The sequence below is a fragment of the Geomicrobium sp. JCM 19055 genome (genome assembly GCF_000698185.1).
In the GTDB taxonomy this organism is placed as follows: Bacteria; Bacillota; Bacilli; order Bacillales; family Marinococcaceae; genus Geomicrobium_A; species Geomicrobium_A sediminis.
Map to the genome: position 1 here is coordinate 1 of NZ_BAXL01000020.1, position 54,573 is coordinate 54,573.

66 protein-coding genes, 10 pseudogenes and 1 riboswitch (1 of these 77 only partly in view) are annotated in these 54,573 nt (G+C 41.8%); of the genes and pseudogenes, 33 read left to right on the plus strand and 43 right to left on the minus strand.

Annotated elements, in window-relative coordinates:
- Positions 1–367: 367 nt before the first annotated feature.
- Positions 368–514 (minus strand): hypothetical protein, encoded by a 147-nt coding sequence (locus JCM19055_RS27580; RefSeq protein WP_169966280.1) that lies wholly within the window; start codon positions 512–514, stop codon positions 368–370.
- A 176-nt stretch (positions 515–690) separates the two neighbouring features.
- On the opposite strand from JCM19055_RS27580, the gene JCM19055_RS16735 reads away from it, so the two are divergent.
- Positions 691–1,653 (plus strand): collagen binding domain-containing protein, encoded by a 963-nt coding sequence (locus JCM19055_RS16735; protein ID WP_042360539.1) that lies wholly within the window; start codon positions 691–693, stop codon positions 1,651–1,653.
- A 64-nt stretch (positions 1,654–1,717) separates the two neighbouring features.
- Here JCM19055_RS16735 and JCM19055_RS32110 read toward each other — a convergent pair whose 3' ends face one another.
- The 3 genes from JCM19055_RS32110 to JCM19055_RS32120 form a co-directional block, all read right to left on the minus strand.
- A complete protein-coding gene (locus tag JCM19055_RS32110; protein ID WP_370543192.1) occupies positions 1,718–2,119 on the minus strand; it encodes a hypothetical protein in 402 nt (133 codons plus the stop codon).
- Between the two features lie 13 nt (positions 2,120–2,132).
- Complete coding sequence (locus JCM19055_RS32115; protein ID WP_370543193.1) at positions 2,133–3,050, minus strand: hypothetical protein; 918 nt, start codon at positions 3,048–3,050, stop codon at positions 2,133–2,135.
- Positions 3,051–3,238: 188 nt separating this feature from the next.
- Positions 3,239–4,144, minus strand: a complete 906-nt coding sequence (locus JCM19055_RS32120) for an ATP-binding cassette domain-containing protein (RefSeq protein WP_370543194.1) — start codon at positions 4,142–4,144, stop codon at positions 3,239–3,241.
- A 138-nt stretch (positions 4,145–4,282) separates the two neighbouring features.
- Between JCM19055_RS32120 and JCM19055_RS16745 the strand changes: the two genes are divergently transcribed.
- Together JCM19055_RS16745 and JCM19055_RS32125 are read left to right on the plus strand one after the other, a co-directional pair.
- Complete coding sequence (locus JCM19055_RS16745) at positions 4,283–4,828, plus strand: MerR family DNA-binding transcriptional regulator (RefSeq protein ID WP_370543195.1); 546 nt, start codon at positions 4,283–4,285, stop codon at positions 4,826–4,828.
- Between the two features lie 4 nt (positions 4,829–4,832).
- Positions 4,833–5,003: a hypothetical protein gene (locus JCM19055_RS32125; protein ID WP_370543196.1), complete on the plus strand. Its 171-nt coding sequence runs from the start codon at positions 4,833–4,835 to the stop codon at positions 5,001–5,003.
- A 57-nt stretch (positions 5,004–5,060) separates the two neighbouring features.
- Here the strand turns inward: JCM19055_RS32125 and JCM19055_RS16750 are convergent, their stop codons facing one another.
- The 4 genes from JCM19055_RS16750 to JCM19055_RS16765 all read right to left on the minus strand — a co-directional run bounded on the left by JCM19055_RS16750 (position 5,061) and on the right by JCM19055_RS16765 (position 9,189).
- On the minus strand, positions 5,061–6,050 hold the full coding sequence (locus JCM19055_RS16750; RefSeq protein ID WP_042360540.1) for a DUF6612 family protein: 990 nt from the start codon (positions 6,048–6,050) through the stop codon (positions 5,061–5,063).
- A gap of 194 nt (positions 6,051–6,244) precedes the next feature.
- On the minus strand, positions 6,245–8,242 hold the full coding sequence (locus tag JCM19055_RS16755; RefSeq protein WP_042360541.1) for a YhgE/Pip domain-containing protein: 1,998 nt from the start codon (positions 8,240–8,242) through the stop codon (positions 6,245–6,247).
- The gene (locus JCM19055_RS16760) at positions 8,199–8,540 is read right to left on the minus strand and encodes a YhgE/Pip family protein (protein ID WP_042360542.1); all 342 of its coding nucleotides are present in this window, start codon (positions 8,538–8,540) and stop codon (positions 8,199–8,201) included. Before JCM19055_RS16760 ends, JCM19055_RS16755 begins: the two co-directional genes overlap by 44 nt.
- A 67-nt stretch (positions 8,541–8,607) precedes the next feature.
- Positions 8,608–9,189, minus strand: a complete 582-nt coding sequence (locus JCM19055_RS16765; RefSeq protein ID WP_042360543.1) for a TetR/AcrR family transcriptional regulator — start codon at positions 9,187–9,189, stop codon at positions 8,608–8,610.
- A gap of 215 nt (positions 9,190–9,404) precedes the next feature.
- Between JCM19055_RS16765 and JCM19055_RS16770 the strand changes: the two genes are divergently transcribed.
- The 5 genes from JCM19055_RS16770 (at position 9,405) to JCM19055_RS24455 (ending at position 11,696) form a co-directional block, all read left to right on the plus strand.
- Positions 9,405–9,797, plus strand: a complete 393-nt coding sequence (locus tag JCM19055_RS16770) for a hypothetical protein (RefSeq protein WP_042360544.1) — start codon at positions 9,405–9,407, stop codon at positions 9,795–9,797.
- Positions 9,769–10,002 (plus strand): hypothetical protein, encoded by a 234-nt coding sequence (locus JCM19055_RS16775; protein WP_042360545.1) that lies wholly within the window; start codon positions 9,769–9,771, stop codon positions 10,000–10,002. The genes JCM19055_RS16770 and JCM19055_RS16775 overlap by 29 nt, the downstream gene beginning before the upstream one ends.
- Positions 10,003–10,211: 209 nt before the next feature.
- Positions 10,212–10,454, plus strand: a complete 243-nt coding sequence (locus tag JCM19055_RS16780; RefSeq protein ID WP_265182289.1) for a hypothetical protein — start codon at positions 10,212–10,214, stop codon at positions 10,452–10,454.
- A 76-nt stretch (positions 10,455–10,530) separates the two neighbouring features.
- Positions 10,531–11,163, plus strand: a complete 633-nt coding sequence (locus JCM19055_RS24450) for an MFS transporter (RefSeq protein WP_052366464.1) — start codon at positions 10,531–10,533, stop codon at positions 11,161–11,163.
- Entirely contained in the window at positions 11,112–11,696 is a 585-nt protein-coding gene (locus tag JCM19055_RS24455) for an MFS transporter (protein ID WP_370543203.1), read from the plus strand. The genes JCM19055_RS24450 and JCM19055_RS24455 overlap by 52 nt, the downstream gene beginning before the upstream one ends.
- A 51-nt stretch (positions 11,697–11,747) precedes the next feature.
- On the opposite strand, the gene JCM19055_RS16790 is transcribed toward JCM19055_RS24455, so the two are convergent.
- From JCM19055_RS16790 to JCM19055_RS30170, 8 genes are all read right to left on the minus strand, one after another.
- A complete protein-coding gene (locus JCM19055_RS16790) occupies positions 11,748–12,182 on the minus strand; it encodes a TRAP transporter small permease (protein WP_370543204.1) in 435 nt (144 codons plus the stop codon).
- A gap of 118 nt (positions 12,183–12,300) precedes the next feature.
- Positions 12,301–12,750: a TRAP transporter large permease subunit gene (locus JCM19055_RS16795; protein ID WP_081833795.1), complete on the minus strand. Its 450-nt coding sequence runs from the start codon at positions 12,748–12,750 to the stop codon at positions 12,301–12,303.
- 10 nt (positions 12,751–12,760) lie between these two features.
- Entirely contained in the window at positions 12,761–12,910 is a 150-nt protein-coding gene (locus tag JCM19055_RS26615; protein WP_370543197.1) for a hypothetical protein, read from the minus strand.
- 26 nt (positions 12,911–12,936) lie between these two features.
- Complete coding sequence (locus JCM19055_RS16800) at positions 12,937–13,473, minus strand: TRAP transporter large permease subunit (RefSeq protein ID WP_042360549.1); 537 nt, start codon at positions 13,471–13,473, stop codon at positions 12,937–12,939.
- Positions 13,431–13,616: a hypothetical protein gene (locus JCM19055_RS26620; protein ID WP_152549944.1), complete on the minus strand. Its 186-nt coding sequence runs from the start codon at positions 13,614–13,616 to the stop codon at positions 13,431–13,433. Before JCM19055_RS26620 ends, JCM19055_RS16800 begins: the two co-directional genes overlap by 43 nt.
- A gap of 15 nt (positions 13,617–13,631) precedes the next feature.
- Positions 13,632–14,753 carry a TRAP transporter substrate-binding protein DctP gene (gene dctP / locus JCM19055_RS16805; RefSeq protein ID WP_265182291.1) on the minus strand — a complete coding sequence of 374 codons (1,122 nt, stop codon included), beginning with the start codon at positions 14,751–14,753 and terminating at the stop codon, positions 13,632–13,634.
- 205 nt (positions 14,754–14,958) lie between these two features.
- On the minus strand, positions 14,959–15,912 hold the full coding sequence (dctP, locus tag JCM19055_RS16810; protein ID WP_042360551.1) for a TRAP transporter substrate-binding protein DctP: 954 nt from the start codon (positions 15,910–15,912) through the stop codon (positions 14,959–14,961).
- The gene (locus JCM19055_RS30170; protein ID WP_042360552.1) at positions 15,905–16,084 is read right to left on the minus strand and encodes a hypothetical protein; all 180 of its coding nucleotides are present in this window, start codon (positions 16,082–16,084) and stop codon (positions 15,905–15,907) included. Before JCM19055_RS30170 ends, dctP (JCM19055_RS16810) begins: the two co-directional genes overlap by 8 nt.
- Positions 16,085–16,290: 206 nt before the next feature.
- Here JCM19055_RS30170 and JCM19055_RS16820 point away from each other — a divergent pair.
- The 5 genes and pseudogenes from JCM19055_RS16820 (at position 16,291) to JCM19055_RS16830 (ending at position 20,098) form a co-directional block, all read left to right on the plus strand.
- Positions 16,291–16,962 (plus strand): annotated as a pseudogene (locus tag JCM19055_RS16820) (AIM24 family protein).
- A 118-nt stretch (positions 16,963–17,080) separates the two neighbouring features.
- Entirely contained in the window at positions 17,081–17,899 is an 819-nt protein-coding gene (locus JCM19055_RS16825) for an STAS domain-containing protein (RefSeq protein WP_042360553.1), read from the plus strand.
- 94 nt (positions 17,900–17,993) lie between these two features.
- Positions 17,994–18,173 (plus strand): UvrD-helicase domain-containing protein, encoded by a 180-nt coding sequence (locus JCM19055_RS24460; RefSeq protein WP_052366466.1) that lies wholly within the window; start codon positions 17,994–17,996, stop codon positions 18,171–18,173.
- A gap of 7 nt (positions 18,174–18,180) precedes the next feature.
- The gene (locus tag JCM19055_RS30950; protein ID WP_305047354.1) at positions 18,181–18,252 is read left to right on the plus strand and encodes a hypothetical protein; all 72 of its coding nucleotides are present in this window, start codon (positions 18,181–18,183) and stop codon (positions 18,250–18,252) included.
- A 52-nt stretch (positions 18,253–18,304) separates the two neighbouring features.
- Complete coding sequence (locus tag JCM19055_RS16830; RefSeq protein WP_265182292.1) at positions 18,305–20,098, plus strand: ATP-dependent helicase; 1,794 nt, start codon at positions 18,305–18,307, stop codon at positions 20,096–20,098.
- Between the two features lie 13 nt (positions 20,099–20,111).
- Here JCM19055_RS16830 and JCM19055_RS26625 read toward each other — a convergent pair whose 3' ends face one another.
- The 6 genes and pseudogenes from JCM19055_RS26625 to JCM19055_RS16850 form a co-directional block, all read right to left on the minus strand.
- On the minus strand, positions 20,112–20,426 hold the full coding sequence (locus JCM19055_RS26625; protein ID WP_152549945.1) for a hypothetical protein: 315 nt from the start codon (positions 20,424–20,426) through the stop codon (positions 20,112–20,114).
- Positions 20,405–20,566 carry a hypothetical protein gene (locus tag JCM19055_RS30175; RefSeq protein ID WP_265182293.1) on the minus strand — a complete coding sequence of 54 codons (162 nt, stop codon included), beginning with the start codon at positions 20,564–20,566 and terminating at the stop codon, positions 20,405–20,407. Before JCM19055_RS30175 ends, JCM19055_RS26625 begins: the two co-directional genes overlap by 22 nt.
- Before the next feature lie 233 nt (positions 20,567–20,799).
- Positions 20,800–21,720 (minus strand): LysR family transcriptional regulator, encoded by a 921-nt coding sequence (locus JCM19055_RS16840; protein ID WP_042360555.1) that lies wholly within the window; start codon positions 21,718–21,720, stop codon positions 20,800–20,802.
- Between the two features lie 163 nt (positions 21,721–21,883).
- Positions 21,884–23,265, minus strand: a pseudogene (locus JCM19055_RS16845) (DHA2 family efflux MFS transporter permease subunit).
- Positions 23,262–23,591 (minus strand): hypothetical protein, encoded by a 330-nt coding sequence (locus JCM19055_RS24465; RefSeq protein WP_052366468.1) that lies wholly within the window; start codon positions 23,589–23,591, stop codon positions 23,262–23,264. Before JCM19055_RS24465 ends, JCM19055_RS16845 begins: the two are co-directional and overlap by 4 nt.
- A complete protein-coding gene (locus tag JCM19055_RS16850; protein WP_052366469.1) occupies positions 23,578–23,853 on the minus strand; it encodes a TetR/AcrR family transcriptional regulator in 276 nt (91 codons plus the stop codon). Before JCM19055_RS16850 ends, JCM19055_RS24465 begins: the two co-directional genes overlap by 14 nt.
- Before the next feature lie 155 nt (positions 23,854–24,008).
- Here JCM19055_RS16850 and JCM19055_RS16855 point away from each other — a divergent pair, with 155 nt between their 5' ends.
- From JCM19055_RS16855 to JCM19055_RS16870, 4 genes and pseudogenes are all read left to right on the plus strand, one after another.
- A complete protein-coding gene (locus JCM19055_RS16855; RefSeq protein WP_370543198.1) occupies positions 24,009–24,365 on the plus strand; it encodes a GNAT family N-acetyltransferase in 357 nt (118 codons plus the stop codon).
- Positions 24,366–24,493: 128 nt separating this feature from the next.
- Positions 24,494–25,527: pseudogene (locus tag JCM19055_RS16860) on the plus strand (DUF2332 domain-containing protein).
- Positions 25,528–25,678: 151 nt separating this feature from the next.
- Positions 25,679–25,882: a hypothetical protein gene (locus tag JCM19055_RS16865; RefSeq protein WP_152549947.1), complete on the plus strand. Its 204-nt coding sequence runs from the start codon at positions 25,679–25,681 to the stop codon at positions 25,880–25,882.
- Between the two features lie 89 nt (positions 25,883–25,971).
- A pseudogene (locus JCM19055_RS16870) lies at positions 25,972–26,533 on the plus strand (beta-class carbonic anhydrase).
- Positions 26,534–26,595: 62 nt separating this feature from the next.
- Here JCM19055_RS16870 and JCM19055_RS16875 read toward each other — a convergent pair.
- The 6 genes from JCM19055_RS16875 to JCM19055_RS16900 all read right to left on the minus strand — a co-directional run bounded on the left by JCM19055_RS16875 (position 26,596) and on the right by JCM19055_RS16900 (position 31,504).
- Positions 26,596–27,621 (minus strand): ThiF family adenylyltransferase, encoded by a 1,026-nt coding sequence (locus JCM19055_RS16875; protein WP_042360557.1) that lies wholly within the window; start codon positions 27,619–27,621, stop codon positions 26,596–26,598.
- Complete coding sequence (locus JCM19055_RS16880) at positions 27,618–28,382, minus strand: thiazole synthase (protein ID WP_042360558.1); 765 nt, start codon at positions 28,380–28,382, stop codon at positions 27,618–27,620. The genes JCM19055_RS16875 and JCM19055_RS16880 overlap by 4 nt, the downstream gene beginning before the upstream one ends.
- A gap of 4 nt (positions 28,383–28,386) precedes the next feature.
- Positions 28,387–28,590 carry a sulfur carrier protein ThiS gene (gene thiS / locus JCM19055_RS16885; RefSeq protein WP_042360559.1) on the minus strand — a complete coding sequence of 68 codons (204 nt, stop codon included), beginning with the start codon at positions 28,588–28,590 and terminating at the stop codon, positions 28,387–28,389.
- Positions 28,559–29,668 (minus strand): glycine oxidase ThiO, encoded by a 1,110-nt coding sequence (gene thiO, locus JCM19055_RS16890; RefSeq protein WP_042360560.1) that lies wholly within the window; start codon positions 29,666–29,668, stop codon positions 28,559–28,561. The genes thiS and thiO overlap by 32 nt, the downstream gene beginning before the upstream one ends.
- Complete coding sequence (locus tag JCM19055_RS16895; protein WP_042360561.1) at positions 29,668–30,264, minus strand: thiamine phosphate synthase; 597 nt, start codon at positions 30,262–30,264, stop codon at positions 29,668–29,670. The genes thiO and JCM19055_RS16895 overlap by 1 nt, the downstream gene beginning before the upstream one ends.
- A gap of 83 nt (positions 30,265–30,347) precedes the next feature.
- A riboswitch (TPP riboswitch) is annotated at positions 30,348–30,454 on the minus strand.
- Between the two features lie 87 nt (positions 30,455–30,541).
- A complete protein-coding gene (locus JCM19055_RS16900) occupies positions 30,542–31,504 on the minus strand; it encodes an NADP-dependent oxidoreductase (RefSeq protein ID WP_042360562.1) in 963 nt (320 codons plus the stop codon).
- A gap of 136 nt (positions 31,505–31,640) precedes the next feature.
- Here JCM19055_RS16900 and JCM19055_RS30185 point away from each other — a divergent pair, with 136 nt between their 5' ends.
- Positions 31,641–31,811 (plus strand): hypothetical protein, encoded by a 171-nt coding sequence (locus JCM19055_RS30185; protein WP_265182295.1) that lies wholly within the window; start codon positions 31,641–31,643, stop codon positions 31,809–31,811.
- A 287-nt stretch (positions 31,812–32,098) separates the two neighbouring features.
- Here the strand turns inward: JCM19055_RS30185 and JCM19055_RS16905 are convergent, their stop codons facing one another.
- Both JCM19055_RS16905 and JCM19055_RS16910 read right to left on the minus strand, forming a co-directional pair.
- Entirely contained in the window at positions 32,099–32,626 is a 528-nt protein-coding gene (locus JCM19055_RS16905; RefSeq protein ID WP_042360563.1) for a hypothetical protein, read from the minus strand.
- 547 nt (positions 32,627–33,173) lie between these two features.
- On the minus strand, positions 33,174–33,584 hold the full coding sequence (locus tag JCM19055_RS16910) for a carboxymuconolactone decarboxylase family protein (protein ID WP_042360564.1): 411 nt from the start codon (positions 33,582–33,584) through the stop codon (positions 33,174–33,176).
- A 128-nt stretch (positions 33,585–33,712) separates the two neighbouring features.
- On the opposite strand from JCM19055_RS16910, the pseudogene JCM19055_RS16915 reads away from it, so the two are divergent.
- Positions 33,713–34,149: pseudogene (locus JCM19055_RS16915) on the plus strand (Lrp/AsnC family transcriptional regulator).
- A gap of 374 nt (positions 34,150–34,523) precedes the next feature.
- Here the strand turns inward: JCM19055_RS16915 and JCM19055_RS24470 are convergent.
- From JCM19055_RS24470 to JCM19055_RS16930, 5 genes are all read right to left on the minus strand, one after another.
- The gene (locus JCM19055_RS24470) at positions 34,524–35,210 is read right to left on the minus strand and encodes a hypothetical protein (RefSeq protein ID WP_152549948.1); all 687 of its coding nucleotides are present in this window, start codon (positions 35,208–35,210) and stop codon (positions 34,524–34,526) included.
- A 200-nt stretch (positions 35,211–35,410) separates the two neighbouring features.
- The gene (locus JCM19055_RS24475; protein ID WP_052366471.1) at positions 35,411–36,226 is read right to left on the minus strand and encodes a hypothetical protein; all 816 of its coding nucleotides are present in this window, start codon (positions 36,224–36,226) and stop codon (positions 35,411–35,413) included.
- Positions 36,163–36,405 carry a Rieske 2Fe-2S domain-containing protein gene (locus tag JCM19055_RS25775; RefSeq protein WP_081833800.1) on the minus strand — a complete coding sequence of 81 codons (243 nt, stop codon included), beginning with the start codon at positions 36,403–36,405 and terminating at the stop codon, positions 36,163–36,165. The genes JCM19055_RS24475 and JCM19055_RS25775 overlap by 64 nt, the downstream gene beginning before the upstream one ends.
- 113 nt (positions 36,406–36,518) lie before the next feature.
- On the minus strand, positions 36,519–37,172 hold the full coding sequence (locus JCM19055_RS16925) for a response regulator transcription factor (RefSeq protein ID WP_081833801.1): 654 nt from the start codon (positions 37,170–37,172) through the stop codon (positions 36,519–36,521).
- Entirely contained in the window at positions 37,144–38,316 is a 1,173-nt protein-coding gene (locus JCM19055_RS16930; protein WP_042360565.1) for a GAF domain-containing sensor histidine kinase, read from the minus strand. Before JCM19055_RS16930 ends, JCM19055_RS16925 begins: the two co-directional genes overlap by 29 nt.
- Positions 38,317–38,493: 177 nt before the next feature.
- Here JCM19055_RS16930 and JCM19055_RS16935 point away from each other — a divergent pair, with 177 nt between their 5' ends.
- The 4 genes and pseudogenes from JCM19055_RS16935 (at position 38,494) to JCM19055_RS16950 (ending at position 42,283) form a co-directional block, all read left to right on the plus strand.
- Positions 38,494–39,030 carry a DUF2294 domain-containing protein gene (locus JCM19055_RS16935; RefSeq protein ID WP_052366472.1) on the plus strand — a complete coding sequence of 179 codons (537 nt, stop codon included), beginning with the start codon at positions 38,494–38,496 and terminating at the stop codon, positions 39,028–39,030.
- 492 nt (positions 39,031–39,522) lie between these two features.
- Positions 39,523–40,710 carry a class I SAM-dependent rRNA methyltransferase gene (locus JCM19055_RS16940; RefSeq protein ID WP_042360566.1) on the plus strand — a complete coding sequence of 396 codons (1,188 nt, stop codon included), beginning with the start codon at positions 39,523–39,525 and terminating at the stop codon, positions 40,708–40,710.
- Positions 40,711–40,812: 102 nt separating this feature from the next.
- Positions 40,813–41,232, plus strand: coding sequence for a GNAT family N-acetyltransferase (locus JCM19055_RS16945; protein WP_042360567.1), 420 nt, complete (start codon positions 40,813–40,815; stop codon positions 41,230–41,232).
- Between the two features lie 326 nt (positions 41,233–41,558).
- Positions 41,559–42,283: pseudogene (locus JCM19055_RS16950) on the plus strand (AAA family ATPase).
- A 106-nt stretch (positions 42,284–42,389) separates the two neighbouring features.
- On the opposite strand, the gene JCM19055_RS16955 reads toward JCM19055_RS16950, so the two are convergent.
- The 3 genes and pseudogenes from JCM19055_RS16955 to JCM19055_RS24485 form a co-directional block, all read right to left on the minus strand.
- Positions 42,390–43,259, minus strand: a complete 870-nt coding sequence (locus JCM19055_RS16955; protein ID WP_042360568.1) for a glycine betaine ABC transporter substrate-binding protein — start codon at positions 43,257–43,259, stop codon at positions 42,390–42,392.
- A gap of 238 nt (positions 43,260–43,497) precedes the next feature.
- Positions 43,498–44,057 (minus strand): annotated as a pseudogene (locus tag JCM19055_RS24480) (glycine betaine ABC transporter substrate-binding protein).
- 10 nt (positions 44,058–44,067) lie between these two features.
- Positions 44,068–44,319: a hypothetical protein gene (locus JCM19055_RS24485; protein ID WP_052366474.1), complete on the minus strand. Its 252-nt coding sequence runs from the start codon at positions 44,317–44,319 to the stop codon at positions 44,068–44,070.
- 153 nt (positions 44,320–44,472) lie between these two features.
- Here JCM19055_RS24485 and JCM19055_RS16965 point away from each other — a divergent pair, with 153 nt between their 5' ends.
- The 7 genes from JCM19055_RS16965 (at position 44,473) to JCM19055_RS16990 (ending at position 49,564) form a co-directional block, all read left to right on the plus strand.
- The gene (locus JCM19055_RS16965; protein WP_265182296.1) at positions 44,473–45,021 is read left to right on the plus strand and encodes an ATP-binding cassette domain-containing protein; all 549 of its coding nucleotides are present in this window, start codon (positions 44,473–44,475) and stop codon (positions 45,019–45,021) included.
- Position 45,022: 1 nt separating this feature from the next.
- The gene (locus JCM19055_RS27585) at positions 45,023–45,196 is read left to right on the plus strand and encodes a hypothetical protein (RefSeq protein WP_193745482.1); all 174 of its coding nucleotides are present in this window, start codon (positions 45,023–45,025) and stop codon (positions 45,194–45,196) included.
- A gap of 128 nt (positions 45,197–45,324) precedes the next feature.
- Positions 45,325–45,804, plus strand: coding sequence for a hypothetical protein (locus tag JCM19055_RS16970; RefSeq protein WP_152549949.1), 480 nt, complete (start codon positions 45,325–45,327; stop codon positions 45,802–45,804).
- A 34-nt stretch (positions 45,805–45,838) separates the two neighbouring features.
- Positions 45,839–46,903, plus strand: a complete 1,065-nt coding sequence (locus tag JCM19055_RS16975) for a C45 family autoproteolytic acyltransferase/hydolase (RefSeq protein WP_042360571.1) — start codon at positions 45,839–45,841, stop codon at positions 46,901–46,903.
- Positions 46,904–46,908: 5 nt separating this feature from the next.
- Positions 46,909–47,823, plus strand: a complete 915-nt coding sequence (locus JCM19055_RS16980) for a daunorubicin resistance protein DrrA family ABC transporter ATP-binding protein (protein ID WP_042360613.1) — start codon at positions 46,909–46,911, stop codon at positions 47,821–47,823.
- A 32-nt stretch (positions 47,824–47,855) separates the two neighbouring features.
- Positions 47,856–48,587 carry an ABC transporter permease gene (locus tag JCM19055_RS16985; protein ID WP_370543199.1) on the plus strand — a complete coding sequence of 244 codons (732 nt, stop codon included), beginning with the start codon at positions 47,856–47,858 and terminating at the stop codon, positions 48,585–48,587.
- A 143-nt stretch (positions 48,588–48,730) separates the two neighbouring features.
- Positions 48,731–49,564, plus strand: a complete 834-nt coding sequence (locus JCM19055_RS16990) for a DUF2207 domain-containing protein (protein ID WP_042360572.1) — start codon at positions 48,731–48,733, stop codon at positions 49,562–49,564.
- Positions 49,565–49,594: 30 nt separating this feature from the next.
- Here JCM19055_RS16990 and JCM19055_RS16995 read toward each other — a convergent pair whose 3' ends face one another.
- From JCM19055_RS16995 to JCM19055_RS17005, 3 genes and pseudogenes are all read right to left on the minus strand, one after another.
- Positions 49,595–50,458: an ABC transporter permease gene (locus JCM19055_RS16995; protein WP_152549950.1), complete on the minus strand. Its 864-nt coding sequence runs from the start codon at positions 50,456–50,458 to the stop codon at positions 49,595–49,597.
- Positions 50,421–50,660: pseudogene (locus JCM19055_RS26635) on the minus strand (ABC transporter permease); the annotation flags it as partial. The gene JCM19055_RS16995 and the pseudogene JCM19055_RS26635, both read right to left, overlap by 38 nt.
- A gap of 217 nt (positions 50,661–50,877) precedes the next feature.
- Positions 50,878–51,459 (minus strand): ATP-binding cassette domain-containing protein, encoded by a 582-nt coding sequence (locus tag JCM19055_RS17005; RefSeq protein ID WP_370543205.1) that lies wholly within the window; start codon positions 51,457–51,459, stop codon positions 50,878–50,880.
- A gap of 183 nt (positions 51,460–51,642) precedes the next feature.
- Here JCM19055_RS17005 and dhaK point away from each other — a divergent pair.
- The 3 genes and pseudogenes from dhaK (at position 51,643) to dhaM (ending at position 53,607) form a co-directional block, all read left to right on the plus strand.
- Positions 51,643–52,625, plus strand: a pseudogene (gene dhaK, locus JCM19055_RS17010) (dihydroxyacetone kinase subunit DhaK).
- Positions 52,622–53,224 (plus strand): dihydroxyacetone kinase subunit DhaL, encoded by a 603-nt coding sequence (gene dhaL / locus JCM19055_RS17015; protein WP_052366475.1) that lies wholly within the window; start codon positions 52,622–52,624, stop codon positions 53,222–53,224. Before dhaK ends, dhaL begins: the two are co-directional and overlap by 4 nt.
- Positions 53,224–53,607 carry a dihydroxyacetone kinase phosphoryl donor subunit DhaM gene (gene dhaM, locus JCM19055_RS17020; RefSeq protein WP_042360576.1) on the plus strand — a complete coding sequence of 128 codons (384 nt, stop codon included), beginning with the start codon at positions 53,224–53,226 and terminating at the stop codon, positions 53,605–53,607. Before dhaL ends, dhaM begins: the two co-directional genes overlap by 1 nt.
- Before the next feature lie 126 nt (positions 53,608–53,733).
- Here the strand turns inward: dhaM and JCM19055_RS32130 are convergent, their stop codons facing one another.
- On the minus strand, positions 53,734–54,504 hold the full coding sequence (locus JCM19055_RS32130; protein WP_370543206.1) for a hemolysin family protein: 771 nt from the start codon (positions 54,502–54,504) through the stop codon (positions 53,734–53,736).
- Between the two features lie 6 nt (positions 54,505–54,510).
- A pseudogene (locus tag JCM19055_RS32135) lies at positions 54,511–54,573 on the minus strand (CNNM domain-containing protein); its annotated part runs 419 nt beyond the window's last position; the annotation flags it as partial.

Here is a 54,573-nt window from a genome sequence, read left to right on the forward strand (position 1 = left end):
GCAAGAGGATGTAGGGTGGTGCAAGAGCCGGGCATGGTGTAGCAAGAGCCGGGCGTGGTGGTGCAAGAGGAGAGCAGGGTGTAGCAAGACAGGTGCAGTATGGTGCGAGCTTGATCGGGCAAGTAGAAAAACCTTCGTTGTAACAGCGAAGTAGGGACTTTTGGGTCTTATGTAAGAGAGTTCCGCTGGATTACACACCAGTTCAGGAGCTAATTCAAGTTGTCGTACCAAACGATGGTGCCATACCCATATGATCCACAAGAGTAATAAAAAAGACTCTCCGCCACTTTTGTTACGGAGAGTCTTTCTTTTTCTTTTATATTGTCGGTTGTGCATTGCATTCTTTGTCCGAACAACGTTCGTCCGATTATAAGAACGTCGTTAATAAAACAATCGCACCAGCGATTAAGACGAAGCTAGCAATGGAACGAATTAAACAGCCAACGCCTCGCATTACGAGTGGGAAAACGAAAATGACCATGATTGCGATGACGATGATGGTGATAAGATCCACGGAATCCGCCCCCTTCTTTGATGTTGATTTCCTCTTCTACTTTTACATAAAGTTCCCGAAATGAAAAGCGTTGAAACAAAGTTAAGTTTTTCTTGTGTCATTTGCCCTCTGTTATACGCCGAGCCAAGAAGACAAGGGTCTGCATAAACTATTGTAAACAATGAAGAGGTGAAACAATGGGAGGTAGAGAAAGAAGGATTCAAATCAACAACAATTTGATTAATGGACCTGGGTTCGTCGAGTCTAGTCCCCCTGAAGAACAATTCGCATCGTTTTTAATTCGGAAAATTGACGTAACGACAGGGTTGCCGCTTGCAGGTGTAACGTTTACGTTGTTCCAAGGTAATACCGAAATCGCAATAGAAGTAACGAACGAAAATGGAGAAGTGCGCTTTAGTAATTTATCACCTGGCGTCTATCAACTTGAAGAAACAATTGGGTTGCCCGGGTATCAAGAGACAACTAATCTAGTAACAATTACGATCCAGTCTGCCGTTGAGATTTATATGAACGGTGTGCTTACGAACGAATTGACGCTTGAAAATGTCCCGGTCTTTCAACTGGCATTCTTAAAAGTAGACAACGAGACGAGGCAACCGTTAAGTCGCGCGACGTACACACTAACTGATGCGCTCGGTACTGTTCGTACCGTGACCTCAAATGCTGATGGGCTCGTGGATTTCGGTGTCGTACCACCAGGACGTTATGTGTTAGTAGAAATCTCTTCCCCGCCAGGATACGTTGACAACAATGTCCCACTTGAGGTCATCGTTACCAACGATGGAACAATCACCGTCGGGCAAGTGGAATTGTCTGAATTTGTAGCAACGAATGAAAGGGCTAGATTTGAATTTTTCGTGCGGAAGTTGAGTGTTGACGGTACACGACTATCAGATGCGTTGTTTGAATTAATAAATGATTTGGGAGAAGTACGAGATGTTCAGGTTAGCGATTTCGATGGTGTTGCTAGATTCTCCAATGTACTTCCCGGACAATACGTAATCAGAGAAGCTAGACCACCTGCAGGTTTTGCTCCTATTCAAACCGATTTCCCAGTGATCGTAAAGGAGGACGGTGAAATCATCATTAACAATGTTCCTGGTGATGGATATCCGATTCTAAATGAACCATTACAGTAACGAGCATATCTGTCCCACTTTAAGTTAACCCTCTTTAGTCTAAGACTCGAGAGGGTTATTATCGTTATCTAAAAAGAAATTGTCCCGTGACTGATTCAGGGTGTTTTGCGATTTCGTCTGGTTTCCCTGAGGCAATGAGTTCTCCTCCTTGATGACCTCCAAAAGGTCCAAGGTCGAGGACCCAGTCGCTACTTTCAATCATCATCGTGTGATGCTCAACGACAACAACGGTGTTATTCGCATCAACGAGTTTGGAAAGTAGTGTATGCAAGTGTTTAATATCTGTCATGTGTAAACCACTTGTCGGTTCGTCGAGCAAATACAGAGTATGACCTTTCTTTGCTTGGCTCAATTCTTTGGCGAGCTTTAATCGCTGCCCTTCACCGCCGGATAAGGTTGTAAGTGCTTGCCCCCAATTTAAGTAGCCCAAGCCAACGTCGATGAGAAGTTGAAGTAATGTGTTCATCTTGCTATTCGTTTCAAAAAAACGTAATCGATTGTTCAACACTTAAGTTGAGAAAGTCAGCAATTGAATGTTCTTTGAATTGTACAGAGAGGACATGATCTTGAAAACGTTGCCCTTTACAACTTGGGCAGGTAACTTTCATGTCGGACAAGAAACTTAAGTTCACATCAACTTGCCCGAGTCCTTCGCACTGTTCACACCTGCCACCAGCAGTATTAAACGAAAAATCCTTCGTTTTTAGACCAAGTTCTTTTGCTTTTGGCTGTGCAGCAAATTGAGTACGTAACAAAGTGAATAAGTCCATAAAGGTTGCTACATTCGAACGCTGCATACGTGTTAACGGGGATTGCCCAACTTGAATAACATGGTCGACTTTATCTAGGCCAACAATCTTTTCGCAGCCTTTGTTTTTCGCAAGTACATCAAATACAAGTGTAGACTTTCCCGAACCAGACACACCAGTAACGCTTGTGATCGTTCCGAGTGGGATGTTTGCGGTGACGTTTTTCAAGTTGTTCGCATTCGCATTTGTAATGGTGACATAGTTTCCATTTCCATTTCGTCGTCTTGCAGGAAGTGAATGCTTTTGATTTAATAACGTTCCCGTTGGGGAAGAAGGGTTTTGCATGAGTTCTTGGGCGGTTCCTTGTCCAACGACTTCTCCGCCTTTTCTTCCAGCGCCGGGTCCGATGTCAATGAGGTGATCAGCTTCATGCATAACGAGTTCATCGTGTTCAATAACAAGCACAGTATTTCCTAAATCTCGTAACTGTTTCATTATCGAAATTAATCCGCTCGTATCTTTTGGGTGAAGACCTGCGGTCGGTTCATCAAGAATATAAAGGACACCTGTTAGTCCAGAGCCTAAAATCGAAGCTAGCTTTAGTCGTTGAGATTCTCCACCTGATAAAGTGATCGCTTGGCGATCCAAAGTTAGGTAGCCCAGTCCGACATGGAGGATTCGTTGTAAGCGTACGCGGAAATCATTTGTGACGGTGTAAAGAAGTTCATCTTCAGCTTTCTCATAAACCTCTTCTACATGATGAATCCAGTCGAGTACATCATGAAGGGGCGCAAGTGATAACTCTGGTAACCGCCTTCCTTGTACGGTGACTTGTCTTACATCTTCACGAAGGCGCTCACCGTGACAACGAGAGCACGTATGGCTATAAAAAGTGCAGCCTCTGCAGATTTTCCGTCTTTTTCATGATATCTTCGCCACATGCCGGTGATGATTCCTTCGAATTTCCCTTTTGCAACGGTTTTTGGTGGTTTCACATTAGGGAAGTGTTGAATGAACGAATCACTGTCTGTGCCATATAAAAGTAGATGCCATTCGGCTTCGGTATAATCTTGAAGAAGTTTATCCCCTGTAATTGTTAAATCGTACTGTTTACTTGCATTTACAATGGAGTGTACATAATGGTCAATAATTGAGCGGTGCCAAAAGGTAACAGCCCCTTCTTGTAAGCTTTTCGTTTGCTCAAACACGAGTGAAAGGTCGATGTTGACGACGGTGCCGAGTCCCGTACATGTCGGGCAAGCGCCATCCATTGTGTTAAAAGAGAAATCTGCCTTTGTCAAAGCAGGGAGCGAAGCGTTGCAATGGGGGCAAGTAACCGTTGGAGCTTGTTCACCACTCGCACGCGCAGGTAGGATTTGATGGCAACTTGTACAAGTCATTTCCCCTTTTTGTGAGAAGATTTGACGTAGGTACGTATACAAGTCCGTGACCGTTCCTACTGTTGAACGAGGATTGCGGTTTGTCACGTGTTGCCCGATAGAAATCGATGGTGACAACCCAATCATGCGATTGACTTTAGGTTTTTGGATGGCTTCTGCAGATAAACCACTAGATTCTAAATATTGTCGTTGGCATTCACGTTGCAACAAGTCGAGGGCGAGCGTTGATTTGCCTGATCCGGATGGTCCGGTTACGACAACAAATTGATTTTTGGGGATGTCGAGAGTGATGTTCTTTAAATTATTCTCTCGTGCGCCTTCAATACGGATTGAATTATTCATTTAAGACCTCCTAGAAGTTGATGTGCAAGACCAATCATATAACAGTAATGCAAGTAGAGAACTTTCGTCGATTAATCCCTTGCTATATAATAAAAACATTGTCATGGTACTTTAAGGTTTTAAGTGAGGGATATAAAGATGAAAGTGTATAAACCGATTGAGATTGCAAGAATCGTTGGGGTCAGTACGAGTGCTTTGCGACATTATGAATCGTGGGGAATTGTGCCGAAGCCTGAGCGGTTTGAGAATGGCTATCGCAAATATACCGATGTTCATTTAGCCTATTTCCGTTGTTTGCGCGCGATGTTCCCAGCATTCGGTCATGCATTGACGAGCGAAGTGGTACTAGATATTAAGAACGGCGATCAGGATCAAGCATTTTGGCGCATGAATAAAGCGCAAGCAGATCTTCAATATGAAAAAATGACGACGGACCAGACGCTAGAAATGCTTCGAAACCCTGAACTTCCATTATCGTTAAAAGGTACCGTAAAAGAAGAGATGACGATTGGGGAAGTGGCGGAAATTACCGATGTCCTCCCATCGTCGATTCGCCATTGGGAAAAAGAAGGACTCATTACACCGAAGCGTAACCTTGAAAATGGGTATCGGATTTACCAGTCTACCCACGTGCGGCAAATTCTATTGTTACGAACGATGCGAAAGACAGTCTTTTTTTATTGATCAGATGAGAGAAATCGTTCAGGCGGTAGAGCACCATAGTGTGCAAAAGGCAAAGCAATCAGCTGAGCAAGCAAGAGAATACATCTCTGAACGAAATCGACTGCAGATGAATGCGATTTATGAAGTGATCCGCCTTTGTAAAGTGATAAATGAAGAGGATGAAGATGATTACTAAGGAGAGTAAAGAAGGATAAACAAAGACTCTGTGCCACAGGGCACAGAGTCTTTGTTATTAATCATCGCTTTCTTCTTCGTCAGCTTCTTCTTCAGGTTCCATATCTTCGAATTCAGCTTCCATTTGTGCTTCCATCTCAGCTTGGAATTCTTCAATATCTACGGCATTTTCGATGGCTTCTTCTGGAATGTCAATAGCATCAATTCCATCGAAGTCAGAGAACGTTCCGTTCATTTGTTGATTAATGGAAATTGTTTCGCCTTCTTCGGTCATTTCCATCTCAAAGTTCATTTCAATGCCTTCTTGATAGTACGTATCTTTGTTAATGTACATGACGTAGTCAAATGTATTGATTGTCATTTCATTAAATAACTGCTCCATTTGTTCAGCCATCATCTCATCGTTTTGTTGCGTTGCGACGATCTCTTTCGAAAACTCAATTAAGTCATCTCCTGAGCCTTCTACACTTAGTGCATATTGATCGCCTTCATCGGACAAGGTGATGTTTTCTGTAAATTGTTCAAGAATCTCAAGCTGTTCTTGTGGTGACATTTCTAAGTCTTCGATGCTCATTAAGTCATCACCGAGGAGGTCCATTTTCATCCACTCATCAATCATCGGTTCAAACATGTAAAGAATACCGTCTTCATCCATGTATTGTTCGATTTCTACTTCTTCACCCGTCATCGGGTCAGGAGTCGTAATCGTTTGAGCGAACATCATCGGGTCCATCATGACGTCCATTTCAATTTTTGAGTCCATAGGCATTTCTTCACCGTCGAATGAAATCGTTTGGGCAATGTCCATGACACCACGATAACTTTCAAGTGATTCCATTGCCTCGTAAGAAAGTCGCATAACTTCTTCGGCTTCACCATCAGCCTCTGTTGCTTCTTCTTCGGTAGCATTTTCGTCAGCGTCAACTTCAGTTTCTGCTTCGTTTTCTACGTCTTCACCTTCTGTACTCGTGTCAGCATCACTATCATTACATGCGGCTAGAACTACGACGAATGTGGACAACGATAACCAAAGCTTCATCTTTTTCATAAAATCCTCCTAAAAGATTACGTCTTCACGTGTGTATCAGTCATAGACCAATACGACCATAACAAAACCCAATCATACAGGAAGAAGGTTTCAATATAAATGGGAAAAATGTAGTGTTGTTTAAATTGGATTAAAACATCGTATTTTCAGTAAAAAAAACATTCGGTGAGTAATAAAAAAAACAGCCCGCACTGTTAGGTGGGCTGTTCTTCAACGGAATTTGAATCGGCTTCTTTGTTTTGTTTCTTTATCTTAAGATGGAAATACAAGAACGTAAGCGCAAGTGTTATGACCATCATAACGACAAGTGGCCACGTTTCATACAAAAGTTCAGGTCGGTCCATGTGAACTGTTGCACGCATACCAAGGACTGTATACGTCATCGGTAACCATTCGTGTACCCACTGAAAAGGTGCTGGTACGAGTTCAACTGGGAATGAACCGCCACTTCCCCCAAGCTGGATAATCAGAAGTATAATACCGATAAAACGACCAGGGTTATCAAGAATCGCTACGAGCATCAAAATTAATGCCATAAACGCAAGACTTGAGAACCATAAAAACAAGCTAAATAAAATCGGATTTGAAATGCTCAAATCTAAGCCCCAGAATACGACGGCGAGTAGAGCAGCGGCTTGCACCGTACTTACTGTCCATACGACTCCGAGCTTTCCAGAGAACCATTGCCAACCGGTCTCGTGTGCGGCGAGGGGATCTCGGAACGGATAAATAATGGATAAAGTTAGACCACCTACATAAAGTGCTAACGACAAGAAGTAAGGAGCAAGTCCTTCACCGTATGAGTAGTCCTGTTGGACGCCTTCAGAAGCGGATTGTACTGGTGAACTCAATAACGCTTGTTGATTTTCATTAAGTTCATAGTCAAGTAACACATCAGAAAGGGTCGTCAAGTGTTCATGAAGCTCATGTGCACCGTCATCTAAGTCTTGAATTCCTTCTTTAATTTCTTCGCCACCGCTTTTAGCTTGTTGCATTTGATAGGAAAGCTCATCTGAACCTTCGTCGAGTTGTTCAAGGCCAGCATGCAGCTCGGAAACGGCTTCAGTTGCTTCATTTAAAGTAGTTTCAATGGTTTCAATGATGGCATCTGTCTGAGATAACGCATGTTCAAGCGTATAAAGCGTTGCTGTAATCTCATCAAAAAGATCCATTTGTTGTAAGTTACCTGTGCCAAGCTCTTGAGGTAAGCTGTTATTTAACTGTGTAAAGCTCGCATTAACATTATCGACCCACTCCGAAATTTCTTGTTGCCCGGTGATCAGCGTAGTGGAAGCTTCGTCGTACGTTGAACGAATGGAGTCAACAGCCGTGTCGACATTCGTAGTCTGTTCTTCTAGATCTGCGGATAACTGCGTAAGTGAATGAGAGAGCTCTTCTAAGTGTGCACACACTTCTTCTTCACTTTCACACTGGTCGATCTGTTCATCTAACAAGTACAGTCGATCAGTAACCGTTGAATTGGCTTGTTGTAATCCGTCATTCATGCGTTCAATTTGCTCAAGAAGGTTGCTTGCGTTTGTGATTGCTTGTTGATTCTCGTTTAATGTGTGTTCCCATTCGCTCCACGTAGATTGAGCGTCATGAAGTGTGTCGCGCACGTTTTGCCATTCTGTTTCGAGTGATTGTAAAGACTGCCTCAGATTTGCGAAGTCTTCACTCTCCAAATAACGCAACGCTTGTTGGACTTCATATTCTAACGTATCGAGTCGTTCAATGAGTTGGTTACGCTCATCACTCGTTTCATAACGGTGGTTAAACTGAACGATTTCTTCTTCAAGTTGACCTGTGCCTTGTGCTGCTTCTTGGATGCCGTCGTGAAGCGTATTTGCACCAACTTCTAAATCGGAAAGACCGTTCACGAGCGATTGCATATTTTCATAAGCAGATTCAGTGCCGTCCGCAATTTCTAAAGCCCCGTCACGAAGGTCTACAACGGCTTCAAGTAACGTGCTGTATGCATCATTAGCGACTTCGACATAAGACTCCGTAAGCGTTTGGGATAATTCATGCTCCATTTGCGTAATGGCTTGTGAACCAAGTTGGCTGCTGACAAAGTTCATGTCTTCGTTAATTTCATAATAAAGCACACCTTGTTCAGGATCCTCGTGCTGTACAGAGGTGACGTGCTCAGAAAAGTCTTCTGGTACATGAACAAAAAAAATAATACTCAAAGTCGGTTAACCCTTGTTGGGCAGTTTCATAATCTGTTAGTTCAAATTGGAAGGATTCATCATCGAATAGTGTCTCAACAAATTCATCCCCTGCATGAATGAATTCGTCATTAACTTCTGTTCCTGTATCTTCATTAACGATCGCAACGGGTAAATTTTCAATTTCTCCGTATGGATCCCAAAATGCCCAAAGTAATAAGCCGCCGTACAAGACTGGAATGACCATAATTCCAAGAATGCCGATGCTCATTTTTTTGTTTTTAAGAATGGCTTTCCACTCATTTAGAAATCCTTTCATACCCTCACTCCAAAACTGTTTGACCAATTTGTTAAAATGGTCATTTTATTGTAAAAAAACATCGCTACTACGGTTGACGAATAGCGATGCCGTCAAAAATATGGTTTTTGAAAACGTCGTATAATTCTCGCTCACTTAATGGCGGTTCATTTTGTTCCCAATCTACGATAAACGCCATGTACAATTTATAAATGGTAAATGCAGTCACTTTCGGGTTTGTTACGAGTAAACGGCGACGATTTGCTCCCCGTTCAACGACACGTTCAATTTGTTTCAAAATGAGCTCTTCAACCCGAGAGATTGCCATATGTGCCTCTTGTGTTCCGAAAACGTTAACTTCTTCAGTAAGCTGGGCGAGCAACTTGTGTTCTTTACGGTAACGTAAAACCCCATAAAGTGCTTCGTGAAGTAAGTCTAATGTTCTGCCGTCACGCTCCATAATATTGTGGAACTGCAATTCTACATCGTGTATTAATTCATCCATGACAGCCTCAAACAGTTGCTCTTTATTCGTAAATTCCGTATAAATGGTTCCTTTCCCAACGTGTGCGACCTTTGCAACGTGAGCAACGGTTGTTCCTTTATAGCCGAATAAGGAGAAAGCATGTTTGGCAGCATCCATGATGGACTGACGCTTGTTCGCAATCATCGTATGAACCTCTCCTTACATAATTGACCATTTTGTTCATTTGGTCAATTTAGTGTAACATCAGCAGCTAGTTTGTGCAAATGTAAGATATGTACAGGACTCGACGTTGATTTGGTCTATGAATTGTTAATAAAAGGGTGTAGCATGAATGGGAATGCTGTTATCTTCTTTGAATTTATACTATTATGAATTGTCTTGGTGGAGGAGAATGTACGATGCGTTATTGGTTTTTGTTGGCTGTTGTGATCGTATTGACCGCTTGCAATAGCGAATCAGTTGAACAAGAAGAAGCAACCGTGTCACCTCGGGAACAGACGGTAGAAGAGAACTATTATCTGCCCATGATTTTGGATCAACATGTACTGTTTTCTGCTGAAGATTTGCCTGCGGATACGAAAGAAATCGCTTTAAGTTATGAAGTGTGGGAGAACGGCTCGATTGTGGATGATCTGACTAGATCAATTGCGATAGGATTTAGTGAAGATGGACGGCTAGGAAAGCATGAAGACGTATTGATTGCTTTTAATGACTTAGAAACAGGCATTGAACGTGAGATTGAATTAATGATTCGTACGATGGATGAAGAAAAAAATCGGAGGAACGTATAAACGAACAGTCTCATTTACAGGCACAGAAGAAGGACTTGGAGCTGCCGTTGCAGAAGAAATTGCCATTGGAGAGCGTAGTCCGTTATTTGTGAACTTCACAAGCTCACAGATGAATAGCAATTGGTATGAAGAAGAAGGATTGCAAGAGATGATTCAAGCGAATGAATATGTTTTTATTGTGTATGTAGAAATCGTAGTTGAGTAGAAGAAAGGATAGAGCGTGTGCGAAAGAAAAATTTGATTTAACGTTCGATATTCTGCTCTTGGTATTCCTCCATTTGCTGCCACTTTGGATTGAGGTTTATGAAATCATCGGTTATTACTTATTTATTTTGGTCTTCCTTACGCCACTTATGGTGTTCCGATTTGCATGGGTTTATCACCCTCCTTTTTTTTGTTGCGGTATGGCGAGTGATGTATAACCGAAATATTATTATTAAGTTGATCCCGATTACGATAATGGCGACATTACTTATTACCGTGTATCTTTTAATGTTGCCGTATATACTTTCAGGATTTAATCAATTCGAGGCATTTATCCAGTATCAACTATGGGGTATTTCCCTTTTAGCAGGCTTCATTGCTTCTCTATTCGTCGTATTTCTTAGTGACGAACGTTTTGAAGAAGAGACGAGTCGAAGTGAGCGGGAGTATTGAACCACTCGTGTGAGGCGGGTGGCGATTCGTGAGGTGAGAAAGAGATGAAGATGGTTAGTCAGCATCGAATAACCCGATGAATCCGTGGCGAATGCTCATTTGGTTGCTAATCGCTCAAATCTTAATTGCGTTTATCGGGCGTGGGGTTTCACCACTTGGAGTATTCATTGGCGAGTCACTGCAGTTGACGAATGCACAAATTGGAATGCTGCCTGCAGCGTTGTTCTTTGGTCAGTTCGTAGCATCTATTCCGTTTGGTGTATTTGTTGATCGTGTTGGAACGAGGCGTCTACTGCTCGTCCTCACACTCGTATTAGGGATTAGTTTTTCATTAGTATCGTTTGCAACCCCGTTTTGGCTCGTACTCGTTTTGATGGCGATTGGTGGAGTGGGTTACGGGGCGTATCATCCTGTGTCTACGCGGGGGATCTTGTATTGGTTTGATTCTTTGCAACGGGGAACGGCGATGGGCATTAAACAAATGGGTGTGACTGTCGGATCAGCGCTGGCAGCATTTCTACTCGTGCCGTTATCAGAAATGTTTCATTGGCGACCCGTGTTGTTCGTATCCTCACTCGTGTTAATTATCGGCGGCTCATCTGCTATTTCTATTATCGTGATGCAGTTGTCTCTACGCCAAAAACGAAGAATATTCGAATTTCAAAACAGCTGTTATCGATGTTTTCAAATCGTCGGTTGCTATTACTAACAATCGGGGCTATGACGTTAAGCGCTAGCCAAATGTCGTTAAATACATACATCATTTTGTATGCGACCAATCATCTACTCGTCTCGATTGTGTTCGCTGGAATGTTATTAGTCATTTCAGAAGTTGGAGGTTCATTAGGACGTGTCATTTGGGGCATGGTCAGTGACCGATTGTTTCAAGGCAACCGGATGATTATTCTTTGCATGATTGCGACCATTTCTACACTCGGGTTTGTGACGTTAGCTACGTTATCTGAAGGTGTAAATCTAGTGGTACTCGTTCTAATTATCTTCGTACTCGGGTTTTGTCTGGCGGGATATAACGGCTTATGGATGAACGCTGCAACTGAGATCGTACCCAAAGAGCAAGCGGGACTTTCTAGTGGGTTTTCAACGAGCATTGGTGCTTGGGGTGTTATTTTGGGACCACCACTGTTTGGACTGATCGCGGATGTGACTGGAAGTTACTCGGCTTCTTGGATTGTGATGGCCGTGCTCATGTTTTTTTTGTGGCAATTTTATTTTTACTTTTAAATCATTCTTTACGTAAAGAAAGCATCGACACATAAGTGCCGATGCTTTCTTTTACATAGAAGGGGGTTCCTTCGCGTTATTCACAGAGATATGAAGTTGAGCTGTTTTCGTTTGAATGTTTCGGAGTAATACGAAGAAAATTTCAATTGTAAGCAATAAGAAACCGGCAGGTATGACGAACAAGACTGGATAATAAGGGACGACAGCACCTTTCATACTAAACGCAACCCCTTCGACAAAGCCGACCCAAGCATACTGAAAGGCAAAGATTGTTAACATGAGAAAGAGGATCAATTCCAATGATACGAGCGCGATGGAAATGATGTATTGCTGACGCTCTTTGAATTTTTGAACGAGCATTTCAAGTCTTGGCATAATGCCTGAGCTGTACACATAGGCGAGCCCTGGGAAAAACGCAAGTGGCATGAGGAAATATTGTGCGATTTCGTAACTGCGACTGTCGGTAGTTGAAACACGGTACGTAATAGAACATCAAGCGCAATGAGGATCATCATTAATGAGATCGCTGCGCCGCTAATGATGAGCCCGACAAACTTAATTTTTTTCAATGCCTTTATATGCAGCATTCATTTAGAATCTCCTCCTACATTAAGCTAGGTAACCATGTGACAATTGGTGGAAATGCAATCATAAGTCCACAAACGACGATGGCGAGTACAACGGCAAATATGCTCGTTTGAATAAACAACCGTTCGATTGAAATACCGGTTACACCAGAAACGGCGAATACGCTCAAGCCGACAGGCGGGGTAAGTAGACCGATCGTACAAATAACAGAAACTAAAATACCGAACCATAATAGATCAACGTTCATTTCTTGGATAATCGGTAACAAGATTGGTGTCGCCATAATAATGACGGCTCCACCTTCGATGAACATAAACAAGACAAAGTAAATGAACGAAATTAACACGAGCATTAAGACCGGATATTCAATTAACGGACCTAAAAATCCAATCAATTCCCGTGGGAGCTGGGAAATTGTGATAAAGCGTCCAAAGATTTGTGCCGTTACCATAATGAGAAGTACCATAGATGAAATCTTAATCGTTCCAGAAAATGAATTGATAAAAAAATTGCTTGTTTACTTTTCCTAAGAAAAACGCAGTGAGTAATCCGAGGATCGCTCCAATTGCACCAGCTTCTGTCGGCGTAAACGTACCAGAGTAAATTCCCCCGAAGATCACAGCCATAATGGCAAGGAAGATCCCGATTACTATTAACGCTCTAGGAAGCGAGACGTCCTCTGTTGTTTTAGCTGGTTCGCTTTGGATGTCGACGGAAGCTTTTTAATATCGCGGTTGTACAAGAAAAGCATTACGAAAATAATCACGATTGTCATTAAAACCCCTGGAATAATTGCGCCGATAAATAACGTGCCAATCGGTGTTTCTGTAACGACACCGTACAGTATTAAGACGATGCTTGGAGGAATAATTCCAGAAAGTGATCCAGCGGCGGCAATTGTAGAGCCGGCAATATCGTCACGGAAGCCGTGTTTTCGTAATTCAGGAACAGCAACTTGTCCAAGAGCTGCAGACGATCCAGTGGTGGAACCAGATACTCCACCTAAAAAGGCTCCTATTACGACAGATAAGACACCGAGAAGGCCTGATTTCCCTTTTGAAAGTTTGTAGACAATTAAATACAAGTCACTTACAATTTTCGATTGCACGATAAACTGTGCCATCAACACGAACAACGGGATCGTCGTTAACGTATAACTTGCAATGACTCGATACGGTTCGACTTGCATGAACGTTGTGATGTAGGAAGCCCTTCAAGAATGATGATGCCTAGAACACCGATACTAAGCAGTACCGTGTGAATGTGCATGCCGAGAAGTAAAAATAGTAAAAATAAAGCGAAGATCACTAAATAGAAAATCTCAATTGGCATCTTGTACACCCCCTGTTATTCGATGGCTTTAATCTCTTCTGGGACGTCACCACCGTGTTTGATAATTAAGTCACGCCAAAGGATTGCAACTTCCCGAGCCGGTAGTCCGTTTCGTTCGTGCTCATCAATCCATGTGTGCCACGTATCGACCATACCGTTAATTAAGTATTGCTGTGCATCCTCATCAATGTCTTCAAGATGAACGAATTCGGCTCCTTTGTTTAATGCTTCTTCTCGTATTTCGATCGCTCGATCTTCCCAAATTTGCCCACTACTATCGAGGTGATCTTCAGCAGTTTCCACCATGATTTGTTGTACTTCTTCGGGTAATGAGTTCCAATTTTCTTCAGTCATTGCCCAGACTCCTGAAAAATGTCCGAGGTTAATGCCTTCTAACGTATAATTGAACACTTCTTGCATCCCGTATCCTGTCCAGTCCGCAACACTAAAGAAAGCTCCTTCAAATGCACCACGGTTAATGGCATCAAACATATCCGCCGAAGGGATACTCACTGAGTTCACACCGATTTTACCTGCAAAAATTTCATGAATTCTTGTTGGAGAACGAAGCGACGCTTGCCTAAAGTCTTCAACCGTTTCTAAAGGATAATCCTTCGTTGACATGACATATTGTTGTGTTGGCGAATAGGGAATTACTTTCAAGTCTTTCTCTCCGTATTCAAGTTCAGTGAACGTTTTTCCATCATCAGTAATGGGCTCCTCAGAGTAAATGAGGTCCGCGAATGCTCGTGCAGCAATAACGGTATCCGATTCAAGTAACGGTAACACTGTCACTTCAGTGAGTGGGAAGCGCTTCGGATCATAGAGCGGCCAAAGTGGGGCGGCAATATCAATCGTTCCATTTCTTAGCGCTTGTAACTCTTCGTTTGTTGGCACTAGTTCTCGGCTCGTATATGAATCAAATACGACCTTTCCGTCAGTGCGTTCTTCAACGTCCTCCATCCATGGTGAAAAGAACCCTTGCCACCATCCGTTTTGAGAACTCACTAGAGACGAAATGGTTAGCACGGTTGGTTCTTCGCCGTCCGATGTTGTCGTTGCTTCGTCAACTTGTACACAGCTTGCTAGAATTAAGGTTAAAGAAACGAGCAGGATACTCATTTTTCGTCGAAACATCATCGTACCTCCCCTTTAAATAAAGCGCTTACATTCTTTGCTCTCTAGTGATTGCAAGTTTTGTACCAATATTACAAGAGTGATGTTTTCAGTCATCAATAGAAGCAAATTGAAAAGGAATCACGATGTGGTGGTGAAAAAAATGCAAACAAAATTCAAAAATGAATTATTAGATGTAGGTTTCTTGTAGCTTTTTGCCGGTTAATCAGTCTACTGAGAGTTCTTTAATTTCATCAGGAACATCGCCACCATGTTTGATAATAAGATCTCGCCAAAGGATGGCTACTTCACGCGCAGGTAATCCATTTTGTTCATGCTCATCAATCCATGTGTACCATGTTTCAATCATGCCATCGACGATGTATTCTTTTGCATCGTCATCAATGTCATCTACGTGTACAAATTCAGCTCCATTTGCTAAGGCTTCTTCACGAATTACTTCGGAGCGAGCTTCCCATACTTCGCCACCGTGATCAATAAGATCAGCTGCTGATTCTTCCATGATTTGTTGAAGGTCTTCAGGAATGGTGTTCCAGTTCTCTTCTGTCATGGCCCAAAGTGTTGAGAAGTGCCCGAGGTTAATTCCTTCAAGCGTATACGTGAGCACTTCTTGCATGCCATACCCAGTCCAGTCTGCAACGCTAAAGAAAGCTCCTTCAAATGCACCGCGATTGATCGCATCGAACATGTCGGTTGAAGGCATGCTTACGGAGTTAATCCCTATTTTACTTGCGAAAATCTCGTGAATTCGCGTAGGTGAACGAAGCGAAGTATCCCGGAAATCGTCTATGCTCTCAAGGGGGTGATCTTTTGTCGACATGACATATTGTTGTGTTGGTGCATGAGGCATGACCTTTAAGTCCTTCGTGCCGTATTCGAGTTCTGTAAATGTTTCGCCATCATGAGTAATCGGTTCTGTTGAGTGAATAAGATCTGCATAAGCTCTGGCGGCAATCACTGTGTCAGAATCTAGAAGTGGCAACATCGTTACTTCGGTAAGTGGGAAACGTGCTGGGTCATATTGAGGCCAAAGAGGGGCAGCGATATCAATCGTACCGTTGCGGAGTGCAAGAAGCTCTTCGCTACCAGCAATGAGTTCTTGACCGGTGTAGATTTCAAACGTAATCCGTCCATCAGATCGTTCTTCGACTTCATTCATCCACGGAACAAAAAAAGCCTTCCCACGCACCGTTTTGGGTGCTTGCAAGTGATGAGAGTACGAATGTTCTTGATGATTCTGCCTCTGCATGAGTTTGTTCCTCTGTTGAAACACAGCTCGTGAGGAGTAGTGACGTTAGTAAGAATACGATACTACGAATGAGTGATTTCAAGAGTATGTCCCCTTTCAGTACAAGATTATAAAGCGCTTTCATACATTGATGAATGATGAGTCGTTGTTGACAAGGATAAACTCTACCAAAAGTAATCTGATTTTTCAATCTCTATTTTCTTGCAAAATTTCGTCTCTGTAGTGTGAAGTTGGTTTTTAATTGGTAAGTAAAGGATATAGATACATAACGGAAAGGGGAACGAAAAGATGAGTAAATATTCGATCAAGGAATTCATAGAAGCGACTGAAGTTGAGGAACAAAGCGATGAGTACTTTCAATTGGAGACTCCCCGTATACTCGAAGTAAACTTAAAAGAGATGGTCTGGGCCAAGCTTGGATCGATGGTATCGTACACAGGTGATATCAAGTTTGAGCGTGAACGCCTCTTGGAACATGGAACGAGTCGAATGTTCAAAAAAAGCGTTTACGAGTGAAGGCGGAACGCTTATGAAGCGACCGGTGATGGACAATTACATTTAGCGGATAAAGGGAAGCGAGTGACCATTCTTGAGCTCAATGACGATGTTATTGCTGTAAATAGCAATGATTTATTAGCTTTTGAACCGAGTATTGAATGGGACATTAAGATGATGCGTCGTGTAGCTGGGATGATGTCAAACGGGTTGTTTTATGTCGTGTTACAAGGTAAGGGGCTTGTTGCCATTACGTCGCATTACGAACCTTTAACGTTGAAAGTTCAGGAAAATCAACCAGTTATGACCGATCCAACGACAACAGTTGCTTGGTCAGGGAATTTAGAGCCTAACATCCGTACGGACATCAACTATCGTACGTTCTTAGGGCGAGGAAGTGGCGAGAGTTTTCAGATGGAGTTTCAAGGAAATGGATTTGTAATCGTTCAATCTGCAGAAGAGTAAATCAAGGTTTTGGCAACGTAATCGTCCAGATAATAAAATTTCCAAAGGAATTCCTGTTTCTTACTTAAAGATTTTGGTAAAGTAGTGATAGGATCTATAAAGGATAAGGTGCGAAGCGATGTCCAAGATAAAAGAAGTAAAGCCAATTATGGATGAGGTATTACGTCGCAAAGAAGAATTAGCAGGTATGCCTCCTCAGTATGAGAACGTGAGTGATAATACGATTGTCATGCAACTGACACCTTGGCGAGTCCAATTAATTGAGGTTTACGCAAAGTCACTGACAACGTCATTAGATCATTCAATCGATGACATTCGTCAATGGGGAAGTGAATTATCGGAGCAACTTGTAAAAGTGCAATTGCCTCTTGATGTTGGGCTGCACGAGATTGCGTATTATCGCAATACGATCGGTGAGATTATCCGTGATGAGGCAGAGAATCAAGACATGTCTTTCGCAGATTTTTACCATATCGTGTCTCAATTCAATGCGGTTGTCGATGAAGCCGTACAAATTGTTAGTCGTTCGTATATGAAGAGCTTCCACAACAGCATTGAAGCTGCTAAGTACGCAATTGATGAGCTTTCGGTACCGGTCGTCCAATTGACGAGTGATATTGGAGTCATTCCAATTATTGGAGAAGTGGACACAAAGCGTGCGCAATACCTTATGTCAAACGCTCTAGAAAAGAGTGCCGAGCTGCAACTACGAACGTTAATCTTGGATTTATCTGGTGTAAGTGTCGTTGATACGATGGTTGCCGGACAGATCTTCAAAGTGATGGATTCATTACGTTTAATTGGTGTCGAAGCCGTTCTCAGTGGTGTACGCCCAGAAGTCGCTCAAACGATGGTTAATCTTGGCATTCGTGTTGAGGGCAAAGTCTACCGAGATCTTAGGACAGCAGTTGAAGAGAAGAAAATGATCAGTAAGTAAGCTTTCCAAAAGATGACAGTCGGATGTCATCTTTTTTGGTTGTGCTGATTTTTATTAATCTAGAGCATTGCGCGTATAAGAAGGGGTCATTGCCGTGGATTACTTTAAACAGATGGAACATTCAACAGGTGTTTTGTTGAATGATATACAAAAGCAAGCTGTGTTGAAGACGGACGGGCCCTTGCTCTTACTCGCTTCACCTGGTTCAGGAAAAACAACGACGCTGAACATGAAGATCGGTTATTTGCTTCTTGAGAAAAAAAGTGCAGCCTGAGTCCATTATGGCAGTTACCTTCAGCCGCGCAGCAGCAGAAGATATGGCGGAGCGTTTTCGGCAATTTTTTTCACGATAAAGTGAATCGACCTGTTCAATTCTCAACCATTCACAGCTTTGCTTTTCGTATTGTGAAATCATACTTTCAAAAGAAGAGTATCAATTACCGCTTAATTGAAGGGGATGTGGAGCCTCATTGGCTTCATAAGCGAATGGCTCTACAACAGCTATTCACGAACAAAACAGGAAAGAAAATAACCGAGGATGAGCTGGAGTCTCTAATTACGTACATTAGTTATGTGAAAAACCGTATGATTCAACCTGACCAGTTACAAAAAGTGAAATGTTCGTTAAAGGAAGCAAAAGACATTTATATCGCTTACGAAGCGTGGAAGCGTAACTATGACGATCAGACGTTGCTTTTGGATTTCGACGATATGCTTACCTATGCGTACGAGGCATTATTGCACGATAAAATGATATTGCAAAAGCTTCAAAAGCAATACGATTATGTATTAACCGATGAAAGTCAAGATAACTCGCTCGTTCAGCATAAGATCGTGGAGAAGATTGCCTCGCCTCAAAATAACCTTTGTGTCGTTGCAGATGACGACCAGTCGATCTTCCAGTGGAGAGGGTCCGATGTTGGTCATTTGCTCGAATTCAAGAGTCGATATCCAAATGGTCAAGTGCTTACAATGACTGAGAATTATCGGTCTTCAAAGACGATAGTACAAGTTGCCAATACGTTCATAAAACGTAATAAAGAGCGGTACCGAAAAGAGATGTATACCGCCAATGACATTGGGATACCAATTCAAGTACAAAACTTTAAAAAGCGTGAAGCCAAAATCCGTTATGTTATGGATAAGGTAAAAGAACAAGCCAATCGAAATGAAGTGGCAATACTTTATCGTAATAATAATTCAGCGGTTTCGGTTGTGAATGCAATGGATCGATTAAACATTGACTTCTATATGAAAGAAATCGACACGAAATTCTTTCGTCATTGGGTTACGACCGACCTTCTTAACTTTATGCGCTTTTCGTATCACACTGGTCGTGTTGACGTATTAGAACAAATCTATTCTAAGTTTAATGCGTACATGAAAAAAGACCAAATGAAGTGGTTGTTACAAGAAGGTAGGGGAGAATGTGCCTTTGCAAGACTTCAAAACACGAAGCTAGAAGCGTATCAAGTGAGTAAGCTAAAGCAGGCAAAGCGTGCATTTGATAAGATCAACAAACTTTCTCCAAGTGCTGCAATCACAGTCATTGAAGACGATCTTGGATATCGTAAAGCGTTGGAACAGCGCTGTGAGCGTCTCGGTTTAAATGTCGATCGTGCGAAAGAAATTCTTGATGCACTAAAGGAAATTGCTGAAGATGAACAGACGCTAAAAGGGTTTGCTGAGCGTCTAAAGCGACTAGAATCTAAAATGAAACAGTCCAAGTTCAATAAAGGAGAGAACGTGCCTACCTTATCAACGTTTCATCGCGCCAAAGGTCTTGAGTTTGACCGTGTATATATGATTGATCTAAACCGCGATATCCTTCCGACAAAAGAAGACAATGATGATCCTAAGTTAATGGAAGAAGCTGTTCGTTTGTTTTATGTTGGGATGACACGTGCTCGGGAACATCTTGAATTGTTATCGTCAGGTGGCGTCCAAAAGGAATCTCCATTTCTCCCACAAATTAAGAAGCTAATCGCACCTTCTACAGTGACGAGTTCACACCGACCAGGTACAACAGTGGCACATGAAGATCTACTTCCAAATACGACAATTGAACATGAAAAATTCGGGATCGGTACAATTATTGATGTAAAAAGTGACACGATGACTGTCGATTTCGAGCATCACGGTGAAAAAGAATTCATAAAACAATTCTGTGTAGAACGTGGATTGTTAACGAAAGTATAGAGATATGGCAGAATTATTGCTCAGAGTACTCGGCACGATAACGATTTTCACTTGATCGTGTGGCAAGAAATTGAAAAGAGTTTTGAAGAGTTCCGATGCCGTCGATGGTTACATCAATCGTATCAAGAACCCTACATGGCGAAGCGTAACTGTCTGAGGTTAACATAAAGAGATCTCCATGTTGGATGTTAGTCTGCTTTGTTACTTGTTCAAGAACATGAACGATATCATCAATCAATTCAGCGGGGTGCCAAGTAAACATATGCTGGTTGTTGCGATACGTATAGACCGTTGAATGGTTCAAATTCATCTGTCTAACGAAATCCATGGGCCGATTGAACACGCATAAAAGGACTCTGAATGCTCTTTTAGTGAATGTGGTGATTGATGGAATTCGTTCACAATCGTAGCCCCTAACAGAGCTTCGCGAATTGCTTTTTTTGCTTTTAAGTTTGGGTTCGTGATCAAAAACAATTCCGATACCAGGTCGTGCTAAAAGCTCTGTCGCATTTATTGGGATTGTTACGTTCTCACGATGAGCGATGCAGCGTTCTCTCTGTACTTCATGCAACGTGATCTTAAGGTTATTATGACGGTCATAATCTTTAGGGAGCAATGTGATCCGTTGAACGGATCGAGTAATGGGTAAATCAATCAAATCGGCGTCAATGTATTCGCTTCGAGTGAAACGAATGAACGAGCTACTGGTTTTCAGTTTGGCTAATACGTCCAATTTCGCCCATTCCTTCCTTGACAATCGTAATGAAGTGTTCGGCTTGCTTTGATACGTAACGATCACTAGACCAAATCATGGCGGCATCGGCTTGAATTTCAATGTCCGTCAATTCAATCATCGCTAGGGCATCTGAATGAAATGCAAACAATGAGGATTTCGGTATAATTGTTCCTCCTGTGCCTGCTGCAGCAAGAGCGATGAGTAAAGAGGCATCTGGACATTCACAGACAACGTTAGGCACGAAGCCGTGTCTTTTGCATTCATTTACGATTTTCTCATATTGACCGGTACCACTAATTCGATGAAGCAATAAAAGTGGGAGATCTTTAAGGTCCTTCATGCTCATCTGTTTTGTTCTAGTTAAGCCAGGCCAATCTTTGGCGATGGCTAACACATAAGGTTCCGATGGTAATGAAACTGAAGAGATTTGTTCAAGCTGTACAGGTAATCTTACAATTGCAAGCTCAATTTCCCTTTGATGCAACTGCTCAGTTAGTGAATACGTATCCCCTTCACGTAAAGCAATTTGTACATCTGGATAGATCTGACGAAGCGTTTGAATAGGATGGATCATATAGGAAAAGCAAGATTTATTTACACCAATTTTCAACATGCCAAGCTTACCGCTCTCAATGGCTTTCGTTTCAAGCACAGCATCATCAATCGTTTGTAAGATCTTACACGCATGTTTGTATAAAGCTTTGCCAGCGCTGGTCAACTCTAAATATCTACCGTGACGCTCAAACAGTGAAACGTTCAGTTCATTCTCAAGCAACTTCAACTGTTGGCTTAACGGTGGCTGAGCCATATGCAACTTTTTGGCTGCTTTTGTTACTTGCTTCTCATCGGCAATTGTTTTAAAGTAGCGGAGTTTACGTGTATCCATCCTTCTACATCCTTTCGGCAAGCAACTCAACACATTCCAATAACAAGGAATATCTCTATCATATAATGAAAGCGGTTACATTTCAACTATTCAGATTACAGGTTTGGGGTGGTATTTTAGTAAAAAGGGTCGACGAATGAGGTTGTCGACACCTTTCAAAGATTTAACGAAGAGGCTGACGTTCCTTTAAATAGAACGTTAGCATGAGCGCAAGCAACGAGAGCAATGCCATGACAACTAACGCAAACGTAGTTCCCCAGTATGCACCAACATCGTATGGTGCATTGATGGTGCTCGCTGTAACGCTAATAATGGTCGATAAGAAAATAATTCCGAATGTCATTCCAAACTGACGTACAGTGTTGACGATCGCAGAACCATGAGCGATGTCTTCTTGACTCAAGGCATTCATTGCAACGGTCACAAGGGGCATTAACGTTAATCCAAACCCTGCCATAAATAAGCAAAAATGAAGCATAATCCAGTATGGTGAACTGTCCATCGTTACGGTGTTAAGTAAGAGTAGCGAAGCTGTCGTACAGCTAAAGCCAATGAGTGCAATGGTTTTCCCTCCATAACGATCGTACAAATTCCCACTAATAATCGTAATGATTGAAAGTAGAATGGTTCCAGGTACGAGGACAAAACCTGATAAAAACGCACTCGTTCCTAACACATCTTGCGCAAACATCGGCAAGATCGTTTCTGCAGATAATAAAAGCATCATGTTAATGAATACTAAAATCATCGCTAGGCGAAACGTTGAGTGCTTGAATAATGCCAAATTTAATACAGGCGAAGAATGCTTGAGCTGTCGCTTAATAAAACAGAATAGAGAGACAACCCCAATCACTATCGGAATGATAACTAACGTGTCTGTAAAGCCATAAACACTGATCATACTTAATCCAAAGATAAAAAAACCAAAGCCAATGGCTGAAAGCACGATGGAAAAGAGATCTAACTTCGCAGGTCTCATCGGCAAGACGTTTTTCATCTGAACAATGGCGACGATTAATGTGCATGCAATGAGAGGAAGAAGAATCCAATGCAAAGATCGCCAAGTGAACAGATCGATCACAATGCCAGAAATCGACGGTGCACTGGCGGGAGCAACATTCACCACCGCACCTAGTAACCCCATCGCAAACCCCCTGCGCTCGTATGGGAACACAGTTAACAGTATCGTCTGTACGAGCGGTAAGACAATTCCCGCACCGACGGCTTGCACGACCCGAGCAATGATGAGTGTACCGAAATTAGGGCTAGTCCCCCTACAAGCGTGCCAATAAACAAGCATAGTAAAGAAAAGATTACGAGCGTTTTGGCTTGGAAAATGTTCGATAAATAGCCAGTCATCGGGATGAGGATAATTGTCGTTAGTAGAAATGCCGTCGTTAGCCACTGCACTTGTGTAGCATTCACATTAAATTCATCCATAATCGTCGGATATGCCGTAATCAATAAAAACTGACTAAATGAAAATAAAAACGCCGATGCCAAAATAACGGTAACGACGCCTTTATATTGAACCGTTGTGTTCATTCATTGTCGAACCTCCCTTGTGAATGCCTTGAAAAAAAGATCGGCAAGATGGCTCGAACCCGTTCCTCATAGCGCGGGTTCTCAGCGAAGAAGAATTCAATCAGACAACCTTCTGCTACGGTTAAAAACGCGAGTGAGATGTGTTGTACAGGTAACGTAAAGTTAAGATGTTCGTCGCGTTGTTTGACTAGGATGTATCGAGCAAACCACCGCTCTAAATCAGTTAGAAAAGGCTTCGTATAATGTACGCAAGAAACGTGTTTTGGTGGAAAGTACAATACACGAATCATAAGTTTTAACTCTAAGCTTTGATCACTTTCTTTCATAAACCAATGGAAAAAAAGAGTGCACAGTTGTTTGTAAGGGTTGATCTTTATGATTAACAAAAAAAGCTACAATCGCTCGCTTCCCTAGTTTCATAGCATGATTTAATACGTGAAAGAAAATGTCTTCTTTGTTTTTATAATGTGCATACAACGATGCTTTACGAATTCCAACATCTTCAGCAATCTGTTGGAGTGAAACTGAGTCATAGTCAAGGTTTGCAAAGTGATGCAAAGCAACGTTGCGAATTTTTATTGCGGTCATTATTATCCTCCCTACCGTTCGTTAGGTTGATCATCTCAGTGTATAGAACTGTTGTCAAGGTACTCTTGGTACGTAGCGTGATTAACAATGTGGCTCTTTCCAGTTAATAGTGTAATAGGTAACCTAAATACATCGAACTAGAGGAGTGTGTACGTATGATTGAAATTAAAGTGAACGAACAGATTTTGCCCGCGCAACTTGCAACAGTATTTGCAGCATCAGGAATTAAGCGACCGGTTGATGACCTTGACCGTTTGCATCAAATGCTCCAACATGCCAACTTGCTCATTACGGCGTGGGACGGAGAGAAACTTGTTGGGGTTGCCCGGAGCTTAACGGACTATAGCTATTGTTGTTACCTATCAGACTTGGCCGTTGACCAACAGGTTCAAGCAAAAGGGATTGGGCGTGCTTTAATTGAAGAGACAAAAAAAACAAATCGGAGACAACGTTACGCTCATCCTTCGAGCTTCAAACGTAGCGATGGATTACTATCCAAAAGTAGGGTTTGAGTTGGTCGACAATTGTTACATCATCCAAAAGAAAGCGTAATACGAAGACAGTTCTGAGCAGACGAATAAAAGGGTTTGGTCGTGACGTTAGAGAAGAATAAGTTATGAATCTGTGAGGAGGCTTTCATATGGATGTGACGGTGTATAGAAAACGTTTCGAAAGATTTGCTATCGATGAGTGCGAGCAATCAAGTGAATTATATAAACATTTGGCGCTTGCTGTTGCAAAGGATGATTCCTTGCTAACGTTAAGTGCAGAAGCTCGGAAGGGTCAACCGGTTGCGAATTTGTTTTTTTGCGTCTGTGCATTACTTGATATTAAAGGGAACTAAACACCCTGTGGCTGACTATTATGCGAGTGTTACTGACGAACCAAAGCCTATTGATGCGCACACGTTTACCGAGTTTAAGAGTTTTTGTGAAACGCATGAAAGTGAACTAACAACACTGTTACATGAAAAGCTAGTTCAAACGAATGAAGTTCGTCGTTGTGCTTATTTATACCCATTGTTCTCTTATATTTATGAAAAAGTTCAAGAACCACTGTCATGCATTGAAATTGGCACGAGCGCAGGATTGCAGCTGTTCTGGGATCAGTATCGCTACTCATATGAAACAGATCTCGTATACGGGAATCCGTTTGCAGATGTGCATATTACGTCGAGCGTAAAAGGTGGAGACATTAACCCGACGTACTTACCGAGCACACCGCCACCAGTCGCTGCTCGAATTGGTGTTGATTTACATATTAATGACGTAAGTAAAGAAGAGGACCGTCTTTGGTTAGATGCTTTAATTGGCTGAACATCAAGAGCGAAGAGAGCTGTTTGAACAAGCAGCCAGAGTCGTTCAATCTCAAAAGGCACAGCTTATTGAAGCGGACGGTGTGTCGTATCTATCATCTTTAGTTGAAAAATGTCCTTCGCATTCTACAGTCTGTGTTTTCCATACTCATGTGGCGAATCAGTTCAATGAGTCATTAAAACAACAACTAGAAGAGACCGTAAACGACCTTGGCGCCACCAGGAACCTTTTTCACGTCTACAACAATATGCGAGATTCCAAGTTGCGGATTGATTCCTACATCGACGGTACAAAAGAAACTCATGTGATCGGAGAGACGGACGGGCATGGCAGATGGTTTGAATGGCTGCTTAATTAGCGGGGCATGAGAAGCGTTTTCCTTTTACAACTGTGACTTTCATGTTGCAAATGCAGTTTCTTAAACGTTAATCAGAACCACTTATGCATTGTTTACACTGTACGTTGTTGGATTTAGGTAGGATAAGAATCATCCAATAACGAGGTGATTGATGATGAATAGACGTTTAATAAAGGCGATCGGGTTTGCGATTGTAGTTGGCGTCGTGACAGCAATCTTTACAGAGTTTCAATTAGGGAGCGTTCACGTGCTAGCAAGCTTCTCTGCGTTTCTTGGAACATTTATAGCTTGGGCTTTGGTATTGCCAATTGTCGAGCGACTTAGTAAAACGAAAGGCACTTCTAAGCACGAGTGATGAATTATCAATCAATCATAGTCAAATGCTTCATTTAGGTGTACCCTAATAGAAACGATTTTGAGTTTATTTGGGGAGGCGTGTGCTCGATGTCACACTTAGAAAATGTACTAGAACATAATCGCAACTTTGTTATCAATGAAGACTTTAAGACGTTTAATACGTCTAAGTTCCCTGATAAAAAGATTGTCATTTTAACGTGCATGGATACGAGACTTGTAGAAATGGTTCCACAAGCGATGAATGTTTCTCATGGGGATGCAGCGATCGTCAAAAACGCTGGCGCAGTTATTTCTCATCCGTTTGGAAGTATTATGCGAAGCATACTTGTAGCTATTAATAGCTTAGGAGCAGAGCAAGTCTATGTAGTCGGTCATCATGATTGTGGAATGGCGCAATTGCATCCGGATACGCTCATCGAACAATCTGGTGTATCTCAAGAGAAGATCGACGTCTTAAAAAAACGCTGGCATTGATTTAGATACGTGGCTCACTGGATTTGAACACGTTGAAGATAGTGTGAGAAACAGTGTCAAAATCATTAAAAACCATCCATTATTAGGAGATCATATTCCTGTTCACGGTCTCGTTATTCACCCTGAAACCGGCAAGTTAGATCTTGTTGTAAACGGGGAAGCTGCTCATTCTTAAAATCAAACGAAAAGTTTAAAAAAAGGCAACAACAAGTCGTAGTCTTGTTGTTGCCTTTTTATTTAGACTTGTTCATATAGGAAAGCAAGTGCTTCATCGTACAGCATTTCTGCTTCGTTTGTCGTCGCCACACCGCGAATCGTCGCTCGCCCATCTTGAAATAACATCACTTGACGATTTGCTTTACGAAGCATACAGACATCTGAAAACGGAAGGTAGGTCCATGAATGATTGCTACAACGATCTCGAGGAAGGTGCAAATTCTGAGCTTCTTTAGGACGAATATGAACGCCAGATGACGCACATAGCCACTGGATGTGTCGCTTCATTTGGCTTGTGCGTAATGTTGGGTACGTTCGTTCACCACTACACGTTTTACATGAAGGTTGTTTCAACGAGTGGACTTGAATATACCCCGCATCACTCTCCCATAAATCAAATTTGTACATGGATGGTTGAGCTTTGTCACCAGTTAGGATCTTCAAAGTGCTTGTTACTTGCTGGGCGGTAACCATTTGCACAGTCGTCCCGAGCACTCCGTGAGTGTCGCAATCTTCATCGTCTGTTAGAAAGGACTCAAGACAGCGAAAGCAAGGTCCGGACTGATTCGGAATAAATGGTAAGCTCAGACCATAACTTCCGGACAATCCACCATACACCCAGGGAATCCCCCATTTATAAGCGGCATCGTTAATGAGTAATCGTGTTTCAAAGTTATCAGTGCCGTCAATGATGACATCGACACCTTGCAGTAACTGTTGAATATTCTCGTTGTGAAGTGATTGAAAACACCCCGTGACCTTAACTTCGGAATTGACTTCTTGCAGTCGTTTTGTTGCTGCTTTAACTTTTGCTCGATGCGTTTTGGCATCAAGTTCAGTATAGAGGAGCTGTCGTTGTAAGTTATGCTCTTCTACGAAGTCCCCATCAACGAGGGTGAGCTCTCCGATTCCAGCACGAGCAAGCATTTCTGCGCTCATTGAACCGAGGGCACCAACACCCACAATGAGAACATGGCTTTCTCTAAGCCGCTTTTGTCCGAGTTGCCCGATCCCGTGGAATCGCTCTTGTTTCACATATTTGTTCATGAGTTTGCCCAGTTCTCCTGAGGACTACTTGCGGTTGCTACGTTACTTTTGGGGATTCTCCCTGCTTCATAACCTTCTCTACCCGCAAGGATGGCTAACCGCATCGCATTCGCCATTTTTACAGGATCAGTTGCTTTTGCCACAGCGCTGTTTAGGAGGATTCCGTCTGCGCCGTATTGCATCGCTTCACAAGCGTCGTGCGGAGCGCCAATGCCGGCGTCAACGATGACCGGTACTTTGGATTGTTCAATGATAAGTTGAAGGTTATACGGATTAACAATGCCAAGACCACTTCCAATTGGTGAAGCGCCAGGCATAATCGCGTGCGCTCCAAGTGCTTCTGCTTCCTTTGCGAGCATCGGGTCATCAGAGAGATAAGGGAGCACAGTAAACCCTTCATTTAAAAGAATTTCTGTAGCTTTTAATGTCTCAACAGGGTTAGGGAGTAATGTTGGTGGATCTCCAATTACTTCGACTTTGATCATGTCGCAAATTCCTGATGAACGTGCAAGGCGAGCAAGCCGAACGGCTTCGTCGGCAGTTTTTGCACCTGCCGTATTCGGTAATAATGTGAATTCCTCGCGAGACAAGTGTTCAATCGGATCCGGACCGATATTGTCTAGGTCAATGCGACTTAAAGCGAACGTGAGGACATTGGTTTTTGAAGCAATCACTGCTTCTCGTTGTGTTTGTGCGTCTTCGTATTTTCCTGTGCCTAGTAATAATCGAGATTCAAATGAGTAGTTTCCAATGTGTAACATCTTGTTATCCTCCTCCTACAAATCGAACAATTTCAATTTTGTCGCCAGATTCTAATTGAATTTGGCCTTGTTGGTCGGCGGTAAGTGCTACGCCGTTGTGTTCAATCATGACGTTCGTCGTTAGCAAATTAAAATGACTACGCAATTCTTGAATACTTGATATTGAATCAGGTAAATTATGATTTTTCTGATTGATGATGATGTTCAATGTGCTCACCTGCCTTTATTGAAGTGAACGCATCATTTACTTCATTGCCTAATAAGCGTTCTGTGACACATTTTCCAGTGATTGGACCGAGTAAGATGCCATTACGGTTATGTCCACCTACTAACCACACGCTGTGAAGTGTCGGGTGGGGCGATATGAAAGGGGAATCTACCGTGCTTTTCGGGCGTATTCCAGACCACATTGCTGTGATCTCGCTATCTCTAAGATCAGGTAAAAAAGCTTGGGTGTTCGTGAGTAATTCCAAGACACCATTTACGGAAATCGTCGTATCTTCACTATGCGTTGACGTTGCACCGAGTAGCCATTCACCATCTTGTTTTGGCACAGCGTACCAGCCATTGTAAAAGATCGTTTGTTGACTTAACTGTCGTCGAGGTCGTACTTTGATGATTTCTCCTTTAACGGGCGTTACAGGCCAAGGGGTATTTGCAATTGATTCGTGGCCTGTTGCAATCACGATCTGTTCGCCATAAAGTGTATCGGTACGTGTCGTCACACGGTTTGACGAGACGGAAGTAGCTGTCGTATAAGGGAATACGTCTACACCTAATTCATATAATGAGTGTTCAAAGGCTCGTGCGACCTGTTTCGGCTGAACGTGAACTTCATTTGGGAAATACAAACCTGCACAAGCTTCTTTAGTGACGGCAGGTGCAAGAATTTGCAGAGACTGTCGGTCTAGCAATTCAGCACGATCACCATGTTGCACTTGCCAAGGTTGAATATCAGACAATTGTTTGTGCTCAGAATGCGTGAACGCAAGTTTAATGGCACCAGAAGAAGTCCAATCAAGAGAGGTCGTCTGATATTCTAGAAGCTCATTGGTAAGTGTCTTATAAAGTGCGATGCTTTCTTTAGCCAAATGATAGAGCGGATTCGGCGAACGAAATTCAGCTTGAATACCGAGCATGCCTGCTGCCTTCGACGTTGTTCCGCTGCCTGGGGTGGAGCGATCTAGAACTGCGACGCGTAAACCAGCCTTGGCACTATAAAATGCTGTGCAAAGACCGACAATCCCAGCTCCAATAATGATGACGTCATACGATCGTTGGTTCATTATTGATCACCTTTCGTAAATTGACGTGCAGTTGTTTTTGGAGAATTTGATTGCCAGATTGCAGACATGACTGCAACCCCATGTGCACCTGCTTCAAGGCATTGAGTGGCGTTATGAGTCGTCACGCCTCCAATCGCGTAAACGGGCACCAATCCATTGGATGCAATGTTTTGTAAAAAATCTAGCCCTCGTCCAGGTGTGTCTTGTTTGCTAGGTGTATCAAAAATATGCCCTGCGTATACATAATCAGCCCCTTGATCTTCGCAGTATTGCGCGGCATCTAAATCATGGACTGAAGCACCAATTGTCATGGTTGGGTGTGCTTTTTTTAAATCATGTAACTGGTCAAGCTGTGTTTCTTTAAGATGTATGCCACCTAACCCCCAAGCGATTGCCGCTTCTGTATGGTAGTTTAAGATCAGTTGTTGCTTCGTAAATCCAAGACGTAATAAGTGTTCAATTTGTTGGCGTAACCGTTGTAGTGATGCATGTTGATTGCGAACGTGAAGAAGTTCAACTTCTTTCGCGCATTGTTTGAGCGTACGTACTTGAATATGGAAGGGGATTTGTTCATCTGTAATCAGATGCCATTTCATGGTGATTTTCAACTCCTCAATACAAAAAAAGCCGCCCTTTGAGAAAAGGACGGCAGAATTGTCTTGTTGCGAACTCAAACAAAACACTGCATCATCTACTTTCCTCCGCTGGTATAAACCAGATCAGGTTCAAGAGTTTGAGTCTTCACTCATCTCAGCCCATAACATAAGGGCACCCCTAGTAGTTTTTTGTATAGTTATTGTATTGTCATCATAGCAATGCGTTTTGACCTCGTCAAGAACGTAAAAAACGAGAGCCACTCGGCTCTCGTTTCATTTACTCTATGGGTGCGTCTTGTTCACGCACTAAGACAATTTTCCCTGTCGTACGTTCCGTAGCACTGTCAAGATGCGCGTTCTTAGCACCATCAACTGTCATCGGATACGTGTGCGAGAGAACCGGATAGACGTCTTTTTTCGTTACGAATTCATGAAGACGTTTCATCTTATTCGGAGTCGGATTCATAAAGATATTATGAACTTGAATTAGTTTCTCTGTTTCAATTTTCTTCACGTCATCGTTTTGGCTACCGCCACCTGCGATGCTTACAGCAATACCGCCATTTTTCACATGGGAAATCGCTTTGTGATAAGGAGCACCACCAACCGCATCGAACAATACATCGAATTCTCCTTGAATGACTTCATTTTCATCATAGGCAACGACTTCATCTGCACCACGAGCGCTCGCAAATTCACGATTCTTAAAGCTTGATGTCGTTGTGACGTGTGCGCCGAGCGCTTTAGCCATTTGAATGGCGACGGTACCAACACCGCCACTTCCTCCTAAGATCAACACGCGTTGTCCAGCTTGAACGTTGGCAACATCAATTAACCCTTCCACACTCGTTAAGCCAACGAGTGGTAGAGAAGCTGCTTGTTCAAAAGAAAGTTCTTCTGGCTTTGGTTGTACGAGTGAAGAATCGACAACGATTTCTTCCGCATACGTCCCGTACTCAGTGAGCTCTGGACGGAAGTAAACCGCATCTCCTTCTGAAAATGTATCAACAGAAGCTCCAATTTCCGTAATAACTCCAGCGCCATCCCAACCGAGAATAAGTGGTGGTTGGAAATTCAACGCGTCTTTCAAGTAACCTTCACGTAATTTATAATCGATCGGGTTCACGCCACTTGCTCGTAGCGAGATGCGCACATCATTTGCGCCTATTGTAACGTCAGGTAGATCAACGACGGTAAGTTCACGTTCATCTCCGTAATGATTAATTCCAATGCCTTTCATGTGTAAAACCTCCTGTCCAACCTGCATTCCCGCTCATCTTGGTATTTACACGTCAATCATGAATTTCAGAAAAGATAATTATAAAGGGTATCTGCCGAGGAGGATAAGTAACTAATGCGAACTTTTATTACTTTTTATGGCACCGACAATGATTACAATAGTAGAGACAATTGAAAATACAATCCATACAGTTAGACCAGCCATTCCTATTCCTAAAGTGTCAGCACTACCCGCTGATAAAATGAAGATGAAGAAAATAGCTGTACCTACAACCATTAAGGAGATCCCGGAAATAATGAGTGTATAAGCATTATTTGTGATAAATAGTAGTGAAAAAAACAACGAGGGCTAAAATTAAAGAACTGATATAGATGAATTCACTCAAACTATTTGACAATCTTAACACCTCCGAAATTAAATCAAAAACAGCTACAGAATATTAATTTAAGTTTCGTTTATAGAGGTCGTAAAGAAGATAGTAGCTGTTAATTTATTTGGATGTATTTTGTTAGGAAGTTTTAATTCTAAGGGATTAGCAAATAATGAAGGGGCAATTTTTATAAGGGACATTTAGCGAACAAGTAAAAAAAACAGTTAGTCTTTAATAATCAACTTTCCATCAATATAACCATCTAAATGTTTTGAGGAAATCGATTGGAAACATACAAACTCTGGCCTTTCATAGACTGGATAATCACTATAACGTTGAATGGGGATCCTGCCATCCCAATACAACTCCAGTAGAGTTTCTAGAGGAAGTAGGCCGGCAGTGAAATCACCTTTTTTACCTTCGCCTAATTCAATAGAGATTGCTTCTTCATAATAATCTACAATTTGTTGGGCAGTATCTATGTTAAATACATAAACTTGATAGTCTTTAGCAGGGAACCTTAAATAGTGGGAAAATTGATGTGAAAACTGCTCTACTCTGAAAGATTTTTCAAAGTCTAACCGATAATCGGCTCCTCCTTTTTTTACTTCGTTAATAAGTGTTGGGTATAGAGAAGCGTACCCTTTCCCGTGCCAGATCGAAGCATTTTCTGAATTTAATCCGTTCTTTAATGCATGATGAATTTTCTTAGGCGTGGAGTCTCTGTCAGTATAAACATGATACAAATACATACTATTCCTCCTCGATTAAGAATGAACTAGTTCTCCTTTACACAATACCCCGGTTTGCTAATTATTAATGCGGTTATTCGATATGTCATCTATAAGGTTGATGGTAAAATAACCGGGGTATATGTTGAAAAAGGAATTAGTTTATTGAACTAAGGTGGGAATTATATGACTGTACACGAAGAAACGTTTGAAAAGCTGTTTAGAATGGAAGGTTTTTTTATGGATCGCATTTGGGTTATTAGTCATACCTATGCTTAGTTTATCAGGCTTTTTAATGATTAATATAGTTATACAATTAATCTTGGAAACGCTCCTTTTCCTAGTGCTGTCTGCGATTTTGTATATAAAGTGGTACAGAAACAAGTTATTAGCAAAGAAAGTCAGGTCAACTATTTTCATGGCAATCGCAATATTTTTCAGTGTGATGTTCTTAGCTGGAGTTGTATTGCTGTTCTCTGAACTAATTTCGTAACCTCAAACCGGTCTTTGAGGGAACATTACTAGCTTTTAAACCCCTACCTCGTTAATGTGTAGGGGTTTTTCAACGTTAAGTTCTAGTGCTGGGCTCCAATTTTATCAGTGCACCAAAATGTTGCGAAGCGGTTGTAAAAGCGATAAATGCACACAGCTCACTGATTTCCTTTTCGGAGAAAGATTCTTTTAAAACGTCAAAGGTTGAGTTCGGAATGCCTCCCCTTTGTTTCAAAAAGACTTCTGCAAATCCCACGGCAATAGAAGTTTTTTCATCGTATTCTAAGGGATCTGGTTTGCCTTTAGCTTTGCAATAGTCACAGCCGTTACTTTGAGCTAACGTTCTTCGTACTTGTTCCTTGAGTTTTGATGACAACCCTTCGAATGCCTCATCTAATTGGTTCCAACGTTCCATAATCTCTGGATTGTGTCCAAGCAGTCTTTGAAATGGAGTTTCTCCGAATGTTGATTGAGCAATTCTTGCCATTATTCATTCCCCCTTGCTATAGTCAAATTATAGTATAGTGAATAAAACGACTAGAATGAATTAAAATCATTAATAGTTTTGATAGTTTAATTTGTTAAATTAATGATTATAGGAGAGAAACGTTTAATATGAAAATTGACGATATTGACAGAAGGATCTTAGATGAATTACACAATAATAGTCGCTTATCTATGAGTGCGTTAGGGAGAAAAGTTAACCTATCTTCCCCATCTGTGACAGAACGAGTGAGGCAAATGGAATCATTCGGAGTGATCAAGAGGTATACGTTGGACGTGGATTATGAGAAATTGAAGTTGCCGATCCAATGCATGATTGAAGCAACGATAAAAAATGGCGATTATAAAGCATTTAAACGTTTTGTTGAAGAACTCCCCAACGTAGAATTCTGTTACCGAATTGCTGGGAATGCTTGTTATATGCTTAAAATGCAGTTCGAGACGTTTGCCACGCAGAACAATTTATTGATGAAGTTAGCCCAATTGCACAAACGGTTACTCATTTTATCTTTTCTGAAGTTGAGACGAATCAAGCATACAGTTCTTAAAGGCGAAGCTGATTTATTTGAGACAAGTTCATATAATGCCATTGACGAGAAAGCCCTATAAATGAGAAAGGGTGCTCTTATGAAACTAAACCAGTTGTATGTAGACATGGCATTTACTTCTATTGTTGTTAGTGTGTTGTATGCATTTTTTTGTAGGGATTCTGCAAGGTTATAGTGATGAGATCACTCTAGCTATACATGGTGAATGGATTCTGGATATAATCATTTCTTTTTTTTAGCATTGCATTAGTGACGATGTTTATCATCGCCCCCGCTAATTTTTTTGTGGCTAAATTAGGTAAGGTTAAAGGACCGATTGTTTTATCCATTGTAGCCGTCGTTCTCATCGTAGCGATCAGTATGCTTAACGCTGATTACGCGCCTTTGCTCTTCTTATTGTTAACACCCATATTCTGTGTAGCCTCTGCAATTTTAAGGTTACTAGTTTCAGTACTGAATTCTAAATGAATCAAAAACCTAAGGTGATCAATAACGCTAAAGTGAGTGATGGAGTAAGGATTATCCTTACTCCACCTTTCATTCTTGCTCAAACACTTTCTCACCACGATGCAATCGCCATGCAATATCGGCAAAACGTGGCAGTTCTCTTGCGTCGGTGAGTGGGCAGCAACGTAGCGGGTTAAAGCGATGAGAAGGGTATCTTTGGCTTCTTTTGCAAATGAAACATCTTGTTTGTCCCACTTGTCGTATTCAAAACATGCGGCTTCGTACATTTGCAGTGTATGGAACTTTGCGTCTTCACGGAGCATCGCTTCTCCAATTGCTGCGAAGAGCGGACATACATCACTGTGTTGATGGGCGTAGCTTAATGCCCAAGATGCTGCAGTGTCGACCGGTTGTTGCGTGTCAAAAAGGTCTAAGAAGTGGTCAAGTTGGTCGTTTTCTAGCCGCACTGGTTTCGGTCGTTTGGCAGCAGGAATGTTTAAGAAGGAATCAAGTGAGAGACTGACGACAGTATGCATCAATGCCCGAATAAGAGTCGGATCTTCAGATCTTAACGAAGACGCATGTACAGCATGGGCATGGGAGAACGTATGCAATACGGTGTTCCAATCATCAAAGTCATTTTGTGTACTAAAATGAACGATGCGCGTTGCTGCTGCTAACGTAATAATCTGTGCTAGTTTGGTTAACGGGACGCCTTGAATATAGTAATTTTTAAGCGCATCGATGGAACTTCCATCTTGGGCCTGTAGTAATGTTGCTAAAAAGTCTGCTTCATCAAAGGTTGAATTATCGTTTAAGGTCCTGTTTCAATTTCTTTAAGTGCGGTTTCAACGTGTTCATAATAATCGATGGGTGCGCGCCAACGGGATTTTTCTTCGCTTCGTTCTGCGCTTGTTGCAATGATTGGTAATGACGCCAAAATGTCGGAATGATACTCAGCGTCACACAGTTCTAATGCTTCAAAGGCTTTATTATGAAAATCAAGTACGTGCCCGTCATCCATATAATAATGTTCAGTTACTGCTCGGAATACGAGTTGTGACAATGCTTTTTTTGATAATGCTTTTTCAGCGGAAAGCAAGATTCGTTCTGCACCTTCAGGATCTCGGACGTTAATACAATCGGTGTACCAGACATACCAGCGTTCGTTCGTCTCGGCTTCTGTTGTTAATGGGGAAAGTTTTCGCTTTGGTTTAGTATTTGACGCGTCTTCTGCAACCATAACGAGCGCTTGGTATAACGCTTGAACTTGCACTCGTTGTGATAACTTCGGAAGTACATTTACCATCGCAATGAGTGTCGTTAACCCGCGCCCGAAGCCTGCATGACGAGAGGTTGTTCCGAAGTGGATCCCGGCATGTAAAATATCTTGAACGTGTTTCGTGTCATGGGTTAATAAGCCAACAATTCCTTTACCGATCAATAAGCTAAGGTTTTGCTCTAACCCTTTTTGTAGCTGATTTAAATGATAAGTCGTTACATCATCGGTTTTCCGAGAAACATCTACATAAACGATTCCGTCTTGAACGTCTACATCGTATTTGATTAAATCATCCGCCCAAGGTCGAGTGTTCCTCCGCTTGAAAGGTCGAAACGTGCGTGATGCCATTGGCACGTTAAGATTCCATTTTTAAGACTCCCCATATGTAAAGGAAATCCCATATGAGGACAACGATTATCGATGGCAAACACGTGATCTTCATGTAAAAAGACAGCGATCCCACCTTTAATAACTTTCACTCGATCTTTTTGTAACGCGGTCATCGTACAAGCTCTTTGCCAATTCATTTGTCATCCGCCTCCTTGATGTTCTCCTTTCATTATCTAAGGAAAGCAACGAGGTCACATCGTGCAGATGACTAAAAGAACACTACAAAAAAGGTCTTACATGAATGTAAGACCTAAGTCTGAATGTCGGTATACCATTGGTTTCTTAACGCAAGAATCGCAGCTTGCGTTCGGTCATGAACGTCAAGTTTGAGAAAATGTTCGTCATATGTGTTTTCACGGTTTTTTTCAGTAATAAATAAATCAGATGCGATTTCCTTGTTGCTTTTACCGAGTGTCACATGCCGCAAGATTTCCGCTTCACGTACGGTTAGTTGTGCAAACTTTGTTGAGTCATCGTCTTTTGCAACATGTGTCATAAGTTGCCGAGCCACTTGAGGGTGTAGCGCGTCATGAGTGTTGCCTAAAGCAACGTTTTGGATCGTTTGATACAGGTCGTCAGGGTCGATGTCTTTTAATTGGTATCCATCTGCACCTGCACGAATAGCAGGTATCACATGCTCTTTTTCGAGTGAACTCGTTAAGATGATGATCTTGCTTTCTGGGAGTAGTTGTTTTAATTGTTCTGTCGCTTCAATTCCATTTAGCTTTGGCATCATTACGTCCATGACAATGACGTCTGGCTTCGTTTGAAGGGCGAGTGAACAGGCTTGTTCGCCATCATTTGCGACACCAATCACGTCAATATCACTCTTCGTTTCGAGAAAGAACCGCATTCCTTTTAATACGACATTATGATCATCCACGAGTAAAACAGTCGTTTTCAATACAAGCAACCTCCTTATGAAGTTGGACTTCAACTTTTGTACCTTTATTTGTTGGACTATCTACGGACAACGTAGCGCCAATTTGCACCGCACGTTCTTGCATGCTTTTCATTCCGAACCGTCCAGGGATCGTAAGGGCACCACCAACTCCCTCATCTTCAATCGTTAATACTACAATTTCATCGTGTGTTTTCAATTCAATTTTAACCGTATTGCTCTCAGAATGTTTGTATGTGTTAAAAATCGCCTCTTGACCGATTTTAATGAAGGTTTGCTGAACCGGTTCGTTTATAGAAATACAAGCACATTGGACGTGAGGTTTTAGACCTAGACGTAACGCTTGCTTCTCTAATGCCTCGCATACCGAATCTTCTTCATGTTCAGGTCGAAGTTGCCAAATGAGACTTTGCATTTCAAAGAGTGCTTCTTGAGATAACGTGTTAATATCACTCGCAGCTTCTTGAATTGTAGGAACGTCTTTACTGAGTGATTCGACGCCTTTAGCAGTTAAAGAAAGGGCGAATAATTTTTGCTTTACGGAGTCGTGTAAGTCCCGTGCTAGCCGAGTTCGTTCTTGCGTGATGAGCATCTCACTTTGTTTATTGTATAGACGGATGCGTTCAACAGTCGCTCCAATTTGATAGGCAACAGATTCAAGTAAAAGTAGTTCATCGTTTCTGAATTCTCTCATGCCAGGCGTTGCTAAATTTAATAAGCCAACTTTTGCACCGCGAACGGTGAGTGGAACACTTGCATGATGGGTCAGACCTGATGTATCAGCGTTTGGGTTCATCTTCTTTGCATCGGTTAGTCGCGCACAGCGAATGGATTGCACCGCTTCTGTAAGACGATCCTCATTGTAGCGGTTGAGACAATAACAATCACTACAGCCTTGATCCATTCTCATGACTGTTTGTTCATGTTCATCTAAAGCAGGTGGAAGTTGATGATGAGCAGCAAGTTCATACTGATTCTCATCATAGACGAGGAAAATCCAACCTGTCGTTAAATTCATCATTTTCAAAAGTTTTTCTAAAGAACTTTGCAACGTTTCATAAATATCTGTACTTTGATTAAGCGTTTCAGAGATTTCACGTTGGGTGTTAAGCGCGAAATGATACGTTTCTGTTTGTTGGTCATGCATGAAAAATCAACTCCTGTATTTAGTTTAGATGAGGAATGAAGGGTTGAACAGTGTAATGTTTTAAGTAGGTATGGTTAGGGAAAAAGTTGGACACGTTGACAAAAGAGAAGATTAACGACTACAATCGCAGATGGATTAGGATTTATTGTCCTGATCTTAGATAAAGGATGAGTATGTGTGAACAACCAAGCTGTTGAATCAGAGATGTCTAGTTATGTCGGTAAATTATTGCGTGACCATTTCGGAAAAGGGCCTAGTTCTGTCTATGTCACATTAAAAGGCTCGATGTTTTCAATTCATTTACGAGAGTTTTTAGCACCAATGGAACGTGTGCTGTTGAAACAAGAGCGTGGATCAAAAGTTGAAGAATCCCGTGACATACTTATGGAAGAGATCCTACCAGAAATGAAAGCAATGATTCGGATTCAATGTGGTGTTCCTGTACAAGAGATTTTTTATGACTGGTCATTGGAGAACCGATCAGGAATTATTATTGGAACGGTAGATGTCCAACAGAAAGATACCGTTTATGAAGATTATGATCATAGAAAAGCAATCCACGAAGAAATTGCTACGATTAGTCGGATTGCTGAAAGACAGCCAGACAGAATCGATTCTTTTTATATGAATGATCGAACGCTCGTCGTCATTCGTTCTGGAATTCTCGTACGAATTGAGCAAGAATTGATTAAAGAAGGTATATTGAGCAATTAAAGCTAACGAAGCGAAAGCTCGAGAAAGGGCTTTTGCATCAAAGAGATTTTAAACAATGGCTCGGTCAATCCATTGAAGATATTTATGTGGATTGGGATTTTGATAGTGATCGTAGCTATATTGTTTTTGTTACCACAAAAAAATAACAGGTAGAAATGAGCCGGAAAGAAAGCCGGACATAAGCCAAAAAAAGGAGACACCGTCTCCTCTTTTTGGCTTTTTTTATTTTAGAGGGGATGAGAATTTGAAGTATTTAATCGACCATTCAAAAAAAGAGCATTCATCGCTCAATATTTGTAAGAGATGAGTGCCAGTTTCACAATAGCCCAATTGAAGGTAGGGAAGGAGCGTATGATGAAGATGAACTAAAGCAATGTCTTGATAAAGGATATGAATACTGTCCCTACTGCACGAAATAAACGGAACGACCCCTTGCGATGTGAAGTTCGCTGAGTCGCTATGCTATAATGTCAATTCGAGGTGAGTAGACTTATGGGAACAACAATTCAGATTAACGAAGAAGCGGTAAAATCAATTCGCAAAGGCAACTTTCTCATATATAAAACGTATTTCAGACCTGAAACGTATCACGTGAATGAAGGGGAACTTCTCACGTTTCAAGACGAACAAGGTCGGTTTGTCGGTCGAGGCTATTATGGCCAACAAAACATCGGTCACGGTTGGGTTTTAACGAAGGATGAACATACACAAATTAACGATGTGTTTTTTACAAATGCCCTTCAAAAAGCCTTCAACGACCGTAAGGTCATTCGCGAAGATGAACAGACGTCGGCTTTTCGACTGTTTAACGGCGAAGGGGATGGCATAGGTGGACTAACGATTGACGTTTATGCAGGGCATTGCGTTGTTACGTTTTATAGCAAGGGTATTTACACATTTAAATCAGAGATTATACGAGCGTTGCAAAAAGTCGTTGCACCAGTCGGCATCTATGAGAAAAAACGTTTTGCAACCGACGGTAAGTATGAGGGAGAAGATGACTTTGTAACTGGAGAGCGCGGGGAGTTCCCAATGCTCGTTCAAGAAAATGGCATGCACTTTGCGGTGAATTTAAACGACGGGCCGATGACAGGGGTTTTTCTTGACCAACGAGACGTTCGGAAGAAAATTCGCGACGAGTACGCATACGGAAAAGATGTTCTAAACTTGTTCTCTTATACGGGGGCATTTTCGGTGGCAGCAGCACTTGGAGGGGCGAAACAGACGACGAGTGTTGACTTAGCAAACCGTAGTCGAGCGAAAACGGAAGAACAGTTTCTCGTCAATGGGCTCCCAGTTGAAAACGAACGAATCATTGTCATGGACGTATTCAAATATTTCTCTTATGCTCTCAAAAAAGACTTATCATATGATCTTGTTGTCATCGACCCACCAAGCTTTGCGCGCTCAAAGAAGAAGACGTTTAGTGTTGCGAATGATTATAAAGGGCTTTTGCAAGAAGCAATCGCAATTACAAGAAGTGGTGGAACCATTGTTGCGTCAACAAACGCAGCGAATGTTCCGATGAATAAGTTCAAACGTTTTGTGGACCAAGCTTTTAAAGCAGAGAACTCGACGTTCACGATTGAAGAAGAGTTTGGATTACCCGATGATTTTAAAACGACCAATGCTTATGTGGAAGGAAGTTATTTAAAAGTATTGTTCATTCGAAAGCATTAAGAGTAAGATCATGAAGCACGATTGGCGGACATGTAGTGTATGCAGTGTCACCGTTAGTCGGCTTCTTTTGTATTCGGATCACGAACTAGGGAGGATAACGCGATGAACATTGTCACGAGTACACAGATTAATCATGAAAAACTAAACGGATTACATAAACGAATTTTTGACAGTGATAATGTCGTAGAGAAGTTTCGCTTCAAACCAGAGATTGTTGCAACGATGGCTTGGGACAAAGAAGAGCTTATTGGATATAAGCTTGGATACGCTCAAAATGAGTCTACGTTTTATAGTTGGTTAGGCGGTGTTCATCCAGAGAGACGAAAACAGGGAATTGGAGAACAATTGCTTTTGGCACAACACCGTGAATTAAAGAAGCGAGGGTTCACACACGTCGAAACGAAGACAATGAACCGGTGGCGCGACATGCTACTGCTTAACATTCGATCAGGATTTTGCATTACAGGAACACATACAAATGAATCGGACGATGTAATGATTATGTTGAGGAAGAGGTTGTGAGTGACCGTATTCCGGGGCTTAAAGGGGACTGACATGAATAATAAAGTATATATTTTTTTTGTTAATCGTTTTAGCATTGAACAGTCTAAGGTACGGCACATATTTACTGGAAGGTGCGACTAGTACTTATAACATAATGTTATTTCTAATCAATTTATGCAGTATTGTTGTTGTTATTTTCTCTAAACATAAGAGAGCACCAAAAACAATGAGTGACTAGTTGAATGCATATAATCGTTTCAATGTTTGTAGATTTGTTTCCCGCGATTGCGATTGAATTTCACACTAATCGTTAGGGATGATACTCTTTCAATAGGTGATCCTACATGTTCTTAAAGAAAATTAGCTTATTACGGACAAACATTTCTTCGTTTAATGAATTTCCTTTTTCAATACCAGTCATCAAAAATCTGCACGAGTTAAATATAGAGAAAAATATAACTTTTTTTTGTAGGGGAAAATGGTTCCGGGAAGTCTACATTGTTAGAGGCAATAGCGGACGTATGTGAATTTAATACGGCTGGCGGTGGGCGTAACAATAACTATGAGGTTCATGCTTCAAAAGCTGTATTAGGGGACTACATCAGACTTTCGTGGTTGCCTAAGGTGACAAACGGCTTTTTTTCTTCGTGCAGAATCCTTTTATCATTTTGCTTCTCACATTGATGATGTAGATGAAGTCGGCTTTCGAGATTATGGCGGACGTTCCCTTCATCATCAATCTCACGGAGAGTCATTTATATCTTTATTTCTCCATCGGTTTAAAGGGAAAGCCATTTACTTGTTGGATGAGCCAGAGGCAGCTTTATCACCGACAAGGCAACTATCCTTCTTAAGAATCATGCATGACTTGGTTCAAAAGGGCAATTCCCAATTCATCATCTCTACACATTCACCAATTTTATTAGGGTATCCTGATGCAGATATTCTATCATTTGATGACAATCACATTTCTAAGATTGAGTATGAAGAGACCGATCATTATCAAATTACAAAAGCATTTTTAGATAATAGAGAAAAGCTCCTTTCAGAATTATTCAGCGACAGTTAACGATAAAGGCTCGATCGCAAATGATCTAGTAAGAATAAACTACTTGATTTACAAGTTTATTTTTAATGAAAAAGCCCCACTCCTTTTGAGTGGGGGGACTGTCTCCTTATTCGAACCAGCTATCAACATAGTCTTGGTTGTTTTCAATCCAACGTTTAGCAGCTGCCTCGTCGTTTTCTTCTTCACTTTGATAGAGCAGTAGCTCAGACAATTGATCATCGTCAAAGTAGCTATTATTGATCCAATCAATCAGTTCTGGCTGCTCATCTTGCAGTCCGTTACGAGCGATATAGTAGATGTCATCGTCTTCACCGTAAGCGACATCTGGGTCTTCAAGGTACTTCAAGTCATACTCTCCAAATGTCCAATGTGGACTCCATAAGGTTACAACGATTGGTTCTTCATTGTTGTAAGCTGTATCAAGAGCGGACACCATCGCTTGCTCAGATGAAGTGAGAAGTTCAAAGTCATCGAGTCCGTAATGGTCCATCACATCGTCTTCGGTAATTTGTGTAAGAGAAGCGCCCCCGTCGATTCCAGTAATCGTCCCATCAAGCTCGTCAACGTAATCTTGCAAATCTTCAATGGTATTCAAGTCTTCCATATATTCAGGGACAACAAGGCCCATCTCAGTTCCTTCGTAGAGCACACCGTCTTCTTGAACATCAATGACTTCTGAGTCAAGTTGGACGTAAGCTTGGTCTGTAAAAGGCAACCACGGAGCAAAACCGAGGTCAAGTTCACCATTCTCAACACCTGAAAACAAGAAGGCTTTTTCAACTTGATTTAAGGTTACATCATATCCTTGCTCTTCAAGTAGAATTCCCCAAAGTGCGGAAATGACAGTGCTTTCTGCATAATTACTAAAGCCGATTGAAATGTCACCACTAGCACTCTCATCAGTAGCTTCTTCGTTCGAAGCGTTTTCATTTTCTTCTTGGTCTACTGAATCGTCTCCACATGCTGCAAGCAACATGATTGCCAGAGTCGAAGCTGTTAATACGTGAAATTTTTTTCATATGTAGTCTCTCCCCCTGTGATTTAGTATAGCATACTTAATTTTTATAACTTTTGTAACGGAGAGCCAACATAAATAAACGCCTGTCACGATCACCGTAACAAGCGTTTGTTTTGTTATAATTCTGTATCCATCCACTCATCAACAACATCCGCATAATCTTCCATCCATTGATCAACGGCATCTGATTCGTTACCTAGTTCACTCTGGAGACGAGTAAGTCAGAGAGTTGTTCATCTGTAAAGTGAATTTGGTTGAGGAATTCAATCAGCTCAGGCATTTCTGAATCTAATCCAGGACGCGTCATATAGTAAATATCATCGCCTTCGCCATACACTTGATCAGGGTCATCTAAATATTTCAGATCGTATTCCCCGAACGTCCAATGAGGCTCCATAACGTTACAACAATCGGTTCTTCGTTGTTGTATGCTGTATCAAGTGCTGTAATCATCGATTGTTCTGCAGATGTTTGGAGTGTGAAATCATCAAGCCCGTAGTGATCAAGTACTTCTTCTTCTGTAATTGCTGAGAGCGATGCACCAGGGTCAATGCCGATAATTTGTCCATTTAACTCCTCAACGTAGTTGTTCAAATCTTCGATGGTATGTATGTCTGTCATGTACTCCGGAACAACCAGCCCCATCTCGGTACCTTCATAAAGCAACCCTTCTTCATGAGTGTCGATGTTGTCAGAGTCGAAACTTAAGAATTGCTGATCCGTAAATGGTAACCAAGCAGAAATACCGAGGTCGATCTCATCATTTTCAAGTCCAGAGAATAAAAAAAGCTTTCTCTACTTGGGAAGTCGAAACGTCGTAGCCTTTCTCAGTAAGTAAGCGATCGAATAACTCAGCCTTAGCGATACTTTCTGCGTAGTTGTTAAATCCAATCAGGAGCTCTTCGCTGCTCGTTTCTGTTTCAGTGCTTTCTGTTGTTTCGTTTCCTTCATTGTCACCACATGCGCTTACGAGTGCAAGCGCCATTCCTGCTGTAATTAGTGCATAGCTTTTTTTCATTAAAGAACCTCTCTCTTATGTATTATTTTTCATATCCCCTAATCTGTTGATCATAAACCTTTACGCTTGTTTGTCAATGAAGTTTACGGTTCAATAGAGGAAGAAAATCGAAAGTGAGGTATACAAATGACCACTCACCTGGAATTTGTATCAGTGAGAAAAAGTCGGGGAGATTTTACGCTCACACTTCCTGACGTATCGATTAAACAAGGAGAAATCCTCGGAGTCATTGGGAATAACGGGGCAGGAAAGTCAACAATGATGCAACTTGTACTCGGTCTCATTACGACAAGCGAAGGGGAAATCAGGCGTTATCATGATGGGGTACACATTGAAGAAGTGGGTGTTTGGAAGAAAGAGATCGGCTTCGTTTTCGACGACTTGTTAATGTATGATGATATGAAACTCAAACGCCTCGGTAAATTCTTAAACGAGCAATATAACCATTGGGACCAACACCGTTATCTTGACATGTTAGCGCTCTACAATGTTGATCCGAATAAAAAGATAAAGAAGTTGTCGAGAGGAATGAAAATGAAAGCAGGCTTTGCGATGGCGCTTGCTCATCGACCGAAGTTAATCCTCTTGGATGAACCGACTGCAGGGCTCGATACGAAATCTCGACGACAAATGGTGCGGTTGTTAAAAGAAGCTCAATCAGAAGGAACGACGATCATTTTTTTCTTCGCATATTCTTTCTGACATGGAAGAGCTTGCGGAGACGGTTTGGTTAATGGATGAAGGAGTCGTTCTTGCTCACGGTCGAGTAGAAGAATTAAAAGAAGGCTTTTCTAAAGATGAGAATGGACGCATCATACCGACAGAAGAAGGCAATGACGAAGTGATTAGCTCGAAGATCTGCATGACTACTACTTAGGTGGTGAGCTTGATTGATTAGCGTCTTTAAATTAGAAGTGTGGTTGATGAGATCAGGCTTACCATTAATTATTATTATTCCGTTTGTTCTAGGTTTTTTTTAGTGTCGTTAACAATACGGTCAGTCCGTTGATCATCGTGTATGTGATGGTCATTGCTCTCATTCAAATGGAAGAGAAGAACCGTGTGAATCGGTTTATGTACTCGTTGCCGCTACGTCGATCGGAAATCTTCTATGCTAGGGTTTTATCATTGACCTTCTATGGTTCGCTCTGGCTAGTCTTCGAAAATGTGGCAAGACTAATTACAGGAGTAACTATTGATGGGTCGTATGTGTTTTACTTAGTATCTACCTTTGTCATGATTATGATTGTTTCTTCACTCATGGTTTCTGTGTCGAAAACGATGTCTCAAGGCATTCTGAGGTGGATTGTCTTGTTTGTCGTCTTTTTATTAGCCACTATGAGCATGACGTTCGTGACAGCCATTACGAGCATGTTCTTAGAAGATGTTATAGGGATAGTGCCTTTAATTGTATCAATCATTACTTTTATTGTAGGTGCCATTGTCTTTTTTTGTAGCTTCAATTGGTGGCATCGCTATTCATAAAAGACAAGATGTTGTGTAAAGAGGAGCTATGAAAATGAAGCGTGTATACAGTGACGTCATTCAGTTTCGAGGAAATCATTATGACTTCGGCGTAATGCAAGGTGAGCGCTTAATAGAATCGTTAACGTTGAGAAATCGCGAGAATCAATGGAAAGTTCGCCAGCCTCGTTTTCAAATCGATGTAGATGAAGCCAAGGCGATGTTTCAACAACTTGCACCGCAAATCTGGGAAGAATTACGAGGATTACAAGATTCACTTCAATGGTCGATTGATAAAGTATTGCAAGAGTTCGGGGGCTTCCGTGTGAACGGAGACCGCTCTGGTTGTTCTGTCATGTCAGGTGAAGGGTATTTCGTGCGCAACTACGATTATCATCCGAAAACGTATGATGGAAGGTATGTGTTATATGCCCCAAACGATAGAGGATATGCAACGATTGGACCTAGTCAACGAATTACCGGTCGAATGGACGGTTTAAATGAGCAAGGGCTGGCGATTGGGTACAACTTAACGAACCGGCGAAAACCTGGAGATGGGTTCATTTGTACAATGATTGGCAGGCTAATGCTTGAGACGTGCGCGGATGTGACAGAGGCTGTTGAGCTATTAAAAGAAATTCCACATCGCCATTCATTTAGTTACATCGTCTATGACCAAACTGATGGTATGGTCGTTGTAGAAAGCTCTCCTCGTGGTGTGAATGCAAGGTCAGCGGACGCATGTACGAATCATTTCGAGATTCAAACGAAAGAAAATCGTTTCAACTTGGACGACTCCATGCGCCGATTAGATCTTATGAAAAACTCAGGTGTAAACTCGCCAAAAGAAGCGTATCAGCTCTTAAATAACCCAGAAGAAGATGTATTCTCACTCAAGTATACGAGTTGGTCAGGAACGATCCACACGTCATTGTATGAGCCAGAGAAAATGAGAGCAAGCATCGGAATTGGTGGGAATCAAAAACCGTATTCGTTTGATTTTCAAGATTGGTTGGAAGGAAATGACCTTACTCTTGCAAAGCTTGAAGGAGTTGTAGATACCGATCTTCCTTTTGTTCATATGGACGAGCGTGCGGATTGGTTTCAACGAAAGGATTGATCAGCATGATTGAAGTGAAAGAACTTCGTAAGTCATTTAAGTCATTTGAAGCCGTTAAAGGAAGTAGTTTCACAGTAGAAGAAGGAGAGATCTTCGGGTTTCTCGGACCAAATGGGGCTGGGAAAAGCACGACGATTAATATCCTCTCAACCATGTTAAAACTAACGAGCGGTGAAGTGAAAATTAATGGCTACGATGTAACGAAACAAAAGAATAAAGTGCGAGAAAGTATCGGCATTATTTTTCAAGAGAACACGTTAGATGAGAAGTTAACCGCAAAAGAGAACTTAATGCTGCATTGCAAACTGTACCGGGTACCGAAGAAATCACGTAAAGCGCGGATTGATGAAGTGCTGGCCATCGTTGATTTAACCGACAACCTCAATCAAACAGTGGAGAAGTTCTCAGGAGGAATGAAGCGCCGTTTAGAAATTGCTCGTGGGCTTCTTCATTACCCAAAAGTATTGTTCCTTGATGAACCATCTGTGGGACTTGATCCTCAGACGAGAGCACACATTTGGGAGTACATTTTGAAGCTGAAAGAAAAAGAGAACATGACAATGTTCTTGACGACACATTACTTAGATGAAGCAGAAATTAGTGACAGAATTGCAATTATGGACCACGGAGAGATTATTGCTCTTGATACGCCAAAACGTCTAAAAGCACAACTTGGCGGTGACGTCATTGAGCTACAAACGACAGACAATCAAGCAGCATTAGAAGAAATCAATGATAAGTTCTCAGTGATTGAAGCAACACTTCATGAAGAAGGGATTACGTTAAAAGTCAAAAATAGTGATGAGTTTGTTTCAACGTTTATGAAACAACTAGAAACCCCCGTTACAGGACTTGATATTCGAAAACCGACATTAAATGATGTATTCCTTTCGATGACAGGAAGAGAAATCCGTGATTAAGGGGGTAGCGTGATGGAAGGCATGATTGCCATTTGGCAACGAGACGTCATGAAGTTTTTTTTAAAGATCGTGCTCGCTTATTCGGCTCAATGACGATGCCGATTTTGTTATTGATTGTGTTTGGCGTCGGTATGGGCGGATCGATGGAATCGTTAATGCAGAACGTTGCAGGTGGCGATTTAGATTTTAACTACGTAGCGTTTATTTTTCCTGGTATCGTTTCAATGACGCTGTTAATGACGTCAGTATTCTCGTCACTGTCTATTATTCAAGATCGTGACTTTGGCTATATGCGGGAGATTCTCGTTTCTCCAGTTTCAAGAGTGAGTATTGCACTTGGGAAAATGTTAGGTTCAGCTACGGTCGCAGTTATGCAAGGGTTATTGTTGTTTTTATTAATGCCGGTTTTAGGAGTTACAATTGATCTTGTTTCCTTCTTCGTGTTGTTACCGGTGATGTTCTTACTTGCATGTGCATTCGCTTCGCTTGGGTTATTAATTGCCAGTGTTATTTCATCTACTCAGGCGTTCCAACTCGTAGTGAATGCCATCGTTATGCCGATGATTTTCTTATCGGGGGCATTGTTCCCGCTCAACAATATGCCAGCTTGGATTGATGTACTCGTCACATTAAATCCAGTTACTTATGGCGTTGATTTAATGAAACATATTATGATTGATGTTGATCAATTAAGTCGAGAAGTGTACGTAGAAATGGGACTCGATTTAGACTTTTTTTGGAATACCGGTAACACCATTAGGTGAAGTGCTGTTTATTATCGGTTTTACGGCAGTTTTAATTGTTCTCGCTACGCTAAGTTTCTCACGTGCGAATCGTTAGAAAGGAAGATTAACTGACATGCGAGGAATTGCATTATTACTCAGCGCGTTAATGCTGCTTACTGGATGTGCATTACCAGGGCACAATCGGCGCTGATGGATTTTCAAATGAAGTAATCGGGTGGTTACTCTTAGGCACAGGAATTGCGTACCTTATTTACTTAATGGTTACGCTCATTTTGTTGCGTAAATCACCGAATGTGGACGCTCAAGAAGGAGCGTTAACGAATCCGTATATTTATGGACTCGTCGTTCAGCGGAAGCCGTTGTTTTCAGCGACGGTTCAAGATGCATTGTTGTTTGATTTATGCAGGAAAGGAACAGTACAAAAGGACGGTGACACGTACCATCTCGTTGCAGAAGATCAACTAGAGTCGTACGAAATTCCATTTGCATCATTATGGTTTAAGGGTGGGGAGTCGTTTACTCCGAAAACAAAGGGTGCATCGCTTCGCAATAACGACCGTGTAAAGCGTGAATTTAGACAGCGGTTGTTACAAGAAGGAAAAGCATATCAAGAAGCGATTCTTCGGCTCGGGTACTTTCGACGGCAGTCGGGCTATACCGTGTTTCATACGATCTTCTTATTGTTGTTAGCAAGCTGTGGTGTTGTCTTTATGTTTGCTGAAAGCAACTGGTTTATTGGTGCAGGTGTGCTGTATATATTCATAGCAGTCATCACATGGTCATATGTCATCCAACAAAATATCCTCACACAGCGTGGACAAAAAGCATACAGCCAAGCCAAACAAGTGCAACAACAGTTAAAGACAGGAACATATTCAAAGACGCAAGATGAAGCGGTGATCGTTTTTGCAAAAGTAACAGGCCTTTCTCACCACATTCAGACAGAAACGGAATTCGCAGAAATCGAAGCCATCTACAAATCAATACTCAAATAACAAAACCAGCGGGGACAGTCCCCCGCTGGTTTAACGTGTGAAAGCGAATAATACAAGTAGCGCACCTATACTAAAAGGAAGAATTCCAAGAAGTCCAAAGAATGACCCCCCTAAGTAACCGTAAAAGATCATAGCAAACGGAATAAGTAAAATAAAAGTTGAGCGCTTTTCACTTTTGAAAGCATCGAGTTCATCCCAACGGAATTGATATAAATAACGATGTTCTAAGCTATGAGCAATGCAACCACGCACCATAAACAGCATCAATAGTGATACGCCGATCGTAATGGCAATACGAGGCCCTGTCGGAAGTAGAAGCATCGCATTAGCAGGAAGCATCGTCATCCCGATATAAAGTCGTCGTTGATGGGGCGTGCGTAAAAACCGTTTGATCGATACTTCAGCAAGTCTCTTTGAAGCTCCCTCTGATCGGAAGATAAACTGAGAATGACGAAACAAAACCCACGGTCTCTTTCGTTCAAACAAAGGCTTCGGTTCCGTTTGACCACCTATGCGCATTACTTGATCGAGTGCCATATACCGTGCTTCGTTCTCTTTTGCGACGTGTAATGAGAAGTGACTGCTCCGTGTGATACGATCATGTCGGAGGATCGCATACATGATAAATAAAAGCAATCCTACCAGGCTAATCGCCACTGTATGGGTAGAAATGAATTGAAACAACGTCATATAACCAAAGATAACGATGATAAGTGCTGTGTACCAAAGAATGGATCGAAGTGGTTGACGAAGCAGTTCAAACGTTCTTCGTTCTGCAATCCGTAAGCTTTGTTTTAACAATACCGTAAGTACATATAAGAGCAAAAGTTCAATGAGATCAAGCTGATAAACTCCATTAAAAAAAGGGTAATGCGAGAAAGAATACAATCGCAATTCTTAAACTGTCTCGAAATAATGAAATGTTTAAGCCGAAGCGCCTTATTGAACGCATCCAGTCGGTTTGTTGATGCAAAAACAATTGATCGGCTTCCCGGTAATAATAACGCAACTGTCCAGGAAGGATTGCGAAGAAAATAAAGAACGCTAATATCGCTGGAGGAATTGCGCGCATCCACGGTACTGGTTCGAACAAGTTGTCGTAAAATAAAAAAACCTCCGATCACTAGTCCAGGAACAACCATATACAACATGACAGTCCAATCATAGACAAGCTTCCACAGCTGTTTTTTTTCTTGCCATTCGGTTTTTATACGTTGGGTTACTAGTGATTTAGGCGTCATGTGGTTTCGTCCTCGTTAACGCATCAAAACAATCAAACAGCGTCGCTTCAGGAAGGTTTGCGGTCTCTTGGATCACACGTAAGTCACCATGAGCGAGAACACTCCCTTTATGGATGAGAATAAAGCGATCACACACCCGTTCTGCCGTATCAAGAACGTGAGTAGACATAATAACTCCGCGCCTCGCTGACGCTCTTCTTGTAAGATTTCGAGTAAGACACGTGTCGCTCTTGGATCGAGCCCAATAAATGGTTCATCAAAGATGTATAAGTTAGGACGAATGGTTAACGCAATAATGATCATCGCTTTTTGTTGCATTCCTTTAGAAAAGCTCTCAACAAAGTGGTGCTTCACGTCACTCATTTCAAAAAGCTCAATATAACGTTCCGCTGATTCTCTTGTCTTTTTTTCATCAAGCTCGAAGGAGCTACAAGCAACGGTAATATGTTCATAAAATGTGAGCTCTTTATAGTAGATTGGTTGTTCAGGTACATACGCGTATCGTGAATGTCCGTCTTCCCAATAAATCGCCCCCTCTTTCGCTTTAAGAAGGCCAATCATCGCTTTAATCGATGTGCTTTTCCCCGCCCCGTTTGGACCAATAACCCCGATCTGTTCACCTTTATGAACTTCAAAGGTGACGTCATCAACAATACTTTTCCCCGTTTCATAACCGGCCTTTTTTTACGACTGCTGTAGCAATTTTCATAGTTTCTCCTCCTAAAAAGGCATCATTTATAGTTTCGGAAAATTCTCTTTAAAGTTTTAGAAGTTTCAATTGAGGTAATGAAAAAGTAGTGAGATAATTTAGCAAAACCGTTGTGAGGTGGCGATAAAGTGAAAAAGCTCATGAATAATTCTACTAAAATTGTTAGTCAGTTTCTAGATGGATTAGTGGCAGCACATGGAAATCTTGTAGAACGTCTCGACGGAACTGAAGTGATCGTTCGAAAAGAGATGATACCGAATAAAGTAGGGCTGATTAGTGGTGGGGGAGTGGCCATGAACCTGCACATGCCGGTTATGTCGGGGCTGGAATGCTTGATGCAGCGATTGCAGGAGAAGTGTTCACTTCACCAGGCGCAGATCAATTCTTAGCTGCAATCCAAGCAGCAGATCAAGGGAGTGGTGTTCTACTCATCATCAAAAATTACAACGGTGATGTAATGAACGCCGAGATGGCGATGGAAATGGCAGAAGCGGAAGGCATTGAACGGCGATGGTCGTCGTGAATGATGATATCGCTGTTGATGACGTTGAGAACCGAAGAGGCATTGCTGGTACTGTGTTGGTCCACAAAGTTGCTGGAGCAAAAGCCGAGCAATCGGCATCACTTCAAGAAGTTAAAGATGTGGCAGAGCGTGCCATCTCGAACTTGCGAAGCATGAGTGTTGCGCTTCAAGCGTGTACATTACCGTCAGCTTCGAAACCGAGTTTTTCATTATCTGAAACACAAATGGAAGTCGGCATTGGGATCCATGGTGAACAAGATGAGTCGTGAAGACGTTTTGCCGTCGTATGAAATCGCTCAGCTACTCGTGTCACACCTTGAGAAAGAAATCGATCTAACGAAGCCGTTATATGTTCTCGTAAATGGGATGGGCAGTACCCCATTGCTCGAACAATACGTCTTTGCGAACGACACGTTAGCGATTCTTAAAAAGAAAGATGTTCATGTAGAAAAAACGCTCGTAGGTGATTACATGACAAGCTTGGATATGGCCGGCATTTCCCTTACGATGCTTGCGATTGATGATGAGCTACTCTCGCTACTACAAGCAAATGCAACGACGATTCAATGGACGGAGGTTTCACAGTGAACAGTCATCAAGTACAGCAATGGATGGAAGCAACGCTTTCACTCATAAAAGAAAATGAAGAAACATTGTCAGAGCTCGATCAAACGATCGGTGATGGCGATCATGGTGTAAATATGGTTCGAGGTTTTCAAGCAGTCGTTGATGAATTTCCTAATTGGGAACAAGAAAACCTGTCGACCATCATGCAGAAAATCGGAATGACGTTATTGTCCAAAGTTGGTGGCGCGTCAGGTCCGTTATTTGGCACAGGTTTTATGCGTCTTGGTGTTGCCTTCAAATCTGAAGAAGGTACGTGGGCAGAAGGTTTAACAAAAGCAGCAGAAGGTATTGCCCAGCGTGGGAAAACTTCTGTTGGCGATGCGACATTGTTAGACGTTTGGGACCCGGTAGCGAAAGTGGTACAAGCGAAAGGGACCGACTGGGCAGAAGTAGAGCGAGCTGCACAAGATGGAATGAACAATACGAAACAACTAGAAACGAAACGAGGACGTGGAGCGCTCCTTAAAGAAAGATCTGTCGGACACCTCGATCCAGGAGCGGTTTCAAGTTATTATCTTTTCCATGCACTCGTACAAACGATGAAAAAGGGTGAAAGCTAATGTCATCAGTATCGATCCTTCTCATTTCACACGTTCGTGAACTAGCAGTAGGAGCAAAGCGATTGTTGCAACAAGGCAATGATCAAGTGACAATTATAACGACCGGCGGACTAGAGAACGACGAAATCGGAACGAGCATTGACCAAATGCAACAAGCATTAGATGAGCTGCCACAAGAAGACGAGGTACTCATCTTCTATGACATCGGCAGCGCGAAAATGAATGCGGAAATGCTCATTGAAATGAATCCAGATCGTACGATTTCGATTACGGATGCCCCGTTAATTGAAGGGGGCTACGTTGCAGTGATGATGGCAGGACTTGGAGATAACCTCGATACTGTACGTCAAAAGGCAGAAAACAGCTATCACAAATCTAGATAATAAAAGACGTCCTGCGAAGCATTTGCTTTGCAGGACGTCTTTTGTTGTGGCAATGACGCCCTTGAGATCTAGCTCCGCACCGCTATCCCGGTTGTTCACATTCATTGGTTACATTACAGGAGATCGTTATGACTGGGAGTGTTCTTCGTCATCTTCGAGATCGTCTTTTGTAATGAGGACCGTTTCGATTCGTTTATCATCGATTGATAGAATCTCAAATGTTAGTTCTTCGTGGTAGAGAGACTCACCAACTTCAGGTACATAGCCGAGTTTGTTTAAAATGAAACCAGCTAAGTTGTCTTCAGCTTCTGGGATGTTCGTATTGAATGCATTGTTTAATCGGCGTAGTGTAATTTTGCCGTCACAGACGATTTCATGCTCGGTTTGATTTCCGATCAATTTATCATCAAGATCTGTCTCATCTTCAATATCTTGTCCAATCATCGTTTCAATTAAGTCCTCATGAGTAATGATTCCTTCAGTTCCACCGTACTCATCATGTACGATTGCAAAGTGTTTCTTTTCTTGTAGCATTTGTTTGAACACCCATTGAACTGGTTGGAATTCATAGACGTAGAGAGGGTTAAGGTCTGAAAAGTCTTTAATTAACTTATCAGGTTCAAGTGTCCACCCAACGAAAAATTTCGTATGAAAGACACCAACGATATGGTCCAAATCACCATCGTAAATCGGATAGCGACTGAATTGATTTTCGTTCAATATACTTCGTGCGGTTTCGAAATCTGTATCTGCTGGAATCCCTTGAATGTGAATTCGAGGGGTTTGCATGACATCCGCGACGTTTAACGTCTCAAAGTCGAGCATACCTTTTAGGCGATGCATTTCGTCATGTTTAAACGTTCCTTCGTCATGACCGATATCAACCATCGTACGCATCTCTTCCTTTGAGAAGCTCGCTTGGTTATCGTCGTCTCGTCCGAGCATTTTTATGACAACTCTCGTTAA

Coding starts and splice junctions, on each gene's coding strand:
- JCM19055_RS16735 (WP_042360539.1), top strand. CDS start 691: ATGGGAGGTAGAGAAAGAAGGATTCAAATCAACAACAATTTGATTAAT.
- JCM19055_RS32110 (WP_370543192.1), bottom strand. CDS start 2,119: ATGAACACATTACTTCAACTTCTCATCGACGTTGGCTTGGGCTACTTA.
- JCM19055_RS32120 (WP_370543194.1), bottom strand. CDS start 4,144: ATGAATAATTCAATCCGTATTGAAGGCGCACGAGAGAATAATTTAAAG.
- JCM19055_RS16745 (WP_370543195.1), top strand. CDS start 4,283: ATGAAAGTGTATAAACCGATTGAGATTGCAAGAATCGTTGGGGTCAGT.
- JCM19055_RS32125 (WP_370543196.1), top strand. CDS start 4,833: ATGAGAGAAATCGTTCAGGCGGTAGAGCACCATAGTGTGCAAAAGGCA.
- JCM19055_RS16750 (WP_042360540.1), bottom strand. CDS start 6,050: ATGAAAAAGATGAAGCTTTGGTTATCGTTGTCCACATTCGTCGTAGTT.
- JCM19055_RS16760 (WP_042360542.1), bottom strand. CDS start 8,540: ATGAAAGGATTTCTAAATGAGTGGAAAGCCATTCTTAAAAACAAAAAA.
- JCM19055_RS16765 (WP_042360543.1), bottom strand. CDS start 9,189: ATGATTGCGAACAAGCGTCAGTCCATCATGGATGCTGCCAAACATGCT.
- JCM19055_RS16770 (WP_042360544.1), top strand. CDS start 9,405: ATGCGTTATTGGTTTTTGTTGGCTGTTGTGATCGTATTGACCGCTTGC.
- JCM19055_RS16775 (WP_042360545.1), top strand. CDS start 9,769: ATGAAGAAAAAAATCGGAGGAACGTATAAACGAACAGTCTCATTTACA.
- JCM19055_RS16780 (WP_265182289.1), top strand. CDS start 10,212: ATGTATAACCGAAATATTATTATTAAGTTGATCCCGATTACGATAATG.
- JCM19055_RS24450 (WP_052366464.1), top strand. CDS start 10,531: ATGAATCCGTGGCGAATGCTCATTTGGTTGCTAATCGCTCAAATCTTA.
- JCM19055_RS16795 (WP_081833795.1), bottom strand. CDS start 12,750: ATGGTACTTCTCATTATGGTAACGGCACAAATCTTTGGACGCTTTATC.
- JCM19055_RS26615 (WP_370543197.1), bottom strand. CDS start 12,910: ATGGCTGTGATCTTCGGGGGAATTTACTCTGGTACGTTTACGCCGACA.
- JCM19055_RS16800 (WP_042360549.1), bottom strand. CDS start 13,473: ATGCAAGTCGAACCGTATCGAGTCATTGCAAGTTATACGTTAACGACG.
- JCM19055_RS26620 (WP_152549944.1), bottom strand. CDS start 13,616: ATGCCAATTGAGATTTTCTATTTAGTGATCTTCGCTTTATTTTTACTA.
- dctP (WP_265182291.1), bottom strand. CDS start 14,753: ATGTTTCGACGAAAAATGAGTATCCTGCTCGTTTCTTTAACCTTAATT.
- dctP (WP_042360551.1), bottom strand. CDS start 15,912: ATGAATGAAGTCGAAGAACGATCTGATGGACGGATTACGTTTGAAATC.
- JCM19055_RS16825 (WP_042360553.1), top strand. CDS start 17,081: ATGTCCAAGATAAAAGAAGTAAAGCCAATTATGGATGAGGTATTACGT.
- JCM19055_RS26625 (WP_152549945.1), bottom strand. CDS start 20,426: ATGGATTTCGTTAGACAGATGAATTTGAACCATTCAACGGTCTATACG.
- JCM19055_RS16840 (WP_042360555.1), bottom strand. CDS start 21,720: ATGGATACACGTAAACTCCGCTACTTTAAAACAATTGCCGATGAGAAG.
- JCM19055_RS24465 (WP_052366468.1), bottom strand. CDS start 23,591: ATGAAAGAAAGTGATCAAAGCTTAGAGTTAAAACTTATGATTCGTGTA.
- JCM19055_RS16850 (WP_052366469.1), bottom strand. CDS start 23,853: ATGACCGCAATAAAAATTCGCAACGTTGCTTTGCATCACTTTGCAAAC.
- JCM19055_RS16855 (WP_370543198.1), top strand. CDS start 24,009: ATGATTGAAATTAAAGTGAACGAACAGATTTTGCCCGCGCAACTTGCA.
- JCM19055_RS16865 (WP_152549947.1), top strand. CDS start 25,679: ATGATGAATAGACGTTTAATAAAGGCGATCGGGTTTGCGATTGTAGTT.
- JCM19055_RS16875 (WP_042360557.1), bottom strand. CDS start 27,621: ATGAACAAATATGTGAAACAAGAGCGATTCCACGGGATCGGGCAACTC.
- JCM19055_RS16880 (WP_042360558.1), bottom strand. CDS start 28,382: ATGTTACACATTGGAAACTACTCATTTGAATCTCGATTATTACTAGGC.
- thiO (WP_042360560.1), bottom strand. CDS start 29,668: ATGAACCAACGATCGTATGACGTCATCATTATTGGAGCTGGGATTGTC.
- JCM19055_RS16895 (WP_042360561.1), bottom strand. CDS start 30,264: ATGAAATGGCATCTGATTACAGATGAACAAATCCCCTTCCATATTCAA.
- JCM19055_RS16900 (WP_042360562.1), bottom strand. CDS start 31,504: ATGAAAGGCATTGGAATTAATCATTACGGAGATGAACGTGAACTTACC.
- JCM19055_RS30185 (WP_265182295.1), top strand. CDS start 31,641: ATGGCACCGACAATGATTACAATAGTAGAGACAATTGAAAATACAATC.
- JCM19055_RS16905 (WP_042360563.1), bottom strand. CDS start 32,626: ATGTATTTGTATCATGTTTATACTGACAGAGACTCCACGCCTAAGAAA.
- JCM19055_RS16910 (WP_042360564.1), bottom strand. CDS start 33,584: ATGGCAAGAATTGCTCAATCAACATTCGGAGAAACTCCATTTCAAAGA.
- JCM19055_RS24475 (WP_052366471.1), bottom strand. CDS start 36,226: ATGGCATCACGCACGTTTCGACCTTTCAAGCGGAGGAACACTCGACCT.
- JCM19055_RS25775 (WP_081833800.1), bottom strand. CDS start 36,405: ATGAATTGGCAAAGAGCTTGTACGATGACCGCGTTACAAAAAGATCGA.
- JCM19055_RS16930 (WP_042360565.1), bottom strand. CDS start 38,316: ATGCATGACCAACAAACAGAAACGTATCATTTCGCGCTTAACACCCAA.
- JCM19055_RS16940 (WP_042360566.1), top strand. CDS start 39,523: ATGGGAACAACAATTCAGATTAACGAAGAAGCGGTAAAATCAATTCGC.
- JCM19055_RS16945 (WP_042360567.1), top strand. CDS start 40,813: ATGAACATTGTCACGAGTACACAGATTAATCATGAAAAACTAAACGGA.
- JCM19055_RS16955 (WP_042360568.1), bottom strand. CDS start 43,259: ATGTTGCTTGCAGCATGTGGAGACGATTCAGTAGACCAAGAAGAAAAT.
- JCM19055_RS24485 (WP_052366474.1), bottom strand. CDS start 44,319: ATGAAAAAAAGCTATGCACTAATTACAGCAGGAATGGCGCTTGCACTC.
- JCM19055_RS27585 (WP_193745482.1), top strand. CDS start 45,023: ATGGAAGAGCTTGCGGAGACGGTTTGGTTAATGGATGAAGGAGTCGTT.
- JCM19055_RS16975 (WP_042360571.1), top strand. CDS start 45,839: ATGAAGCGTGTATACAGTGACGTCATTCAGTTTCGAGGAAATCATTAT.
- JCM19055_RS16980 (WP_042360613.1), top strand. CDS start 46,909: ATGATTGAAGTGAAAGAACTTCGTAAGTCATTTAAGTCATTTGAAGCC.
- dhaM (WP_042360576.1), top strand. CDS start 53,224: ATGTCATCAGTATCGATCCTTCTCATTTCACACGTTCGTGAACTAGCA.
- JCM19055_RS32130 (WP_370543206.1), bottom strand. CDS start 54,504: ATGCGTACGATGGTTGATATCGGTCATGACGAAGGAACGTTTAAACAT.